The sequence below is a fragment of the Hymenobacter miniatus genome (assembly GCF_016427455.1).
GTDB lineage: Bacteria > Bacteroidota > Bacteroidia > Cytophagales > Hymenobacteraceae > Hymenobacter > Hymenobacter armeniacus.
On sequence record NZ_JAELXR010000004.1, the window covers coordinates 115,344 to 169,400 of the forward strand.

56 protein-coding genes (2 of these 56 running past the window's edge) are annotated in these 54,057 nt (G+C 63.1%); 27 read left to right on the plus strand and 29 right to left on the minus strand.

Annotation, left to right across the window (positions count from 1 at the left end; all coding sequences use genetic code 11):
- Positions 1-441, plus strand: partial view of an NAD-dependent epimerase/dehydratase family protein gene (locus JAO73_RS07730; protein ID WP_190924878.1) — the 3' end only. Its footprint begins 555 nt before the window's first position; 441 of the gene's 996 nt are visible here — the last part of the coding sequence; its start codon lies off the left edge, out of view; the stop codon is at positions 439-441.
- 86 nt (positions 442-527) lie between these two features.
- Here JAO73_RS07730 and JAO73_RS07735 read toward each other — a convergent pair whose 3' ends face one another.
- The 3 genes from JAO73_RS07735 to JAO73_RS07745 form a co-directional block, all read right to left on the minus strand.
- Positions 528-1,340 carry a TerC family protein gene (locus tag JAO73_RS07735; RefSeq protein ID WP_198976513.1) on the minus strand — a complete coding sequence of 271 codons (813 nt, stop codon included), beginning with the start codon at positions 1,338-1,340 and terminating at the stop codon, positions 528-530.
- Between the two features lie 110 nt (positions 1,341-1,450).
- Positions 1,451-2,350 (minus strand): alpha/beta fold hydrolase, encoded by a 900-nt coding sequence (locus tag JAO73_RS07740; RefSeq protein ID WP_198976514.1) that lies wholly within the window; start codon positions 2,348-2,350, stop codon positions 1,451-1,453.
- Between the two features lie 29 nt (positions 2,351-2,379).
- A complete protein-coding gene (locus JAO73_RS07745) occupies positions 2,380-4,008 on the minus strand; it encodes a T9SS type A sorting domain-containing protein (protein ID WP_198976515.1) in 1,629 nt (542 codons plus the stop codon).
- A 204-nt stretch (positions 4,009-4,212) separates the two neighbouring features.
- On the opposite strand from JAO73_RS07745, the gene JAO73_RS07750 reads away from it, so the two are divergent.
- From JAO73_RS07750 to JAO73_RS07765, 4 genes are all read left to right on the plus strand, one after another.
- Complete coding sequence (locus JAO73_RS07750) at positions 4,213-4,956, plus strand: DUF3891 family protein (RefSeq protein WP_198976516.1); 744 nt, start codon at positions 4,213-4,215, stop codon at positions 4,954-4,956.
- A gap of 91 nt (positions 4,957-5,047) precedes the next feature.
- A complete protein-coding gene (locus JAO73_RS07755; RefSeq protein ID WP_198976517.1) occupies positions 5,048-6,019 on the plus strand; it encodes a YihY/virulence factor BrkB family protein in 972 nt (323 codons plus the stop codon).
- 73 nt (positions 6,020-6,092) lie between these two features.
- On the plus strand, positions 6,093-7,100 hold the full coding sequence (locus JAO73_RS07760; RefSeq protein WP_198976518.1) for a hypothetical protein: 1,008 nt from the start codon (positions 6,093-6,095) through the stop codon (positions 7,098-7,100).
- Positions 7,101-7,220: 120 nt separating this feature from the next.
- Complete coding sequence (locus JAO73_RS07765) at positions 7,221-7,964, plus strand: hypothetical protein (RefSeq protein WP_198976519.1); 744 nt, start codon at positions 7,221-7,223, stop codon at positions 7,962-7,964.
- A 94-nt stretch (positions 7,965-8,058) separates the two neighbouring features.
- On the opposite strand, the gene rlmN is transcribed toward JAO73_RS07765, so the two are convergent.
- The 3 genes from rlmN to JAO73_RS07780 all read right to left on the minus strand — a co-directional run bounded on the left by rlmN (position 8,059) and on the right by JAO73_RS07780 (position 10,580).
- Complete coding sequence (gene rlmN / locus JAO73_RS07770) at positions 8,059-9,144, minus strand: dual-specificity RNA methyltransferase RlmN (RefSeq protein ID WP_190924892.1); 1,086 nt, start codon at positions 9,142-9,144, stop codon at positions 8,059-8,061.
- A 96-nt stretch (positions 9,145-9,240) separates the two neighbouring features.
- The gene (locus JAO73_RS07775; RefSeq protein WP_198976520.1) at positions 9,241-10,098 is read right to left on the minus strand and encodes an energy transducer TonB; all 858 of its coding nucleotides are present in this window, start codon (positions 10,096-10,098) and stop codon (positions 9,241-9,243) included.
- Positions 10,099-10,139: 41 nt separating this feature from the next.
- Positions 10,140-10,580 (minus strand): thioesterase family protein, encoded by a 441-nt coding sequence (locus JAO73_RS07780; RefSeq protein WP_198976521.1) that lies wholly within the window; start codon positions 10,578-10,580, stop codon positions 10,140-10,142.
- Positions 10,581-10,602: 22 nt separating this feature from the next.
- Between JAO73_RS07780 and mnmC2 the strand changes: the two genes are divergently transcribed.
- From mnmC2 to JAO73_RS07800, 4 genes are read left to right on the plus strand one after another with little or no spacing between them, the layout of a single operon-like run.
- Positions 10,603-11,343 (plus strand): tRNA (5-methylaminomethyl-2-thiouridine)(34)-methyltransferase MnmC2, encoded by a 741-nt coding sequence (gene mnmC2, locus JAO73_RS07785; protein ID WP_198976522.1) that lies wholly within the window; start codon positions 10,603-10,605, stop codon positions 11,341-11,343.
- Between the two features lie 39 nt (positions 11,344-11,382).
- Entirely contained in the window at positions 11,383-11,679 is a 297-nt protein-coding gene (locus JAO73_RS07790; RefSeq protein ID WP_198976523.1) for a hypothetical protein, read from the plus strand.
- The gene (locus JAO73_RS07795) at positions 11,669-12,931 is read left to right on the plus strand and encodes a DUF2157 domain-containing protein (RefSeq protein ID WP_198976524.1); all 1,263 of its coding nucleotides are present in this window, start codon (positions 11,669-11,671) and stop codon (positions 12,929-12,931) included. Before JAO73_RS07790 ends, JAO73_RS07795 begins: the two co-directional genes overlap by 11 nt.
- Positions 12,932-12,952: 21 nt before the next feature.
- Positions 12,953-13,513: a GDYXXLXY domain-containing protein gene (locus tag JAO73_RS07800; protein ID WP_198976525.1), complete on the plus strand. Its 561-nt coding sequence runs from the start codon at positions 12,953-12,955 to the stop codon at positions 13,511-13,513.
- 324 nt (positions 13,514-13,837) lie between these two features.
- Here JAO73_RS07800 and JAO73_RS07805 read toward each other — a convergent pair whose 3' ends face one another.
- The 8 genes from JAO73_RS07805 to pheS form a co-directional block, all read right to left on the minus strand.
- Complete coding sequence (locus tag JAO73_RS07805; RefSeq protein ID WP_233168881.1) at positions 13,838-14,668, minus strand: energy transducer TonB; 831 nt, start codon at positions 14,666-14,668, stop codon at positions 13,838-13,840.
- Positions 14,665-15,186 carry a biopolymer transporter ExbD gene (locus JAO73_RS07810; RefSeq protein WP_198976526.1) on the minus strand — a complete coding sequence of 174 codons (522 nt, stop codon included), beginning with the start codon at positions 15,184-15,186 and terminating at the stop codon, positions 14,665-14,667. The genes JAO73_RS07805 and JAO73_RS07810 overlap by 4 nt, the downstream gene beginning before the upstream one ends.
- A 135-nt stretch (positions 15,187-15,321) precedes the next feature.
- Positions 15,322-15,906 (minus strand): 5-formyltetrahydrofolate cyclo-ligase, encoded by a 585-nt coding sequence (locus JAO73_RS07815; protein ID WP_198976527.1) that lies wholly within the window; start codon positions 15,904-15,906, stop codon positions 15,322-15,324.
- 2 nt (positions 15,907-15,908) lie between these two features.
- Positions 15,909-16,532, minus strand: a complete 624-nt coding sequence (locus JAO73_RS07820) for a hypothetical protein (RefSeq protein WP_198976528.1) — start codon at positions 16,530-16,532, stop codon at positions 15,909-15,911.
- A gap of 32 nt (positions 16,533-16,564) precedes the next feature.
- Entirely contained in the window at positions 16,565-18,166 is a 1,602-nt protein-coding gene (bshC, locus tag JAO73_RS07825; RefSeq protein WP_198976529.1) for a bacillithiol biosynthesis cysteine-adding enzyme BshC, read from the minus strand.
- A gap of 215 nt (positions 18,167-18,381) precedes the next feature.
- Entirely contained in the window at positions 18,382-19,695 is a 1,314-nt protein-coding gene (gene rimO, locus JAO73_RS07830) for a 30S ribosomal protein S12 methylthiotransferase RimO (protein WP_198976530.1), read from the minus strand.
- A 128-nt stretch (positions 19,696-19,823) separates the two neighbouring features.
- Positions 19,824-20,984, minus strand: coding sequence for an acyltransferase family protein (locus tag JAO73_RS07835; RefSeq protein WP_198976531.1), 1,161 nt, complete (start codon positions 20,982-20,984; stop codon positions 19,824-19,826).
- Between the two features lie 107 nt (positions 20,985-21,091).
- Positions 21,092-22,138, minus strand: a complete 1,047-nt coding sequence (gene pheS / locus JAO73_RS07840; protein WP_410504988.1) for a phenylalanine--tRNA ligase subunit alpha — start codon at positions 22,136-22,138, stop codon at positions 21,092-21,094.
- 103 nt (positions 22,139-22,241) lie between these two features.
- Between pheS and JAO73_RS07845 the strand changes: the two genes are divergently transcribed.
- From JAO73_RS07845 to JAO73_RS07860, 4 genes are all read left to right on the plus strand, one after another.
- Entirely contained in the window at positions 22,242-22,901 is a 660-nt protein-coding gene (locus JAO73_RS07845) for a hypothetical protein (RefSeq protein WP_198976533.1), read from the plus strand.
- Positions 22,902-23,133: 232 nt separating this feature from the next.
- A complete protein-coding gene (locus JAO73_RS07850) occupies positions 23,134-23,514 on the plus strand; it encodes a hypothetical protein (protein WP_198976534.1) in 381 nt (126 codons plus the stop codon).
- A 169-nt stretch (positions 23,515-23,683) separates the two neighbouring features.
- The gene (locus tag JAO73_RS07855; protein WP_198976535.1) at positions 23,684-24,094 is read left to right on the plus strand and encodes a hypothetical protein; all 411 of its coding nucleotides are present in this window, start codon (positions 23,684-23,686) and stop codon (positions 24,092-24,094) included.
- Between the two features lie 188 nt (positions 24,095-24,282).
- Positions 24,283-24,663: a hypothetical protein gene (locus tag JAO73_RS07860; protein WP_198976536.1), complete on the plus strand. Its 381-nt coding sequence runs from the start codon at positions 24,283-24,285 to the stop codon at positions 24,661-24,663.
- Between the two features lie 87 nt (positions 24,664-24,750).
- Here JAO73_RS07860 and JAO73_RS07865 read toward each other — a convergent pair whose 3' ends face one another.
- From JAO73_RS07865 to JAO73_RS07875, 3 genes are all read right to left on the minus strand, one after another.
- Complete coding sequence (locus JAO73_RS07865) at positions 24,751-25,995, minus strand: M16 family metallopeptidase (protein WP_198976537.1); 1,245 nt, start codon at positions 25,993-25,995, stop codon at positions 24,751-24,753.
- A 159-nt stretch (positions 25,996-26,154) separates the two neighbouring features.
- Positions 26,155-28,848 (minus strand): TonB-dependent receptor plug domain-containing protein, encoded by a 2,694-nt coding sequence (locus JAO73_RS07870; protein ID WP_198976538.1) that lies wholly within the window; start codon positions 28,846-28,848, stop codon positions 26,155-26,157.
- Positions 28,849-28,933: 85 nt separating this feature from the next.
- The gene (locus JAO73_RS07875; RefSeq protein WP_198976539.1) at positions 28,934-30,424 is read right to left on the minus strand and encodes an ArnT family glycosyltransferase; all 1,491 of its coding nucleotides are present in this window, start codon (positions 30,422-30,424) and stop codon (positions 28,934-28,936) included.
- Positions 30,425-30,578: 154 nt separating this feature from the next.
- Here JAO73_RS07875 and JAO73_RS07880 point away from each other — a divergent pair, with 154 nt between their 5' ends.
- The 4 genes from JAO73_RS07880 to ytxJ all read left to right on the plus strand — a co-directional run bounded on the left by JAO73_RS07880 (position 30,579) and on the right by ytxJ (position 34,040).
- Complete coding sequence (locus JAO73_RS07880; RefSeq protein ID WP_198976540.1) at positions 30,579-32,579, plus strand: alpha-ketoacid dehydrogenase subunit alpha/beta; 2,001 nt, start codon at positions 30,579-30,581, stop codon at positions 32,577-32,579.
- A gap of 81 nt (positions 32,580-32,660) precedes the next feature.
- Positions 32,661-33,206 (plus strand): TMEM199/VMA12 family protein, encoded by a 546-nt coding sequence (locus JAO73_RS07885; RefSeq protein WP_198976541.1) that lies wholly within the window; start codon positions 32,661-32,663, stop codon positions 33,204-33,206.
- Positions 33,187-33,573 carry a hypothetical protein gene (locus JAO73_RS07890; RefSeq protein ID WP_198976542.1) on the plus strand — a complete coding sequence of 129 codons (387 nt, stop codon included), beginning with the start codon at positions 33,187-33,189 and terminating at the stop codon, positions 33,571-33,573. The genes JAO73_RS07885 and JAO73_RS07890 overlap by 20 nt, the downstream gene beginning before the upstream one ends.
- 122 nt (positions 33,574-33,695) lie before the next feature.
- Positions 33,696-34,040: a bacillithiol system redox-active protein YtxJ gene (gene ytxJ / locus JAO73_RS07895; RefSeq protein WP_198976543.1), complete on the plus strand. Its 345-nt coding sequence runs from the start codon at positions 33,696-33,698 to the stop codon at positions 34,038-34,040.
- 116 nt (positions 34,041-34,156) lie between these two features.
- Here the strand turns inward: ytxJ and JAO73_RS07900 are convergent, their stop codons facing one another.
- Positions 34,157-34,564, minus strand: coding sequence for an OsmC family protein (locus tag JAO73_RS07900; RefSeq protein WP_190924945.1), 408 nt, complete (start codon positions 34,562-34,564; stop codon positions 34,157-34,159).
- Between the two features lie 106 nt (positions 34,565-34,670).
- Between JAO73_RS07900 and JAO73_RS07905 the strand changes: the two genes are divergently transcribed.
- From JAO73_RS07905 to JAO73_RS07915, 3 genes are all read left to right on the plus strand, one after another.
- The gene (locus JAO73_RS07905) at positions 34,671-35,489 is read left to right on the plus strand and encodes a hypothetical protein (protein WP_190924947.1); all 819 of its coding nucleotides are present in this window, start codon (positions 34,671-34,673) and stop codon (positions 35,487-35,489) included.
- A gap of 183 nt (positions 35,490-35,672) precedes the next feature.
- The gene (gene lipA / locus JAO73_RS07910) at positions 35,673-36,566 is read left to right on the plus strand and encodes a lipoyl synthase (RefSeq protein WP_190924949.1); all 894 of its coding nucleotides are present in this window, start codon (positions 35,673-35,675) and stop codon (positions 36,564-36,566) included.
- A 31-nt stretch (positions 36,567-36,597) separates the two neighbouring features.
- A complete protein-coding gene (locus JAO73_RS07915) occupies positions 36,598-36,996 on the plus strand; it encodes a DUF805 domain-containing protein (protein WP_198976544.1) in 399 nt (132 codons plus the stop codon).
- A 59-nt stretch (positions 36,997-37,055) separates the two neighbouring features.
- Here JAO73_RS07915 and JAO73_RS07920 read toward each other — a convergent pair whose 3' ends face one another.
- On the minus strand, positions 37,056-37,655 hold the full coding sequence (locus JAO73_RS07920) for a DUF4136 domain-containing protein (RefSeq protein ID WP_198976545.1): 600 nt from the start codon (positions 37,653-37,655) through the stop codon (positions 37,056-37,058).
- A gap of 271 nt (positions 37,656-37,926) precedes the next feature.
- On the opposite strand from JAO73_RS07920, the gene JAO73_RS07925 reads away from it, so the two are divergent.
- Positions 37,927-38,196, plus strand: a complete 270-nt coding sequence (locus JAO73_RS07925; RefSeq protein ID WP_198976546.1) for an SH3 domain-containing protein — start codon at positions 37,927-37,929, stop codon at positions 38,194-38,196.
- Positions 38,197-38,280: 84 nt separating this feature from the next.
- On the opposite strand, the gene gcvP is transcribed toward JAO73_RS07925, so the two are convergent.
- Positions 38,281-41,199 (minus strand): aminomethyl-transferring glycine dehydrogenase, encoded by a 2,919-nt coding sequence (gcvP, locus tag JAO73_RS07930; RefSeq protein WP_198976547.1) that lies wholly within the window; start codon positions 41,197-41,199, stop codon positions 38,281-38,283.
- A 277-nt stretch (positions 41,200-41,476) separates the two neighbouring features.
- On the opposite strand from gcvP, the gene JAO73_RS07935 reads away from it, so the two are divergent.
- Both JAO73_RS07935 and JAO73_RS07940 read left to right on the plus strand, forming a co-directional pair.
- Complete coding sequence (locus JAO73_RS07935; protein WP_198976548.1) at positions 41,477-42,265, plus strand: DUF6252 domain-containing protein; 789 nt, start codon at positions 41,477-41,479, stop codon at positions 42,263-42,265.
- A 351-nt stretch (positions 42,266-42,616) separates the two neighbouring features.
- The gene (locus JAO73_RS07940) at positions 42,617-43,840 is read left to right on the plus strand and encodes an NAD(P)-dependent oxidoreductase (protein ID WP_198976549.1); all 1,224 of its coding nucleotides are present in this window, start codon (positions 42,617-42,619) and stop codon (positions 43,838-43,840) included.
- Positions 43,841-43,847: 7 nt separating this feature from the next.
- On the opposite strand, the gene JAO73_RS07945 is transcribed toward JAO73_RS07940, so the two are convergent.
- The 5 genes from JAO73_RS07945 to JAO73_RS07965 all read right to left on the minus strand — a co-directional run bounded on the left by JAO73_RS07945 (position 43,848) and on the right by JAO73_RS07965 (position 47,278).
- Positions 43,848-44,678 (minus strand): DUF1206 domain-containing protein, encoded by an 831-nt coding sequence (locus tag JAO73_RS07945; RefSeq protein ID WP_198976550.1) that lies wholly within the window; start codon positions 44,676-44,678, stop codon positions 43,848-43,850.
- Positions 44,679-44,864: 186 nt separating this feature from the next.
- Positions 44,865-45,083 (minus strand): CsbD family protein, encoded by a 219-nt coding sequence (locus JAO73_RS07950; RefSeq protein ID WP_198976551.1) that lies wholly within the window; start codon positions 45,081-45,083, stop codon positions 44,865-44,867.
- Between the two features lie 147 nt (positions 45,084-45,230).
- Complete coding sequence (locus tag JAO73_RS07955; protein WP_198976552.1) at positions 45,231-45,977, minus strand: hypothetical protein; 747 nt, start codon at positions 45,975-45,977, stop codon at positions 45,231-45,233.
- Positions 45,978-46,000: 23 nt separating this feature from the next.
- On the minus strand, positions 46,001-46,777 hold the full coding sequence (locus JAO73_RS07960; RefSeq protein ID WP_198976553.1) for a hypothetical protein: 777 nt from the start codon (positions 46,775-46,777) through the stop codon (positions 46,001-46,003).
- 246 nt (positions 46,778-47,023) lie between these two features.
- Complete coding sequence (locus JAO73_RS07965) at positions 47,024-47,278, minus strand: hypothetical protein (RefSeq protein ID WP_198976554.1); 255 nt, start codon at positions 47,276-47,278, stop codon at positions 47,024-47,026.
- A 236-nt stretch (positions 47,279-47,514) separates the two neighbouring features.
- On the opposite strand from JAO73_RS07965, the gene JAO73_RS07970 reads away from it, so the two are divergent.
- Positions 47,515-49,068, plus strand: coding sequence for a tetratricopeptide repeat protein (locus tag JAO73_RS07970; protein ID WP_198976555.1), 1,554 nt, complete (start codon positions 47,515-47,517; stop codon positions 49,066-49,068).
- 62 nt (positions 49,069-49,130) lie between these two features.
- Here the strand turns inward: JAO73_RS07970 and JAO73_RS07975 are convergent, their stop codons facing one another.
- Positions 49,131-49,532 carry a hypothetical protein gene (locus tag JAO73_RS07975; RefSeq protein WP_198976556.1) on the minus strand — a complete coding sequence of 134 codons (402 nt, stop codon included), beginning with the start codon at positions 49,530-49,532 and terminating at the stop codon, positions 49,131-49,133.
- 165 nt (positions 49,533-49,697) lie between these two features.
- Between JAO73_RS07975 and JAO73_RS07980 the strand changes: the two genes are divergently transcribed.
- From JAO73_RS07980 to JAO73_RS07990, 3 genes are all read left to right on the plus strand, one after another.
- Positions 49,698-50,099: a hypothetical protein gene (locus tag JAO73_RS07980; protein WP_198976557.1), complete on the plus strand. Its 402-nt coding sequence runs from the start codon at positions 49,698-49,700 to the stop codon at positions 50,097-50,099.
- 119 nt (positions 50,100-50,218) lie between these two features.
- Positions 50,219-51,229 carry a hypothetical protein gene (locus tag JAO73_RS07985; RefSeq protein ID WP_198976558.1) on the plus strand — a complete coding sequence of 337 codons (1,011 nt, stop codon included), beginning with the start codon at positions 50,219-50,221 and terminating at the stop codon, positions 51,227-51,229.
- Between the two features lie 101 nt (positions 51,230-51,330).
- Positions 51,331-52,329: a DUF3089 domain-containing protein gene (locus JAO73_RS07990; RefSeq protein WP_198976559.1), complete on the plus strand. Its 999-nt coding sequence runs from the start codon at positions 51,331-51,333 to the stop codon at positions 52,327-52,329.
- On the opposite strand, the gene JAO73_RS07995 is transcribed toward JAO73_RS07990, so the two are convergent.
- The 3 genes from JAO73_RS07995 to rpsB all read right to left on the minus strand — a co-directional run.
- The gene (locus JAO73_RS07995) at positions 52,326-52,628 is read right to left on the minus strand and encodes a hypothetical protein (RefSeq protein ID WP_198976560.1); all 303 of its coding nucleotides are present in this window, start codon (positions 52,626-52,628) and stop codon (positions 52,326-52,328) included. The two genes, JAO73_RS07990 and JAO73_RS07995, sit on opposite strands and share 4 nt — an antisense overlap.
- A gap of 71 nt (positions 52,629-52,699) precedes the next feature.
- Entirely contained in the window at positions 52,700-53,536 is an 837-nt protein-coding gene (tsf, locus tag JAO73_RS08000) for a translation elongation factor Ts (protein ID WP_190924984.1), read from the minus strand.
- 196 nt (positions 53,537-53,732) lie between these two features.
- Positions 53,733-54,057: the 3' end of a 30S ribosomal protein S2 gene (gene rpsB / locus JAO73_RS08005; RefSeq protein ID WP_190924986.1), read on the minus strand. 443 nt of this gene lie beyond the right edge of the window; 325 of the gene's 768 nt are visible here — the last part of the coding sequence; its start codon lies beyond the right edge, outside the window; its stop codon occupies positions 53,733-53,735.

Below are 54,057 nucleotides of genomic sequence, written 5' to 3' on the forward strand. Positions count from 1 at the left end.
GGCCTCATCGGCTACAAGAGCCTGCCCGGCGGCGGCACCACCGACTACGCCGTCGACATTTACCACAAGGCCGTGGCCGGCGCGCCCTACGAGTGCTTTCTCGAAGAAGACACCTACCTGCCGATGATGTACATGCCCGACGCGCTAAAAGCCACGCTGGACCTGATGCACGCCCCGGCCGAACAAATCAAGGTGCGCACCAGCTACAACCTGGGCGCCATGAGCTTCTCGCCGGCCGAAATCACGGCCAGCATCCAGAAGCACGTGCCCGATTTCGAGGTGACCTACGCCCCCGACGCCCGCCAGCAAATTGCCAACTCCTGGCCCGCCAGCATCGACGACTCCAAGGCCCGGCAGGATTGGGGCTGGCAGCCTGAGTTCGACCTCGACAAGATGACGGCCGACATGCTCCTGCATTTGAAGGAGATGCAGCCAGCCTAGGCTTGGGGATGCGCCCAAACAAAGCCCAGCGCCCGCTCAGATTCCTGAGCGGACGCTGGGCTTTCGCGTTTTGCCAGGGGCAGCGGCTACGCTTGCCGGCGAAGGTTCTCCGCGGCTTTGGCTTCGGCCATGCGGTTGCCGCCGGGGCGCTGGGGCACGTTGAAGAGCAGCGACGTGGCCCACGGCACCAGGAAGCAGGCTACCGTGAGGACGGTCAGGGCCACATCGGCGGCTTCGCTTTCCAGGGCTTCGCTCACGGGGTGGCCGGGCAAGAAGTGACTCACCAGCGAGAGCATGAGCTTGAGGCCCAGCAAGGCAATGACCACGAAGGCCGCCGTTTCCAGAAACGGGTACTTGCCCATGAGCAGCACAAAAGCCTGCGCCACCAGCCGCATGGCCAGAATGCCGATGAATACGCCCACGCAAATCAAAATCAGGTTGTCGGTGAAGGCCACCACGGCAAACACGTTGTCGATGCTGAAGGCCAGGTCCATCAGCTCAATGAGCGCCACCGTGGCCCAGAATTTCCCGAACAAACCCAGCGTGTTGCGGTAAAACCAGCTTTTCTCTTTGTTGATGGCTTCGGCGTCGTCGTGCGCGGGCCGGGCCTTGAAGTGCCCATACGCCAGGTACAGCAGGTAGAGCCCGCCCAGCGGCTTCAAAAACCAGAACTGGATGAGAAACGAGGCAAACACGATGCACACGCCCCGAAATACATACGCCCCGATGATGCCGTAGCGCAAGGCCTTGTGCCGCTGCTCCTTGGGCAAGTCGCCCACCATGGTGGCCAGCACCGCCGCATTGTCCACCGAAAGCAGGCTTTCGATGATAACCAGGTTGCCCACGATGGCCAGCGAGGCCAGCGGGTTGTTGAGGATTTGCTCGAGGTAATGGTTCACGGCGGAGAAGCTAGGGAACTTGGGTAACGAGGCGGCAAGTGGAAAGATGCCCAGCGGGCAGTGAGCACAAAAGAACGTCATGCCGCGCGCCGCGCCGCACGAAGTGCTTGCTAAGTGGCGGCACCCAGCAGTTCCGCCATCTCCTCCACTATCGCCTTCCAATTCTCCAGATACAGCATGTGGCCCTGCCCGGGCAGTAGGCGCACCGGCGCGTGGCCCAGCCGCCGGGCCAGATACGGAATGTTGCCGGGCGCCCACACGCCATCGGCCGCGCCGTGCCAGAGGCGCACGGGGGCGCGCACGTCTTCGATGCAGAAGCCGGGTGGGCGGCACCACGCTTGCGCGTCGTCGTACACGCCGCGGCCGTGGTGGGCGAAGCCGGCCACGGCCGCATCGCGCAGCAGGGCCCGAAAATGAGTGGTCACGCGCGCTTCTTCCGAAAACATGAGGCGGATAAACCAGTCGATGGTGCGGTCGGGGTGGCGCCGCCATTGCCGGCTGAACCAGAGAAACGTCGTTCTGTTCAGCCACGGAAAGCCGATTTGGCCCCAGCGCAGGAATTTCCACAGGGGTGAAAGGTGGCGGTAAGCCTCCGGCTCGCCCAGGGGCAGGCAGGTGCTGAGCAGCTGCGCCGCCGCCACCCGTGCCGGGTGCCGCGCCGCCAGCGCCAGCGCGTGCACTCCGCCCACCGACCAGCCCATCACGCCCACCGGCCCGTGGATTTCCAGCGCCTCGAGCATGGCCGCTACGTCATCGGCAAACGAGGGAAACGTGAGCCGCCGGTACACGCTCGACTGGCCCACGCCGGGCCGGTCGGGCGCCAGAATCTGCAGTTGCAGCCGCGCCAGCAGCGCCGCATCGTCGGGCAGCTCCAGCCCCGAGGAGCCGAAGCCGTGGTGAAACACCACCGGTCGGTGGGCGGGGTCGCCGTAGCGCGTCAGGCCCAGGCGGCGGCCGTCGGGCAGGCCGATGGTGAGGGGCGTGGGGCGGCCGGCGGTGGGGGAGGGCATGGCCGGCATACGGTGGGGGCAGCGGGCGGTTATTCCACCACGAGTCGGCCGGTGGCGCTGCCGCAGCGCACGAGGTACAAGCCTGGCGCCAGTCCGGTCACGTCGAGCGCGGCCGAAGTAGCATGGGCGGGCAGCAGTTGCCGACGCACCTCACGGCCTAGGTTGTCAAGTACCAGCACGGGGCGCAGGGCGGCGGTGGCTTCAGGCCAGGTGAGGCGCACTTGAGCGGTGGCGGGGTTGGGCACTAGGGTGAATATTTCGGCCGGGGCAGTGGCACGGGTGGCTGTGACCAGGCCGGTGAGGCGGGCCACGAAGAAACCGCCATTAGTACTGGTAAACGTGTAAGGGCCAAAAACTGCTGCTGGTGCTGCGTAAAGCCCCGTAAGAATGGCTCCTGTTGGCGCTATTGTTACAGCAGCCCCCGAATCGTCGTTTGCCCCGCCAGCCTGAGGGGCTTGTGTCCAGTTTCCCGCTGCACTTAGAGTGGCAATAAAGACGTCGAGCCGGCCCGTGCTGGTCAAGGTCGTTGTCCCAAAAGCAGCGGTGCTGGTGAATATACCGGCCACGATGGCATTGCCATTGGTGTCAATGCCGACGCCAGTAGGACTGTCTAAGTCAGCACCTCCCGCTCGCACAGCCTGCGTCCATGTTCCGCCTGGGCTGAGTCGAGCCACCACAACATCGGCCGAGCCAGCACTGGTGAGCGAAATGCTGCCGAAGACGGCAGTGCCGCGGAAATCACCAATCAATACCGCGTTGCCAGCAGCATCAAACTCGGCTAAGGAGCTATAATCGCTTCCAGTTCCCCCTGCTCGAACAGCCTGAAACCACGTACCAGCCGCATTAAGCCGGGCGATGAATATATCTGCGTTGCCAGCGCTGATAAGGGTAGTACTGCCAAACACGGATGTGTTATCGAAATATCCCGCAATCAGGACATTGCCGGCCGCATCGAGTGCAATGGAGGAAGAGGACTCGTATCCGGACCCGCCGCTCTGTACGGCTTGGGTCCAAGTGCCCGCCGCGCTAAGTTTTGCCACGAATGCGTCTGCTGAGCCAGCGCTATTAAGGGTGAGCGACCCAAAAGTTGGGGCGCCCAGGAAGGTGCCGGTCACGATGGCGTTGCCTGCAGGGTCTACAACGAGGTCTTGTCCGTAATCTGAGCCGCTTCCACCAGCACGAACGGCTTGGGTCCACACTCCCGACGGGCTTAGGCGTGCCACAAATATGTCGTACGCCCCTGCACTGGTTAGGGTAGTAGTTCCAAAAGTAGCTGTGCCAAAAACAGTGGGGAGAAGACCACCGAAATAGCCAACAACGACAACATTGTTGCCTCCATCTACTTTCAGGTTGTAGCCGATATCATCGGTTGGCCCACCTGCACGTACCGCTTGCGTCCACTGGCCGTTTGGGTTAAGTCGGGCCACAAATATGTCTTGTCCACCTGCACTGTTCAGCGTGAAGCTGCCCAGCGTCAATGTGCCCGAAAAGCTTCCTGTCACAACGGTATTGCCGGCTGCGTCCAGCGTGGATTGAACGTTGGTGCCAACCGCTCCATTGGCGCTGCTGACCCATTGCCAAGTGGCCTGAGACCACGCTGGAACAGTCAATAATAACAATAACAAAAAAGACCATCGACGAAGGGTAGAAATGCTCATTACATTAAATAATAAATGACAAGTGTAGTCAAAGGTACTAGGCTCTCTCGGCTTGCCTTGCATTGGACGCAGTTGATGACTGCTCTTCAAAAGTTGCGTAAAGGGAGCAGAATCCTTCGTGCGCGGCCCTGATGGGCGGTGAGGCGTGATGCTCAATATTTCCGTTTCAAGCGCCAGTCGGCTTGCCCTTACTTCTTCAAATTTATGATAGTCAACTCCACGCCCGCCGGCTGGCAAATCATCTACCAACAAGCCCACGCCCTGCTGGCCATGCAGCTGGCTTGGCACTGGCCGCCCACCCTGCCGCCCGACCGCTGGGTGGGCCTGCTGGCCGCCATCGCGCAGCACGACGACGAGCAGGACGCCTGGCGCGGGCGCGGCGGTCACCACGGCCTCACGGCCGCGGGGGCGCCGGCCAACTTCACCCACAAGCCGTTCTCGCTAGAGCAGGCGGCCGGGGTGCTGGCCGCCGCCCGCTTCCAGGGGCGCTGGCGCAGCCTGCTCACCAGCCTGCACCTGAGCTGCCTCTACGAAGGCCTGCGGGGCCAGTCCGATGAAGTAACGTCTTTCCTCGACTATCTCAAGGTGCGCCAGCAGGAGTGGCGGCGCGGCCTCAAGCTCACCAAGGCCGAGGCCCAGCAGGCCTACGACCTGCTGCACTGGTGCGACCGGCTGTCGCTCATTCTCTGCCGGCACGAAATCCCGGAAATGGGGCGGGCCGTGGAAATCTACCACGGCCCCGATGGCCGCCGCTACGACCTGCGCCAGCCCCACGGGCCCGACGGCCCGGTGCACATCGAGCCCTGGCCTTTCGCGGCGCCCGAACTCGAAGTGAGCGTGGAAGCCAGCGTGCTCACGCAGTTGCAATTCCGCGACGATGCGGAGCTGGCCGCCGCCCTGCGCGCGGCACCCGTCGAGACGCTGCGCTGGACGTTGCGCCGCGCCTGACGCCCCCGCTAAGCTCGGCCGCACGCCGGGCGGCGCCATAACGCGGCCCGGCTGCCGCCGTAAGAGGAGCTCGTTTCATCCCCATTGCAGCATGGCTTCGCACTATAAATTCACCGACGTCGTGGCGGTTCTGAAGTCTTCCGCTTCGGAGTTCAGCAACAACAACTCGTTTCGGCACGCGGCGGCGCTGTCGTACTACACCATCTTTTCGCTGCCGCCGCTGCTGCTCATCGTCATCACGGTGGCCAGCGCGGCCTACGGCGGCGAGGCCCTGACGGGCCAGATTTACGGGCAGCTGAAGGGGCTGGTGGGCGCCGACTCGGCCAAGTTTCTGCAGGACAGCATTGCCAAGTTCACCGTGCAACAGCGGGGGCCGGTGGCCACCACCATTGGCATTGCCACGCTCATTTTTGCGGCCACCACCTTCTTTGTCACGCTGCAGGAAAGCATCAACGACATCTGGAACCTGAAGGTGAAAACCACCGGCATCGGCATCGGGGCGTTTCTGAAGCAGCGGTTTCTGTCGTTCGGGCTTATTCTGAGCGTGGCGCTGCTGCTGCTCATTTCGTTTGTGATAAGCGCCGTGCTGAGCGCCTTCACGGGCTGGCTGCAGCAGCAGATTCCGGCCGTGGGCGTGGTCGTCATTCGGCTGGTCGATTTCGTGCTGTCGCTGGGCGTCACCACGCTGCTGTTTGCCCTCATCTACCGGTTTTTGCCCGATGCCGTCATTCGCTGGCGCGACGTGGGCGTGGGGGCCTTCATCACGGCGCTGCTCTTCGTGATTGGCAAGTTTCTCATTGCCTTCTACATCGCCAAGTCGAACCCCGGCTCGGCGTTTGGGGCGGCGGGCTCGGCCATCGTGTTGCTGCTGTGGGTCAACTACTCGTCGCTCATTATCTTCTTCGGGGCCGAGTTCACGCAGGAGTTTGCCGATGCTTTTGGGCAGAAAGTGCAGCCCAAAGCCCACGCCGTGCGCGTGCGCCTCGAAGAAATTGCCCCCGGCGAGTCGGACGAGGAAAAGGCCACCGGCCGGCCCCGCTCCACGGGCAGCTGGAAATCGTAGGGAGGGGCGGCCGGGGCATGCAACCGGTTGGCCGGGGGCGTGCATCTTTGCCGCGCCACATCTCCCTCCGCTCATGCCGAAATTCTTCGCCTGCCTGCTGGCCGCGTGCCTGCTCGGCGCCCCACTGGCCGCCCTACGCGCCCAAACCCCCGTGCCGGCCCCGCCGACCTTGCCCTCGGGGCCTCCTGCGCCGGGGCCGCCTGCTGCGCCCGCGCCTGCGCCCGCCCCGGCCACTGGCCAGCCCGAAATAGTGGGGCGCACGTACAGCGTGGAGCTGGTGTCGGGCAATACGTTTGTGGGCGTGCTGCGCAGCAGCGGCGCGCAGGAGCTGGAGTTTCAAACCCAGGACCTGGGCGTGGTGCGGGTGCAGCGCGCCACCCTCAAGCGGCTGGCGCTCCTGTCGGAGGCGCAAGCCCGGCGGGGCTACGACGACGTGGGCAACGGCAACCGCCTGTTTTTTGCCCCCACGGCCCGCAACCTGCGCAAAGGCGAGGGCTACGTGCAAAACCTGGAGCTCTTTCTGCTGAGCGTGAACTACGGCGTGACCGATAACTTCTCGATTGGCGCCCTGGGCAGCCTCATCCCCGAGGCGGGCAGCTTCAATTTTATTGGCCTCACGCCCAAAGTGAGCTTTCCGGTGGCCGAAAACGTGCGGTTGGGGGCCGGTGGGCTGCTGCTCTTGAACCGGGAGGGCGCCTTTGGCATCACCTACGCCAACGGCACCTACGGCGGCCCCGACAACAACCTGACCCTGGGCGTGGGCTACGCGTATTCCGGCACCGATGGCTTTTACAGCACGCCGGTGTTTGTGCTGGGTGGGGCCACGCGCGTGAGCCGGCGCATCTCGCTCATGAACGAAACCTACCTCGTGCGCAGCAACTTTGGCGACGGCGTTGCGACCGGGGTGTTCGGCATTGCCGGGCTGCGCTATGCCACGTCGCGCATTGGGGGGGGGCTGGGCCTGGCCTACGTCTATGCCAACTACCGGGACACGGGCAGCGGCAACACCCGCTTTGGCTACGACAACGGCACGGCCTACCCGTTTGGCGAGGTCACAGTGCGCTTCGGAAAAATAAAGTAGCGCGCCGGTATTTTACGGCCGCAGCCAGCCAAACCAAGCCCGTCCTATTGTAGGTTTGTAGCCCTTCCCTGGTGTTCGCGTTGGTACAAAGCGGTGGGCACTTTTTACGCCTCTGCCTGCATGAAGCACTTTTCTACCCTCGCCTTGCTCCTCATCGGCCTGCTGCTGGCCGCCCGCCCCACCGCCGCCCAAACCGCCGCGGCCGACACCGTGCCCGGCCAGGCCCGTTTTGTGAGCCGGGTGGCGGCCACGCTCTGCACCCGCATTCAGGAGTCGGGCCGCACCACGAAGTTTGAAAGCCTGACCCCCAAGCAGGCCGACGACCTCCTGATGCGCCTCATGATGACGAGCATGAGCGAGCAATCCACCGAATACGCCGCCCTGCTGGCCGCGGCCCGCCGCCAGAAACTCAGCAGCGACAAGCTCGGGCGCGCCGTGGGCTTGGGCGCCGTGAAGCAGCTCAGCGTGAGCTGCCCCAGCTCCATGAGCTTGTTTGTGCGCACCTCCTCGGCCCAAAAGGAGATGGGCGAAAGCGGGGCAAAGGCCCTCAACGACGTTTCGGCCGAAGAAAAGGCGGTGATACAGCCCCTGGTCGATTCCATCTGCGTCAAGCTGCGGGCCGAAGATGCCCGCCGCCCGCTTCAGCAGCGCACGGCCGCCGAGCGCACCGAATTGATAACCACCGTCATGCAGGGCACCATTGTTAAAAACATGACCCCGCTGATGAGCATCTATTCCATGGAGCAGCTTAGCAACAAGGACAGCATGCGGGCCTTCGGCATCAAGCTGGCCGGCATCATGATGACGCAGTGCCCCAGCTACATCATCATGCTGGGCGAAGACGCGAAAAAGGGCAAGCCCTAAAGCAACGTTCCGCGGCCTGCACGCTGTGCTAAGCACGTAAAAAAGCCCGGACGTGAAGCACGTCCGGGCTTTTTCGTGTGGCAACGGCGGCGGGCTATTGCGCCGCTTCGGCCTTTTCCTCTTTCACTGCCAGCTGCCCGCAGGCGGCGTCGATGTCTTTGCCGCGCGAGCGACGGATGTTGGTTTGCACGCCGCGGTCGGCCAGGAACTTATGGAAAGCCGTGATTTTGTCGGCCTCGGCGTTCTGGTAGCTGGCGTTTTCGATGGGGTTGTATTCAATCAAATTCACCTTGCAGGGCAGCCACTTCGCGATTTTCAGCAGCTCGGCGGCGTCGTCCAGCCCGTCGTTGAAGCCGTCGAACACGATGTATTCGTAGGTGACTTTGCGGCCGGTTTTCTGGTGGTAGTACTGCAGGGCTTCCTTCAGCGCGGCCAGCGAATTGGCCTCGTTGATGGGCATGATTTCGTTGCGCTTGGCATCGGTGGGGGCGTGCAGCGAGAGGGCCAGGTTGGCCTTCACGTCGTCGTCGGCCAGCTTTTTAATCATCTTGGCAATGCCGGCCGTGCTGATGGTGATGCGGCGCGGGGCCATGTTCAGGCCGTCGGGGGCGGTGATGCGGCGCACGCTTTCCACCACGTTGGCGTAGTTGAGCAGGGGCTCGCCCATGCCCATGTACACGATGTTGGTGAGCGGCGTGCCGTACTGGGCCTCGCACTGCTCCCGGATGCGCACCACCTGGTCGTAAATCTCGGCCGCGTCGAGGTTGCGCTTGCGGTCCATGTAGCCGGTGGCGCAAAACTTACACGTGAGCGAGCAGCCCACCTGCGAGCTGATGCAGGCCGTCATCCGCGTATCGTGCGGGATGAGCACGCCCTCCACCACGTTGCCATCGTACAGCTTGAAGGCCGATTTGATGGTGCCGTCGTTCGAGAGCTGCTTGTTCTGCACCGTCACGCCGTTTATCACAAAGTGGTTGGCCAGCAGCTCGCGCGTGGCCACCGAGATGTTGTTCATCTCTTCAAACGTGGCGGCGGTGTTTTTCCACAGCCATTCCAGCACCTGCTTGGCGCGGAACGGCTTCTCGCCGTGCTCCACCATGAAGGCCTTGAGCTCGTCGGGCGAGGTTTTGCGGATGTCACGCTTTTTGATGACGGGGGCGAGGGGCAGTTCCAGTAACATAGTGCAAAAATACAACCCCTCAGGGCGTTGAGTTCCGAAAACCGATAAATGGGCACGAATGCCATGTAAAAACGTGGCACCGCGCCCCTGGCCGGCTCAATTGCCGGGCGCCAGCAGCGTTAGTTGCAGGCGCATAGCCACGCGCTTGCCGTCGGCATAGGCCGGCGCCACGCGGGGCAAGTTTCGGGCTGCGCGGCCCAGCAGCTCGAGGCAGGCCGCCGGCAGCTCTTCTTCCTCCTGAATGGCCACGGCATCGCCGTATTCGGCCCGCAGGGCTTCGTAGTCTTTGGGGTCGTGCGTCACGCGTTGCACGTCATACAGCGTACCGCCCGGCCCCACGGTGACGAGGATGCCCAGGTTGGTTTTGGGCACGAAGCAGCCGCTTTCGGCCCGCAGCCGCAGGTATTCTGCGTTCAGGTCGTTGGCCAGCCCGCGGTAGCCCAGTATGCCCTGGTAAATGGGCATTTGTTCCACGGCCGTGTACAGGCGTAGCGAGTCGGCGGCGGGCACCGGGCGTTTGCTGCGCGCCAGTTTCGAGAGTCCGTCGAGCTGGAAGGTGATGGGCGCGGTGAGCACGCACGCCACCGGCTTGCCAAACTGCACGCCGGGCGACAGCTGCGGCAATTGCCGCACGGCCCGCACCACGGCCGAGTCGGTTTGGGCTTCTAGGCTACGGGTTATTTTCACCCGGCCCACGCGGCCGTCGGGGGCCACCACAAAACTCACCTCGCTCTGGCCCTGAATGCCGTAGCGCAGCGCCTGTATCGGGTATTTCACGCGCAGCTGAATGGCCCGCACTAGGCCGGGCTGCCCGCCGCCTTCCGGCAACTGAGGCGTGCGAAACGAAATATTGGGCCGTTCCGGCGTTGCGGAAACGGTTTGCGCCAGTGCGGCCGGGGCAAACGTTATTGTCCCCAGGCCAACCCCTAGGAAAAGCGCAATGGTAGTGGTCATTCGATAAAAAAGCAGCTAGCGTGTAAGCCCGCAAAGGTACCTCACGCCAGCGGCCCTGCGTGCACCTGCGCGGCCAGCGCCTCGGGCAGCAGGCGCAGCTTGCGCACGTTGTAATCGAAGCAGAGCATGCCGGTTTTGGCGCGGGCTATTTCCTTGCCGGCCTGGTTGTGCACGTGGTACACCACGTCGAAGCCGTACTTGCTGGCGTCGGCGGCGGCGATGCGGAAGTGCAGCACGTCGCCGTGAAAGGCCTCGCCCTTGTACTCCACGGCTGCATCCACCATGATGAGGCCGAGCTTGCTTACGGGGTCGTAGTCGTTTTCGAGGCCCAGCGAACGCAGAAACTGCACCCGCGCCTCGTGCAGCAGGCCCAGCAGCGCATCGTTGCCGAGGTGGCCGCCGTAGTTGAGGTCGGTGATGCGCACGGGTATCTCGGTGCGGAAGGAGAAGGCATCGGGCAAGGCTACTTTTACGCGGGCCATGGCTTTTAATGAAGAATGAGCGATGAAGAATGAGGAATTGACGGACGAGCCAAAGGTAGAAGTGCGGCGCACCGCCGATGGCTCGGCCACGCTTTACGTACCGGCCCTGGACGAGCATTACCACTCGCGCCACGGGGCCCGGCAGGAGTCGGAACACGTGTTCATCGAGGCGGGGCTGGTGCCCCTGCTGGAAGCCGGCCTGGGCGGGCCCTGCGCCCGGCCGCTGCACCTGCTCGAAGTGGGCCTGGGCACCGGCCTAAACGCCCTGCTAACTCTGCGCCTTGCCCAGGCCGCCGGCGCCGCCGTGGCCTACGACGCCCTCGAAACCGTGCCGCTGCCCGCCGCCGTGGTGGCCGAATTGTCTCAGAAATGGGCCGCCGAAGCCCCCGATTCTTTGGCCTTGCTGCAACGGCTGCACGCCGCGCCCTGGGCTGTGGCCTACCCGCTGTCGCCGCACTTCATCCTCACCAAGCTGCCTGAGGCATTGGAGGAGGCGCAATTGCCCGCCGGCTACTACGACCTCATTTATTTCGACGCCTTCGCCCCCGAAAAACAGCCCGAACTGTGGACGGAAGCCATTTTCGCGCAGCTCTACGCCGCTGCCGCGCCCGGCGCGGTGCTGGTGAGCTACTGCGCCCAGGGCCAGTTCCGGCGCAACCTGCGGGCCGCCGGCTGGCAGACCGAAAAATTGCCCGGCCCACCCGGCAAGCGCGAGATGACGCGGGCCCGCAAGGAAGCGGAAGCCGAAAAGCCTGCGCGATAAAGGCAAAACACGCCGTTACCTTTCTACTTGGCTCTTGCTATGCCCGCCGATTCCACGCTTGAAATTTATTGCCCCCGCTGCCGCTGGGCCCCCGACGGCGGGGCGCATTGGCAGTGCCATTGCGGCTGCATCTGGAACACGTTTGATACCACGGCCGTGTGCCCGCAGTGCCGGTACCGACACCGCGACACCCAGTGCCCGACTTACCCCGGCGGCTGCGGCGCGTCCTCGCTCCACCCCGACTGGTACCACGGGCTGGATGAAACCGTAGCGCAACTCGTGGAGCAGGCGCTCACCGCGCCGGTTAGCGTATGTTGCACTTCCAATGAGTCGTAAATTTCTCGAAAACGAAAGCCCCGGCTGGGTGGCCGACGGGCTCATCAGCGAAGCGCAGCGGCAACAGCTGCTGGCCCGTTACCCGCCCGAGGCACAGGCCGTGGGCCTGCTGCCCCTGCTGGGCAGCGTGCTGGTGGGCCTCAGCGCCCTGAGCGTGGTGGCGGCCAACTGGCAGGGCCTGCCGGCGGTGCTGCGGGTGGCGCTGCTGCTGGGCAGCTTGCTGGGGGCCTACGGCGCCGGCGCCTACTTTCTGCGGCGGGGCAATGCCGACCTGGGCCACGGCCTCATCGGGCTGGGGCTCATTGTGTTTGGCGCCAGCATCATCCTCGTCAGCCAGCTTTATCAATTGGTGGGCTACGACGTGAGCGGGCTGCTGGCCTGGGTGGTGGCCGGCGTGACCCTGAGCTACGTGTACGGCTCGCGGCTGCTGGTGCTGCTCACGGTGGTGATTGGGGCGGCCGTGCAAACCTATTGCGTGCAGGTGCTGGGCAGCTTCAGCTATGCCACGGCGGCGCTGGTTGCGGCCGGCCTGGGCTACTACTGGTGGCGGCGGCCCGCCGTGGTGAGCAGCACGGTGCTGGCCACCGGCCTGCTGTGGCAAGCCGGCCTGCTGGTAATCGTGCTGCACGCCAAAATCACCTGGTTTTTTGTGCCGGCCATGGCCATCTACGCGGCCGGCGACTGGCAGGCCAGCCGGAGCGGTGCCCGCGCCTTGCAGGGCCCGCCGCTAGTGGCGGCCTACCTGTTCATGTTCGGGCTGGCCACTTTTGGCGAAACCGATACCTACGCCAACGTGCTGCGGCCCCCGCTGCTGCCGTATCTGCTGTCGTTGGGGGCGGTGTTTGCCCTCTCGGTGGCCGGCAAGCGGGCGCGCGGCCGGTTCGACACGCTGCTGGACTGGCTGTTGCTGCTGCCGGGGTTTTACTTGCCGGGCGGACTGCCGCTGGCAGTGGCCACGCTGGTGGTGCTGTATGCCCACGCCGGCTCGGTGCTGGCGCGGGCCCACCGGCAGCAGGATTCCGACCAGCTCACCGTCGGTGCGGTGCTGTTTGTGGTGGCCACGGCCGTGGCCTACTTCAAGCTGACCTGGGCTTTTCTGGACAAGTCGTTGTTCTTCCTGCTGGGCGGTGTGCTGCTGCTCGGCCTGAGCTGGTACCTGCGCCGCCGCAACGCCCAAACCTTGGCCGCCGCCCCGCCGCCCGCCCAACCTGCAGCATCGAAAGGCGCCGATGAGGCAACGCAACCGTCCTAACTCAACTCTCAACCTTCCCCAATGCCCGACCTGCTGACCTGGGCTTCGGACCCGGCGCGCCGCCGGCCGCTGCTGCGCCTATTGGTGGCCGCGCAGGTGCTCTACGTGCTGGGCGTGGCCGGCGCCGGCTACGCCACCACGGCGCTCGGCCAGCACATCGTGCTGGCCACCACCCCCGTCGACCCGCGCGACTTGCTCTACGGCGACTTTGTGCGCCTGCGCTACGCCATCAGCGAAGCGCCCCTGAGCCAGTGGCGCGGCGAAACGCCGCCGCGGCGTCGGCAGGGCGTGTTTCTGCTGCTGGCCACCGGGCCCGATAGCCTGAGCACCACCGTTGGCGTCTATCCCAAAGCCCCCACGGCCGGCCCCAACCAGGCCGTGCTCCGCGCCTGGGTCACCGATGTGTACCGAAACTCCCTGGCCCTGCGCTTCAACCTGGAGCGCTACTACGTGCCCGAAGGCAGCGGCCTGCGCCTCGAAAAAGCCGGCCGCCGGCACCCGCTGCGCGTGCACGTCAGCATCGCGCCCTGGGGCCAGGCCCGCATTGCCCGGGTGGAGGATGTGGGGGCGGAAAGGAAATAGCCGGGCCTCTGCGGCTCCGTCGATGTCATTGCGAGGCCGCAGGACCTGGCAACCGAAGGTCAGCGGAGCTAATCCGTCGTCCTGTTCTCAGCCACCAGCTTCGAGATGTAACAAACCCAAACGCAAAGCCCCGGCACTGTGCAGTGCCGGGGCTTTGCGTTTGGGTTTGTTCTGGCACGTCATGCAGAGCGCAGCGAAGCATCTCGCGTGTGGTAGTAACTCAATCGGCAGCGTTAATAGCCGCACGCGAGATGCTTCGCTGCGCTCTGCATGACGTTTTTATGGCGTTTTACCAAGGCTTTGTAAAACCTTCAGGCGCCGCGTCTACTGAATCTTAAACGTCACGGGCACGGTGAAGGACACACTCACTTCGCGGCCGTTCTGCCTGCCGGGAATGAACTTGGGCAGCGCTTTAATGGCCCGCATGGCTTCCTCATCCAGCCCGTAGCCGAGGCCGCGCACGATTTTCACGTCCGTCACCTCGCCCTTGGGGTTCACCGTGAAGCTAGCATACACCTTACCTTCGATGCCGTTGCTGAGGGCCGGGCCGGGGTAGCGGGCCGATTTTTGAATGGCCGCCACGATGGCGGCCTGTCCGCCGCCGCCGGGCAATTCCGGCATTTGCTCTACCGATACGTAGACCTTGGTATCCACGGCATCGCCCACGGTTTTGGGGCCTTCCACGGCTTCCAGCGGCTCTTCCAGCACGCCGGGGTCGTCTTTGCCTTCCACGGTCACGGTGGAGATGCGCGCGTTTTGCAGGGCGGTTTGGTCGGGCACCTCCTCGGTCACCTGCGGGTCGGGCGCCACCACGGGCGGGGTGAAGCGGATGGACGGCAGCACCGTGCGCGCCGGCGGCGGGGCGGGCTGCGTTTCCACGGGCGGCGGGGGCAGCACTTTGGGGTCCAGCGGCGGGGCCATCAGCACATGGCCGTCGTCGAGTTTGGGGGCTGCCACGGGCGTTCGGTCCTTCAGCCACTGCGCGGCCAGCGGAAACACCAGCAGCAGCGCAAAAATGGCGGTGGCAATGACCAGCGCCCGCGTCACGTGGCGTTGGTAGAGGGCGCGAAGCTGGTAGGCGCCGTAGTGGCGGTTGCGACCATCGAACACGATGTCGTCGAGGCTGGCCGTGGCCAGCTGCGTATTGGTCATCATAAGGTTGCGGTTTTGAGGAGGGTGAGGTCGTCGGGGGTGATTTTCACCAGCGCGTATTTCTTCTGGTTCGTGATGCTCATCTCGTCCAGAATGTCAATCATGTCCTGGTATTTGGAGTCGTCGCCGGGCTTGATGAGCACCGTGAGGCCGCCCCGCTGCTGGCGGCTGAGCAGCACCCGCCGGATGCCGTCGGCGGCGAAGGTGGTCGTGTGCAGCTCGGCCGCGGGCACGGAGGCATCGCGCGGCGCATTCAGCCCGAAGAAGTAGTGCACCTTGTGCCCCTTGCCCAGAATGATGGTGAGGGCGCCCGACTCTTTGGTGAAGGTTTCCGGCCCCTTCACCGGCATGTGCAGCTCCAGGTTGTAGGGCTTGGCGAAGGTGGTGGTGAGCATGAAAAGCGTGAGCAGCAGAAACGCCAGGTCCACCATCGGCGTCATGTCGATGCGGGTCGACATCTTCTTGGCTCGTCGCTTGCCGGCTTTGTTGGGCCCGGCTGCCTGCGGTTGGATTTCGGCCATGGGTTCTCTCCTTTTGAGGTGATGGATACCCGGCCAACGCAGCCCCTGAATAACTTATTGTCAGTATGTTATCCTTGAAAAATAAATTTTTATCGGCATACTAGTATGCTGAAAAACCCGTTTTGTCAGCTTGCCCTACAAGCGCCACAACCCGCTGGGCGTCAGGCAGGCGTGCAGCGGCACGTCGGTGGGCAGCACATCGGCCAGGGCCGGCACGGGCGCCTCGTCCAGCACGCTCAGCCCGATGAACTGCGTGCCCGGCCGGCACTGGGCCAAAAACCGGTCGTAGAAGCCGCCGCCGTAGCCCACGCGGTGCCCCGCCGTGTCCACGGCCAGCAGCGGCACCAGCACGGCATCGAAGGCCGTGGGTGGCACTTCGGCCGCTGCCCCGGCGGCTGGCTCCGGAATGCCCCAACGGTTGGGGTGCAACGGCGTGTCGGGCGTCAGCTCGTAGTGTTTCAGCGAGACGCCGTCGGGCTGCACCACGGGCACCGCCAGGCGCACGGGCAGCTGCGCCGCCCAGATGCGGCGAATGATGAGCCAGGTGTCGGGCTCGTTGCGCTGGCTCAGGGGCAGAAACAGGTGCAGCCAGCGCCACTCGGCTACCGGGAAATGCCGGAACAGCTGCTCGCTGAGCTGCTGGCTGCGCCGGGCCACCTCGGCTGGGGCGAGGGCGTTGCGACGGGCGAGGGCCGCGCGGCGCAGAGCGGCTTTATTCATGGTTAATTATTCCACAGCGTAAAACGGTGAATAACTGACCATCTGTTGGCGCTGGTTTTCTCAAGTAGTAGTAACATGCCATTGCCATTCAGTTCATTACGGCGAATTGCCCGGTAGACTACTGCCTTGTCGAGGTGTCTGGAATACCCTATTCCGGAAAACTCAAAGACCCCATCGGCTAATGGAAATGCTTTGTAAAAGCGCTTCCAGCCACGAAGGGCGTCGTTCATAAAAAAGCTATTGAATTTGCTCTTAGGAATCAGATAAGCAGAGGGACTGAAGGAGGGTCGGTTGTTGATTTGCGCATCAGAACTGCTCCTGCCAAAGTAGCTCATGAACGCCTGCAAGCTAGACGAATCCAAAACGGCAGGCTTTAGCGGCACACCCTGAGATAGCTGTGCGAGGACGTTTTCGTCCCGCTTCCGAATAGCTGTATCTACAATCTGGGACTCACCCTCGGCCGTTAATTCCTTAATGACAACCACGGCTTTTGCCGTCTGTGGTGATTCATCCCTAATAATCTCTGCGTAAAGCTTGTAGTCCAGTTCCGACAACTGTTGCCCTATGCCGATGAACGGGCATATTAGAAAGGCAGCGACAGAGGAGACCAGCAGCTTTGTAAGCATTTCGACAAGTTTAGACCTATGCCAAAACTACCCTACTCCTCGCTTAATACGGTAAACTCCAGCGCCAGCGGTTCAAAGGCATCAATGAGCTGCCGGATGAAGCCGGGGTTGTTTATCAGGATGCTGAGCACGTTTTCGCTGCGCTCCTGCAAGCCGCCGCCGGGGAAAAGCTTGTCCTTGAGGGCGGCCAGCTGGGCGTAGGCGGTTTCGTGCTTGGCTTCGGCGGCTTTGCTGAGGCGCTTTTCGAGGCCCATGAGGCCACCGGCGGCTTTCTGGGCTTCGGCGGCCACGGTTTTTACCAGGGTGGGGTCGAGGCGCTGGGCCAGGTCCTGCACCTGCTGGAAGGCGGCGGCCAGGGCCTGCTGCTGCTCCTTCAGGCTAATTTCTTCCTGGCCCAGGGCGGCGCCTACCTGCTTCTTGAGCTCCGGCAGCGGCCGGAAAATTTCGTGCGTGGTCAGCCCCAGCTTCTTGAGCTTGCCCGCGTTGGCGCGGCTGATGTACTCGGCCGAGTTGCGGGGCAGCACAATGGGGTAGGGCACGCCAAAGGCCGCAAACACGTCTTTCAGTTGGAACCAGTACGCCACCTCGGCCCCGCCGCCGATGTAGACGAGGTTGGGCAACAGGATTTCCTGGTACACCGGCCGCAGCACCACGTTGGGGCTGAATTGCTCGGGGTGTGCCTTCGCCAGCGCCAGCAGTTCGGCCTGGCTGTGGCACGTGGCCGTGTTGCGGATGGTCACTTCCACGCAGTCGGCCCCGCCGGCGTCGGGTTCCAGGCGCTCGCGCTTGCCCTCGTCGGTGATGTAAAACAGGTTGATGGGCCGCGAATACACCTGCGGCTTGTAGCCCGCGGCGGTGAGGCGCGCGTTGGTGGCCTGCACCGCGGCGTTCGACACCTGCTCCCGGATTTCCTTCTCCAGCACCGGCACCAGGGCCTGCTTCAGGGCGGGGCGGTCGGCGTCTAGCGTCACCAGGCCAAACTCGCCAAATAGCGCATCGGCCAGTTTGCGGGTGGCCTGGGCCAGGTTCTTCGACTCGGCGTAGGCCTTGTGAAAAGCGGCCGGCACTTCGGGCGGCAGCTGGCTCAGCAGCTGCTCGGCCAGGCCGTCGAGGGGCAGGCGGCCCACCGGGCCGCCGGTGTTGGCTGCATCCCAGGAATAGGTTTTGCCAAACAGCGAGAAGTGGTTGATTTCGGCGAAGTCGTGGTCCTCGGTGGCCATCCAGTACACCGGCACGAAGTCGTATTGCGGGTACTTTTCCTTCAGCTGCCGGCTCAGTTTGATGGCCGACACAATCTTGTAGATGAAATACAGCGGCCCGGTGAGCAGGTTGAGCTGGTGGCCGGTGGTCACGGTGAAGGTGGTGGGCTCGGCCAGCAGCAGCAGGTTGTTTTCGATGGCCGGCTCGGGCTCGGGGGCGAAGCCGTACTGGTCGCGCAGGGCGGCCACCAGGCGCTTGCGGGCTTCGGGCGTGTAGCGGGCCTGTTTTTCTTCTATCTGCGCCGCAATGTTTTCCAGCGTCGGAAAGCGGTGGTAGAAGGGCGCCAGCGTGGGCTTCTCGGCCAGGTAATCGGTCAACAGGCCGGAGAAAGCGCCGGTTTCGGCGTAGGGCAGGGTGCTACAGGTGGTGGGCATGGGCGAAATACGAGCGGGGCCGGGTTCGGGACGAACCCCTGCCAATGGCAAAAGTCCGCACAAAACCCGGCCCCGCCGGAAAAGTTAGTTTTGGGTCGGTTTGAACAGTGTAGAGACGCAATATGTTGCGTCTCGTCGTCCGCGCCGCGTGGGTGTCCTTCAACGTTGCTGTTTAACGAAAACCGTTCAACGACGAGACGCAACATATTGCGTCTCTACACCAAATGGCCGTAGAGGTCGAAATCCGACGCCGAATCAATCTTCACGTTGGCGAAGTCGCCCAGGCGCACGAAGGTATTTTTCTCCACCGGCACCAGCACTTCGTTGTCCACTTCGGGCGAGTCGAACTCGGTGCGGCCCACGAAATGGCCGCTTTCCTTGCGGTCGAACAGCACCTTGTAGGTTTGGCCCACGCGGGCCTCGTTCAGCTCCATCGAAATGCCCTGCTGCAGCTCCATGATGGCGTCGGCGCGCTCCTGCTTCACTTCGGCCGGCACGTCGTCTACCAGGGTGTGCGAGTGCGTGTTTTCTTCGTGCGAGTACGTGAAAATGCCCAGGCGCTCGAAGCGCGTCTGCTCCACAAAATCATACATCTCCTGGAAGTCCCGCTCGGTTTCGCCGGGGTGGCCCGAAATGAGCGTGGTGCGCAGGGCAATGCCCGGCACGCGCTGCCGAATGGTGTCCACCAGCTCCACGGTGCGGCGCTTGGTGATGCCGCGGCGCATGGCTTTCAGCATGTTGTCGGAGCCGTGCTGCAGGGGCATGTCGAGGTACTTGCAGATGTTGCTGCGCTCGGCCATCACGTCCAGCGCCTCCAGCGGGAATTGCGAGGGGTAGGCGTACTGTAGGCGAATCCACTCGATGCCGTTCACGTCGGAGAGGTGGCGGAGCAGGTCGGCCAGCTTGCGCTCGCCGTAGGCCTGCAGGCCGTAGTAGGTCAGGTCTTGGGCAATGAGAATCAGCTCTTTGGTGCCCATGCCGGCCAGGCGCTTGGCTTCTTTCACCAAGTCCTCGATGGGCCGGTCCACGTGCTTGCCGCGCATCAGCGGGATGGCGCAGAACGAGCAGGGGCGGTTGCAGCCCTCCGCAATCTTGAAATAGGCGTAGTGCTTGGGCGTAGTGATGAGGCGCTCGCCGATGAGCTCGTGCTTGTAGTCGGCGTTCAGCACCTTCAGCATCTGGGGCAGCTCCAGGGTGCCGAAATAGGCGTCTACCTGCGGGATTTCCACTTCCAGCTCGTCCTTGTAGCGCTGCGAGAGGCAGCCCGTCACGTACAGCTTTTCGAGGCGGCCGGCTTCCTTCTCATCGGCGTAGCGCAGAATGGTGTCGATGCTTTCCTGCTTGGCGTTGTCGATGAAGCCGCAGGTGTTGATGATGACGATGTTGGCGTCCGATTTCTCGGCCTCGTGCGTCACGTCAAAGTCGTTGGCTTGGAGCTGGCCCATCAGCACTTCGCTGTCCACCACGTTTTTGGAGCAGCCCAGGGTGATGACGTTTACTTTATTGGTGGTTTGATTTCTAACCTTCATGAATCACGGTTTTATCGAAACGCACGCCCAAAGGCGGTTTTCGGAGGAGTAGCGTTCAGCCGATGCAAGCTGAAATAAGGCTTGATATAAAATGTGCCGGGGTGGGCAGTGTGGTTGCGACTACAAAATTACGACGTAGCCAGTCCCCGTCCGCCAGTCAGCACCGCATACACCCCCGGCACCGCCCAGCGCAGCAGTGCCCCCACGCCCACGCTCACGATGATGACCAGTAGCGGCAGCAGCAAATACGTGAGCACGTGCAGGTGGGGCAGCGGCCGGCCGTAGCGCAACACGAGTTCGGTGGCATAGTTCACAAAGGGCACGTGCAGCACGTAAATCATAAACGAAAAGCCCGTGAGCCAGCGGAACCAGCCGCGCGCCATGCACCCGCGCACCAGCCCGTTCAGCCCGAACCAGGCCACGAGCATGCCGCTGATTTCGCCCACGCGGTGAAGCGCCAGCATGGTGAGCGCCACCGGCAGCGAAAACGGCGGCCCCACGTGGAAAGCCAGCCAGGTTTTCACCGCTGCCGAGCCCAGCCACAACCCGCCCAGCAGCCAAAGGCGCACCCACCGGGGGCGTGTGAGCACATCTTGGTTGCGCACGGCCAGCCACACGCCCAGCCCAAAAAACAGCAGCCCGTCGCCCTCCACCAGCGGCAGCGGCACCATGAAAAACCACAGCAGCGCCGCCACGCTGAAGTAAATGGCGGGCCGCCGCACTATGGCGGTGCGCAGCCACGGGTACGCCAGGTTGCACACCAGCAGGCTACGCAAAAACCACAGCTGAAACGGCGCCGGCACCAGCAGCCAGCGTTGCACCAACTCGCCTACCGAGTACTGGCTCAGCAGCTGCCGGGGCCAGAACGGGCTGATTTCGGCATCGACAACGGCCTGCCTGGTGACGGGAAATTGCTCCAACACCCACAGCACGCCCAGCCATATCAGGCTCCAGAGCAGAAAGGGCAGGCCCAGCGTGCGCAGCCGGCGCTTCACGCGCTGGGCGTGGGGTGCCGTGCCCTCGTGCCGCGCAAACAGGTAGCCCGAGATGGCAAACAGGATGGGAATGCGGAAGCGCAGCACCCCATTGGCCAGAAAATACTGCAGCCAGGTGCCCGCCGACAGCGGCTCCTGCACCGGCGTGAACGGCTGCAGGTAGCGCGGGTGCAGGTTGTAGGCGTGCACATAAATGAGCAGCACCATGGCCATCAGCGACCAAAACCGCAGCTTCTGGCTCAGAAACGGGTCGAGAGGCGTGCGCGTGGCGGGCGTGGGGAGAGAAGGCGGCATACCGGAGCAGATGCAAAAAAGCGGGGAACGGTTGTCGTCAACCATTCCCCGCCTCTTTATTTTAAACGAAGTAGAGACGCAAAATATTGCGTCTCTACCTCGTTTAACTACAGCGCCTCAAACTGCCGCAGGAAGCGCATGTCGTTTTCCGTGAACAGGCGCAGGTCCTTTATCTGGTACTTGAGCATGGCAATGCGCTCGACGCCCATGCCCCAAGCGTAGCCGGAGTATTTCTCGGAATCAATCTTGGCGTTTTCGAGCACGGCAGGGTCCACCATGCCGCAGCCACCAATCTCAACCCAGCCCGAGTACTTGCAGATGTTGCAGCCCGCCCCTTTGCAAATCAGGCAGGTGATGTCAATCTCGGCGCTGGGCTCGGTGAAGGGGAAGAAGCTGGGGCGGAAACGGATGTTGATGTCTTGCCCAAACAGCTCCTGCACGAAGTAATACACCGTCTGCTTGAGGTCGGCGAAGCTCACGCCTTCGTCAATGAAAATGCCTTCCACCTGGTGGAACATCATGTGCGCCCGGGCCGAAATGGCCTCGTTGCGGAACACGCGGCCCGGCATTACCCGCCGAATGGGCAGGGGCTCGGTTTCCATCACGCGCACCTGCACGGTGCTGGTGTGGGTGCGTAGCAGGTGGGGCTGGGTGCCGGGCTCGCTGCCCACGGGCGGGGTCACGAAAAACGTGTCCTGCATGTCGCGCGCCGGGTGGTTCTCGGGGAAGTTGAGGGCGGTGAAGTTGTGCCAGTCGTCTTCAATTTCGGGCCCCTCAGCCACGGCGAAGCCGATGCGGGCAAACACGCGCAGCATCTCCTCGCGCACCAGGCTCAGCGGGTGGCGGGTGCCCAGGGCGTTGGGCACCACGGGCAGGGTGTAATCAAAATCGGGGTTGGCGGGGGCATTGTCGGCGGCGGCTTCAGCGGCCTGCTGGGCCTCGTCGAAGCGGGCCTGGGCCTGCTGCTTGAGGGCGTTGAGCTGCTGGCCCACGGCGCGCTTCTCCTCGTTGGGCACGGTCTTGAGCTGGTCGAACAAGTCGGCCAGCCGGCCCTTGCGGCCGAGGTAGCTGATGCGAAATGCATCGAGTTCGGCGGGATTATTCAGTTCGGCCTTCGTAATTTCGGCCGTAAGAGCGGCAATGGATTCCTGCATCATAGGCCGCAAAGTTACGGCAAGGGCCCGGCCCTCGCCGAACGATTCACGAACACATTCAGTTACCCCGATTCCGTATCCATCTTCCTTTAAAGCCTTTGTCATGAAACGTGCGCTATTTTTTCTGTTCGTATTCGGCGGATTAGCTTCCACCGCCTCGGCCCAGAGCGGCTGGGATACCCCCGCCGCCGGCTGGGACACGCCCAAGAAGGCCCCCGCCAAGAAATCCACCAAAGCGCCGGCTGCCGCCGCCGCTGGCCAGAAAGCCACGCAAAACGGCGGCGCGGCCGCAGCCCCCGCCACCGAAGCAGCGCCCGCGCCTGAGGCCGCCGCTGCCCCCGCGGCCGCCGACGACAAAGGCTTTGGCGCTGCCGCCGGGGGCTCGTCTTCCAGCAGCGCCAACATTGGCCAAGGCATTTCGGTGGCGCCTGGCGCTCCGGTGATGATGCGCGGCGGCCGGCACGTGATGCAGGACGACGCCATTGCCGCCCGCGAGCGTCGCCTCAACCGCAAGCCGCGCCGCGAGAAGCCCTGGCCGCCGCGCCCCGTCGACGCCGCCCCGGCTCCGGTGGCCGCCCCCGCAGCAGCTGCCGCCGCCCCTGCTCCCGAGCCGGCTGCTCCGGCCGCTGATGCCATGGTTGGCACCGCCGCCACTGCCGCCAAAGGTGGCAGCGCCGCGGTCGAAAAGCCCAAAACGGCCACCAAGGCGCCTGCTAAAGCCCCCGCGCCCAAGAAAAAAGCGCCCGAGCCCCTTGGCTGGTAGGCGAGCATAATTTCTTCGCATAAAGCAAGCCCGCGGCCCGGTTGCTCTTCTCAGGTGAGGGGGCAGCCGGGCCGTTTGCCGTGAATGCGGGCATAAGTTTTGGCGGCCTGGCCGACCGGGGCAGCGGCTTACGCGTATGCCACAGGCACCCCAACGAGCCCGCTTCCTGCCAGATGTGGGCTCGTTGGGCGATTCTTTCTTTTCACCCGTTCACCACCCGCTTATGTACCGCATGCTGATTTCTGGCCTGCTGGCCCTGGCTGCCATCTCCGAAGCCGCTGCCCAAGCCGCCCCGGCCGCCAAGACCACCACTACCACCCGCCAGTCGGCCGCTCGGCCGGCCCCCAGCGCCGCCTCGGCCGCGCGCACCGCCACCACCAAGCGCACGGGCACCCCTAACACCACGGCTGCCCCCGCTGCGGGCGGCCGCAACGACATCGGGCCCGGCGGCAATGGCGCGGTGGGCTCCACTGAGAGCGCCGACGGCAAGGGCCAGAGCGTGTACGCGGCCCCGGGCATGCCCGTGAACGTGGACAACCCCAAAAAAGTGGGCAGCTACAACGGCCCCGCGCCGGCCCGCACCAAAAGCCGCACCACACTCACCCCGCGATAAAAGGCGGGAGTTGGTCGGGACAATGGCCCGGATGGTAGGCGTTTGCGCACCATCCGGGCCTTTTTTGGGGCGTCGTGGAGCGGACGGAGAAAGTTGGCACGCCTTTGGAATATGTCCTTACAACAACGGTAACCAACTTTTCTTCCTTTCACTCCTCATCACTTCAGCCATGCTTCGTTCGTTCCTCACCCTTGCCCTGTCGATGTTCCTGCTGGCTGAAGCCAGCGCCCAAACCACCCCGGTGGCCTCGACCAAAAAGACGGCCCGCGCCACCAAGGTAGCCGCCCGCAAAGCCGCCAAAGCCCGCCGCGTCGCCGTGAAGTCGGCCCCCGCTGCTCCCCTCAACGACGGCTGGCCCCCCATCGAAAACAACACCCAAACCGCCGTGGCCTCGAACGACGGCTGGGGCTCGCCCGAATCGGTGATGGCCAGCAGCCCTTCGCGCGGCGAAATCGATAACCAGAACATCTCGGCCGCGCCCGGCATGCCCGTGCACGTGCGCACCAGCAACGGCCTGACGCCCTACAGCGTGCGCCCGCCCCGCAAGCCCGCCGCCACCCAAACCACGCTCGGCAACTAATACTGCCCGCTCAGCCGGCCCGGATTATTCTCCGGGCCGGCTGTTTGGCTTCGTTGGAACCGGCTTCCGCTCAGCGCCACCATCCACTTCGGTCGGTTGTGCGTATGAACGGGAGCCGGTTGGCTTTCGGCCCGGTTTCGGCGGGGCCGCTCTAGTGGTTTTTCTTTGTCCTCCTAACTTCTATTTCCATGTTTCGCTACTTTTTCGCTTCGCTGGTGCTGCTGGCCATTGCCGCCACCGATGCCTCGGCCCAAACGGGCAACCGCGGCAAAAAAATTGCCCCGTACTCTTCGCGCGGTCCGCGCAAGGTGAAGACGGCCGTCAAAATCAACCCCCACACCGGCAAGCCCTACGGCGCCGGCGTGCCCGAAGACATTCGCAACGGCTCGATGTACCTGGCCCCGGCCACGCCCATGCGCCGGCAGGTGGGCTACACCGCCAACGGCGGCTACAACGACAACCGCACGCCCCGCCCGCGCTACGCCAAGCCCGCCAACAGCTCCCTGAGCCGCGACAGCAACCTGCCCGTCGCACCGGCCAAAACCAAGGTGAAGGCCAAGCGCAAATAAGCTGGCCCGAATGGCTGGCGCTAATGACCTAAAAAAGAACGGTCCGGCTGAACACAGCCGGACCGTTCTTTTTGGTGAAGGAGGTGACTATTCCTGCCCGACGGCTTCGTAGTAGAGCGTGCTGCAGTTTTCGGGGCGCAGCACTTCCTGCGCGGCGGTGCGCACGCTGGCCACCGTCACGGCCTGAATGCGGCCGCTTTCTTCGTTCACCAGGTTGGCATCGCCCTGCAGCTTGCTGTAGGCCAGGTTGAGGGCGCGGTTCAGCAGGTCAATTTCGCCAAAGACCAAGCTACTTTCGGCCTGGTTTTTTACTTTTTCGAGCTCCTGGGCGTTCACGTCTTCGGCCAGGAATTCGGCCACGACTTCTTCCACGGCCGCGTCGGCGGTCTTAAGGTCCACGCCCGCGTTTAGCTTGCCGCTGATGACGAGCAGGCCGGGGTCGAGGGAGCCGGTGAGCGAGGCCGAAATGTTATTGAACAGGGCCTTTTCTTTCACCAGGCGCTGGTGCAGGCGGGCCGACTTGCCGTGGCCGAGCATGTCGCTCAGCAGGTCGACGGAATTGTAACGGGCGTCGCTGCGGGCCGGCATGTGGTAGGCTTTGTAGAGCGCCGAGAGCGGCACGGGGGCCTGGGCCGTGAGGTGGCGGGCTTCCTGCTGCGGGGGCTCCTGGGGCAGCTGGCGCTGGTAGGCTGGCCCGCCCGGGATGGGCCCAAACCACTTTTCGGCCAAGCGGCGCACCTCGTCAGCACTAGCCGCGCCGGCCACCACCAGCACGGCGTTTTGAGGCGCGTAGTGCTTCTGGAAAAAGCCGCGCACGTCGTCCATTACGGCATTTTCGATGTGCGAAATTTCCTTGCCGATGGTGTTCCACTGGTAGGGGTGGGTGTGGTAGGCCAGGGGCTTGAGCTTGAGCCATACGTCGCCGTAGGGCTGGTTGAGGTAGCTCTGCTTGAATTCTTCCACCACCACTTTGCGCTGCACCTCCAGGCCGTTTTCGGAAAAAGCCAGGTTCAGCATCCGGTCGCTTTCCAGCCAAAATCCGGTTTCGAGGTTGGCCGCCGGCAGCGAGAGGTAGTAGTTGGTGACGTCGCTGGAGGTGAAGGCGTTGTTTTCGCCGCCCACGCGCTGCAGCGGCTCGTCGTAGCTCGGAATGTTCACCGAGCCGGAAAACATGAGGTGTTCAAACAAGTGCGCAAAGCCCGTATGGCCGGGGTCTTCGTCGCGCGAGCCCACGTCGTACATCACGTTGAGCACGGCCATGGGGGTAGAAAAATCTTCGTGCACGATGCAGCGAAGGCCGTTATCGAGGGTGAATTCCTGAAAATGAATCATTGAGTAAGCAAAGGCGCAATACGAGTAGAGCAAACTTAACAGCCCTACCGGCAAAAAGGTGTACGGGAAAATGAGGTCGGTGTATGGGCCAGGTGGCCCTGCCACCAAGCCTGCCGCTGCCGGCCTTCGCCCCAAAGCGCCGGGCGTGGGCACCGCCGGTTACTTCAGCTCGGCTCGCACGCCCAGCTGCCATACCCGCGCCACGGGATACACGCTGGCGTCTTGGCCACTCCGGAAGGGGGCCGCGCCCCCGCCGGCCACGTTGGGGTCGAAACCGCGGTAGCTGCCCGTCACAAACAGGTTCTGGCCGCCGGCCCACACGCTGAGCTTGCGGGTGGCGGTGTTCAGCACTTCGTAGCTGAGAGTGAGCTGGCTGAGGCGCACGTGGTTGCCGCTGGCCAGGGTCTGGTCGGTGAGCTGAAACGCCGAGGTGCCCGCCACGGGCACGTTGGTGTCCTGATGTGTGGGCGTCCAGCGGTCGAGGGCCCGCGGCGTGCTGTTGGTGCGGCCGGTGGGCGCATCGAGCAGGGCCAGCGTGGTGTTCAGCATTGTGTAGCCAAACAGGCCGTCGAGCTGCGCATCGAGCTGAACGCGGCCCAGCCGTAGCTGCTGGCAGAAATTGAGCGAGTAGCGCGGCAGCCCACCCCCTTGGTAGCCCCCGTCCTCGTAGTCAACCACGCCGTTGTTGTTGCGGTCGCGGTAGCGAATTTGGCCGGCCTGGGGCGAGCCCAAGGGGTAAGTGCCGGCCTGCTCAAAAACGTAAATGCGGCCCAGCGGCTGTCCGGGCTCCAGGCCGGCGTATTCTGCCGGGTAGCCGGAATAATCCAGGCCCAAGTCTTCTACTTCATTTCGATTGGTGGCGAAAGCCAGGCTGCCGCTGCCGGCCAGCTTGCCCAGCCGCCAGACGCTGCCCAGCGATACCTCTACGCCCTGGTTCAGCAGCTTCACGTTGGGGTATTCTACCAAGCGGCTGGGGCCGATGATGGGGGGCACATACAGCGGCAGCACGGTTTGGGCGCGGCGGGTGCGCCGTTGGTAGGCCGTGACGTCCAGGGTGAGGTGGCCGTTGAGCACGCCCAGGCGTAGGCCCGCGTCGTGCTGCACGGTGCGGTCGGGCGTCGCCGACGAGAAGAATTGGCCCGAGGCCAGGTTGGTGCCGGTCTGGCCCACGCCGGCCCACAGCGTGAGCTCGGTGAGGGAGGCCGCATCAGCCAGGAAAGCCTCTTTGTGCAGGTGCCAGCTGAGCTGCCCGCCGGGCGAGTAGTAGCGGTACGGCTCCAGCGGCTTAACGTCCTTCTCGTAGCCGATAGCGTCGTAGCGCAGCGAGGCCTGCGCTTCGTAGCGGTTGTCGTAAGTATAGCCCAGGGCCACCGACGGGCTGTGCAGGGGCCGGGCCGTTTCGGAGTACCTCGACTGGCTGGTGCCGCCGCTGGTGTATTGGCTCAGGTCCCACACCCGCTCGAACTGCAGGCGCTGGTAGCTCAGGGAGGCGCTCACGGCGTGCTGGTCGGCAAAGGTGTGCTGGTAGCGCAGGTCGGCGGCCAGCACCCGGCTGTGCATGCCGGTGGTGGCCGTGGAGGTTTCGATGCTGGCGGTGGCCGAGCCGGTGGGCAGCACATCGGGCGAATAGCCCAGCGCGCGGCTGGCGGTTTGCTCGCGGCTGGCCCGCACCTCCAAGCTCAGGCCGGGGCTAAACCGGTAGGTGGCGCCGAGCTGCACCAGCAGGCGGCGCGTGCGCGGCGTGCGGGAATAGAAGTCGAGCCGCCGCAGGGGCGTGGCGAGCTGATTGGGGCGTACTGCGGGCGCGGCCAGCAAGGCTTCGGCCAATACCAGGTTGGCGTCGGAAGTGGTGCCGCCGTGGGTTTGGTCGATTTGGCTGGCGCTGGCCTTCAGCGTCAGGCGCAGCTTGTCGGTAAGCTGCTGCTCGAGGTTGGTGCGCAGCTGATAGCGCGTGAGCCCCGACTGCACCACCACGCCGGCCTGGTTCAGGTAGCTCGCGGCCACGTAGTAGCGGGTACGGTGGGCCAGGCCGTCTACGCTCAAGTGGTGGCTTTGCACGCCCGCCACCCGAAACACTTGGTCCTGCCGGTCGGCCTCGCCCAGGTTGTTGAGGTCAGCGGCCGAGTACACGGGGTTTCGGCGCGCAATGGCGGCGGCTTCGTTGGCCAGGTCGGCATACTGACGAGCGTTGAGCAGCTCGTAGCGCTGGCGCACCTGCTGCACGCCGCCCCAGCCCTGGTACTGCACTCGTAGTGGCTGCAGCATGCCGTGACTATTGGCGCCTTCCCGCGTACTAATGAAGATAACCCCACTGGTGCCCTGCATGCCGTAGCGGGCGGTGGCCGCAGCGCCTTTCAGCACCTCTATTTGCGCCACGTTCTCTGCCGGCAGGTCCAGCAGCGGGTTGGCAGTGGGCGTGTCCGAAACGGGGGTGGGACTGCCCGGGCTGGGGGGCGCCAACGACGCGGGCCACCGCTCCGGCGCCACGTCGGTATTGTACACGGGCACGCCATCCACCACGTACAGTGGCTGAGCGTTGCCGCTCACGTTGGCCACGCCCCGAATGCGCACCGTGGCCCAGGCCCCCGGCGCCCCGGAGTAGGGCGTTACCTGCACACCGGCAACGCGGCTCAGCACCGGCTGAATGCTTGTGAAAGGTGGCGGCACCCATTGCGTAATAACTGTGATGCCGGCAACGCCGCACGACAGCATGGTGGGGAGCGTCGCGATACTGATGCTGTCGGGCACGGTGCCTTCCACGGCCACGCGCCGGGCAGTCAGCGTGTCCAGTTGCTGAGCATGCGCGGCCGAAATGGCGAAAACCAGAAACGCAGGGGGTAGAAGTCGAATCATCTTGGCAAGCAGGGTAGAAATATGAGGTTCATTTGAAGACCGATGCGAATGCCCTGCCGTTTGCATAGGACCTGGGATACACAAGCTAGCGCGTCATCCCCAGCCGCAGCGTAAAGCAGGAATCCGTGCGCGCCAGCACCTCGCATTGGTAGCGTTGGAGCCAGGGCCGGGCCGCGGCCGCGCCGCAGGCCACCAGCACCGTGCCCGCTGGCAAAGTACCTGCCGCCGCCGGTTCGGTGCGCGCAATGCGGTGCCCGTGCTGCCGGGCCACGGCCTGCCGGTAGAATTCGGGGCTGTCGTTGAAGGTGCCGTCGGTGGCCAGCGTGTAAGTGCTCAGCTCGGGGTGCTGCGCCACCTGAGCCTGGAGGTGGGCGCCGTAAAGCAACTGTGGCAGCACAAAGCGCTGTTGGTACCACTCGCGCAGTTGCGCCAGGCGGGCGGCGTAGGGGCCGGCCACGGCCAGCAGTACCGCGGCGGTGAGCACCGCCGGGCGCAGTCGCCAATTTCGGTCGCGGGCCACGGCTAGGCCGGCCCACCACAAGCCCGCCGCGGCTTGCAAAGCCAGCAGCGGGTAAAGCGGCGCATCATACCAAGCCAGCTTGGTGCGGGCCAGCGAAATAATCAGCAGATGGCATCCTGCTAGCGCCGCCGTGGCCCGCGTGAGCCACCAGCCGCGGCTGCCGCGGGGCCGTGCCCACCCCAGCACGTAGCCCAGCAGCACTGCCGCCAGCCAGAAGCTAAACTTAGCTTCCACCATTTTGCTGATGTACCAGTAGAAGGGCTCCTCGTTGTTTTCGATGGCGCCGCCGAAGCGGCCAGGGCCCTCATTTTGCCACACGGCGACCAGGTAGCCGGGGGCCGCGTGCTCGCGCAGGCCGTACCAGGCGGCCGCCACGGCCAGCACCAGCCCCGCTGCCAGCCACGGCGCCGGCCGGCGCAGGCGATGCCAACTGCCGGTGATGGCCACCAGCGCCAGCAGGCCGGGCCCCATGAGCACCCCCGCCACGCCTTTGGTGAGCACCGCCAGCGCCAGTGCTACGCCAGTGCCCCAGGCCAGCCGCGCCCGGCCAGTGGCCACAAATCCCAGCCAGCACAGCACGGCGCCGGTAGTGCAGAGCGTGAGCAGGGCATCGTAATCGCCGCCTCGGGTGACGTGCCGCGTGACGAAACCGCCGGCGGTAGCCAGCACCAGCGCTGCCAGTAGGCCCGCCGCCGGGTGCCCCAGCCAGCGCCGCCCCGCGGCCCACACCAGTGCCAGCGTGCCTAGGCCAGCCAGGGCCGAGGGTAGCCGCAGGGCCAACTCAGTGGGCCCCAGCGTGGCAAAGCTCAGGCTCTGCAGCCAGCGCAGCAAGGGCGGCTTCACCACCCACAGGTCGGGGGCGCCTTTGTAGTAGGACACCAGCCACTCGCCGGGATGCCGCAGGGCTTCGAGGGAGTGGATGCCGGCCCGGGCTTCGTCCCACTGCTGCACGGGCATGCTGCCGAGCTTCCAGAAGAGTAAAAAGCTGCCGGCGGCCACGGCGAGTAGCAAGTAGGGCCAGCCAGCCGGGCGCGAAGCGGGAGAAATGGCGGCCATTGGCGAAGTAGATGAGAGTGGGCAACGGAAAGGCGCGGGCCGTGGACGCCCCGCCGGTTCAAAGCTAGCACGCCGCACGGAGCCGCGGCCCGGCAGTTCGTCGGCCCATCCCTGCCCGCTACCTTTGCCCTTCCCAACCCACCCCTTTTGCTCCATGACTCCCACCGCAACGGCCCTTCAGTTCGACCGCCAGGACCTTACCAACGAAACCCTGCTGCACCTCTACCAGCACCTGCTGCGCCCGCGGCTGATTGAGGAGAAAATGCTGATTCTGCTGCGCCAGGGCAAGGTGAGCAAGTGGTTTTCGGGCATCGGGCAGGAAGCCATTTCGGTGGGCAGCACCCTGGCGCTGGAGGCCGATGAGTACATTCTGCCGCTGCATCGCAACTTGGGCGTGTTCACGGGCCGAGAGGTGCCGCTGGGCCGCCTGTTTGCGCAGTGGCAGGGCAAGCGCACGGGCTTCACCAAAGGCCGCGACCGCAGCTTCCACTTTGGCACCAACGAGCACCACATCGTGGGCATGATTTCGCACCTGGGGCCGCAGCTGGCCGTGGCCGGCGGCATCGCCCTGGCCGATGTGCTTGACAAAAAGCCCAAGGTGACCCTGACGTACAGCGGCGACGGTGGCGCCTCCGAGGGCGACTTCCACGAGGCCCTGAACGTGGCCGCCGTGTGGCAGCTGCCGGTCATTTTCATGATTGAAAACAACGGCTACGGCCTGAGCACGCCCAGCAACGAGCAGTTCCGCTTCAAATCCTTCGTGGACAAAGGCCCCGCTTACGGCATGGACGCCGTGCAGGTGGACGGCAACAACGTGCTCGAAGTGTACAACACGGTGAAAAAGCTGGCCGAAGACCTGCGCGAAAACCCGCGCCCCGTGCTGGTGGAAGCCCTCACGTTCCGCATGCGGGGCCACGAGGAAGCCAGCGGCACCAAGTACGTGCCCCAGAGCCTGATGGAAGAATGGGCCGCCAAAGACCCGGTCGAAAACTACGAAAAGTGGCTGCTGGCCGAAGGCGTCCTCACCGAAACCGCCCGGCACAGCATCCGCGAAACCATCAAGGCCGCCATCGAGGCCGGCCTGCAGGAAGCCGACGCCGAGCCCATGCCCACGGCCGATATTGAGGAGGAAATTGCCGACATGTACCAGCCCTTCGAGGCGCCCGTCACGGACGCGCCCCAGGACGGCGCCGTGCCCGAAAAGCGCTTCATCGACGCCATTTCTGAGGGCCTGAAGCAGAGCATGGAGCGCTACCCCGACCTCGTGCTCATGGGCCAGGACATTGCCGACTACGGCGGAGTGTTCAAAATCACGGAGGGCTTTGTGGCCGCATTTGGCAAGGCGCGGGTGCGCAACACGCCCTTGTGCGAGTCGGCCATTGTGGGCGTGGGCCTGGGCCTGAGCATCAAGAAAAAGAAAAGCATGGTCGAAATGCAGTTTGCGGACTTCGTGACCTGCGGCTTCAACCAGATTGTGAACAACCTGGCCAAGAGCCACTACCGCTGGGGCCAGAACGCCGACGTAGTGATTCGAATGCCCACCGGCGCGGGCTCGGCTGCGGGGCCGTTTCACTCGCAGAGCAACGAGGCGTGGTTCACGCACGTGCCCGGCCTGAAGGTGGTGTACCCCAGCAACCCGCACGACGCCAAGGGCCTGCTCTGCGCCGCCTTCGAGGACCCCAACCCGGTGCTGTATTTCGAGCACAAGATGCTGTATCGTAGCATGTCCGGGCCCGTGCCGGCGGCTTACTACACCACGCCCATTGGTCAGGCGGCGCTGGCGGCCGAGGGCGACGAGCTGAGCATCATTACCTACGGCATGGGCGTGCGCTGGGCCCTCGACGTATGCCAGGACCTGGGCGTGTCGGCCGACATCCTTGACCTGCGCACCCTGCTGCCTTGGGACCAGGAAGCCGTGCGCCGCACCGTGGCCAAAAACGGCCGCGTGCTCATCCTGCACGAAGACACCCTCACGGGTGGCATCGGCGGCGAAATCGCGGCCTGGATAGGGGAGAACTGCTTCGAGCACCTCGATGCGCCCGTGCGCCGCGTAGCCTCGCTGGATACGGCCATTCCGTTTGCGCCGCCGTTGGAAGCCGCATTTCTGCCGCAGCAGCGGCTGCGCGAGCAGGTGCAGGCCTTGCGCCAGTACTAGGAGGTGCTGGATTTGGCGCGGTTTTCGCGCCCGCAGGCCTTACCTTTCCCCAGCTTCCTTCCTGACTTTGCACGTTTTACGGTGATTCTTCGTATACCTTCCGTTGTTCTTCGGCCCTTGCTGGGCGTGTGGCTACTGAGCAGCTGCACGCTCTACCACAAGGTATTTCACCCATACCGTCTGCCCACGCCCAAGCCCTCGCCCGAGTACAAAGCCCAGCTCGAAGCCAAAAAGAAAAAAGACAAAGAGCTGCTGGCGTTGCAGCGCGACACCGAGAAAAAAACCAAGTCGGGCGACGGCACCGAGGAAGCCGCCACCGACGTTTCGACGCCCAGCGGCGGCGCCCTGAGCACGCCCACGGCCACCACCACCGCGCCCCGCACGCTCCCCGAACGCTCCACGGTGCGCTACGACAAGAAAGGGCTGATGAAAAAGCCCAAACTGAACCGCCGCAAGGTGAACAAGCAACACAAGCCGTTCCGTCCCTGGCAATCCATTAAGGACTTTTTCAAATATGGCCTTCACAAGAAACCCAACTACGACATCGACCACAAAGTGGCCCCCAAGGCGCCACAGGACGAGCCCGCGCCCAACCCCGCGCCCGACGATGCTGGCAGCAAGCCCTAGCGGCCGGGTGGTGTGGCTGCTGGCGGCCCTGCTGCTGTGGCTGGGTGGCGGCGCGGCCCAAGCCCAGATTGTGCGCGAAAAACCCGCCCAGGTGAAAGCTGCCAACCGCCGCGCCTTGCGCGAGGCTAAGCGCACGGAATCGCCCTTCAAAGACAGCCACCTCGATGTGACCCCGGCGCGTCTCAAGCGCGGCCAAAGCACCCAGCCGCAGGCTCAAGTCGACCAGGAGTTGTGCTACAAGGGCACTGCGCCCGGCGTAAAACCGGCCGGTTTTCTGGGCCTGCGCCGCGACAAAACCACCACCGTGGTGCGCAAGGAGCAGCGCACCAAGCCGCGCAATGCGGGCCAGGGCAAAGCCGAGAAATAAATTTGCCCAACGGCCGGGGAATCAACTGGCCCGCAAACTTTGTAGTACCGGCACCTCCGCCGCCTCGACGCGCCTTTGCGCATGCCTTCGTGCGGCGGCTTGCTTCACCAATCTTATTTCGAATGTCGACCCCCTGGCTTCCCCTCACCCAACCCGAACAACTCACCGACCTGGCTCAGGCCTCGCACGAGCAGCCGGTGCTCATTTTCAAGCACAGCACCACGTGCTCCATCAGCGCGGCGGCCAAGAGCAAGATTGAGCGCCAATGGGCCGACAGCGGCCTCGACCTTCCCATCTACTACCTCGACCTGCTGCGCTTTCGCCCCCTCTCGGCCCAGATAGCCGAGCAGTTTGGCGTGCGCCACGAGTCGCCGCAGTTGCTGCTCATCAAAGACGGCGAGTGCACTTACGACGCCTCCCACATGGGCATTCGCCTGAGCGACGTGCAGGCGGTGGTGAAACAGTGAGAAACAAAACAAGCGTCATGCTGAGCGCAGCCGAAGCATCTCTACCGGGGTAGTAATCTGTTTGCTATTGCGGTAGAGATGCTTCGGCTGCGCTCAGCATGACGCGACAAAAGTCCCTACTTGTACTCAAACGCCACGTTCTGCTTGATGTCCGGGTGCAGGCTCAGGGCCACGGGGCAGGTGAGGGCGGCGCGTTCCAGCACGGCGCGGTCGGCGGAGGCCAGGGCGGCGGGCAGCTGAAACGTGACGTCGATTTGGGCAATGCGGCGGGGCGGCTCGGCGCTCATGTGCTTCACCACGGCCCACGTGCTGCCCACTAGGTCCCAGGCGTGGCGTTCGGCCACGATGCCCATGATGGTCATCATGCACGAGCCCAAGGCGGCGCTGGTTAGGTCGGTGGGCGAAAACGCTTCGCCACGGCCGTGGTTGTCCACGGGGGCGTCGGTCTGAATAACGGTGCCCGAGGCCACATGAGTGGCTTCGGTGCGTAGGTGGCCGGCGTAGCGGGCGGTGGCGGTGTTCATCAAGTCAGGTAGTTACCTTTACCAGGAAGTTTCTTATTTCGCTAAATTACGTACTGTGAACCGGGCCGGGCCGGTAGCGGTTTACGGAGTACATTTTCGGTCGACTATGTTTTCTTTCCTTCCTCGCTTTGGGGGGCTGCTGGCCCTCGGTTTGCTCGCCGCCATTGGGGCCCGGGCCCAGGCGCCGGTGCGCTCGGAAATAATTCCGGTTGCGCCCTCCGACGAGCAGTCGTACAGCAAAGAAGTCGTGTACGGCGTCAACTTCAACACCCAAGGCGGCTTGCTGGGCGGCGTGTCGGTGCGCTCCTCGCGCGTGCTCGACGACCGCCTGCTCCGCTTCTGGAGCATTGAGGGCGTAATGCTGAAAAACAAGGCCAAGGAGTTGACCATCAACACCATTGTGGGTGGCAGCTACGTCGACCGCAAAACCAATTATGCCTTTGTGCTGCGGCCGTCCATTGGCATGCAGCGCATCTTGTTCCGCAAGGCCGCCGACGCCGGCGTGCAGGTAAACGGCCTGTTGAGCTTGGGCCCGTCCATCGGCCTGCTGATGCCTTACTACATCAGCTACGACTACACGGCCGCCCGCACGCAGGTCATCAACATCCAAACCGACGACATTCGCAACGAGCAGTACGACCCGTTCAAGCACGTGGACCCCAACGTGATTCTCGACCACGGCCCGCTTTTCAGCGGCATTGGCGAAACCAAGGTGGTGCCCGGCTTCCACCTGCGCGGCGGCCTCAGTTTCGAGTACGGCCGCTACCGCGATGCCGTGACCGGCCTCGAAGCCGGTGTGTTGATAGAAGGCTTCACCAAGCGCATGGTCATTCTGAGCCCCGGCAACCTCTCCGAAACCGACCGGCTGAACCGTCAGTTTTTCCCCTCGGTCTACCTCACGCTGTATTTCGGCCACCGCAGCTAAGAGCAGTTAGCAGTTCATGGTTAGCAGTTAACGCCGGCCACGCAAGTGCTGGAGGGGCCATTGTGCGCCGCACACGTTTCGGGAGTTAATTTTGTATGGCTTGTCCAAGTCGAAACGATTTGGCCGCGAATTACTTTTCATAGGGTTAACTGCTCACTGTTAACTGCTAACTGTTAACTGAAAATGATTGATTTGCCCGTTATCCAGCCCGAAACGGCTGCCCCTGCCCGCCCCCGCAAGCCCGACTGGCTGCGCGTGAAGCTGCCCGTGGGCCAGGAATACGCCGCCGTGCGCCGCCTCGTCGACGAGCACAAGCTGCACACCATCTGCGAAAGCGGCAACTGCCCCAACATGGGCGAATGCTGGGGCGCGGGCACCGCCACGTTCATGATTCTGGGCAACATCTGCACCCGCTCGTGCTCGTTTTGCGCCGTGGCCACCGGCCGCCCCACCGAGTACGACCTCGACGAGCCCCGCCGCGTGGCCGAAGCCATTGCCCTCATGAAAGTGAAGCACGCCGTTATCACGAGCGTGAACCGCGACGAACTCAAGGACCGCGGCGCCAGCGTGTGGCGCGAAACGGTGGTGCTCACCAAACAGCTCTCGCCCGGCACCACCATCGAAACCCTTATTCCGGACGTGAAAGCCAACTGGGACGCCCTTGATGTCATGATTTCGGGTGGCCAGGAAGTGATTTCGCACAACATCGAAACCGTGGGCAGCCTCTACCGCCTCGTGCGCCCGCAGGCCCGCTACGACCGCAGCCTGGAGCAAATCCGCCGCACCAAGCAGGCCGGCCACCGCACCAAGTCGGGCATCATGCTGGGCTTGGGCGAAAAGCCCGACGAGCTGTACCAGGCCATGGACGACCTCGTGGCCAACGGCCTCGACATCCTCACCCTCGGCCAGTATCTGCAGCCCACCAAGCGCCACCTCGACGTGGCCGAGTTCATCACCCCCGACCAGTTTGCCCACTACCGCGAAGAGGGCTTGCGCCGCGGGCTGAAGTACGTGGAAAGCGGCCCGCTGGTGCGCAGCTCCTACCACGCCGAGCGCCACGTGAACGTGCCCGTGTAAGGACGCAGTATATTGGGCCAAAAATCATTCCATGGCCTTTTTTACTGCTAATGGGCGCTTGCGCCGTCGTGCCTACCTGCTGCGGGTGCTGGGGCTTTACACCTTGGCAATCCTGTTCTACGCAGCGCCCGGTTTGCTCTACGCGGCCGAGGTGCCGCCCGGCCTGGCATTGGCCGCGTTGGCGGGCATCGTAGCCGTGCTGTATCTGACCATGGTGCAGGTGGCGCTGCGGTTGCACGACTTGGACCTTCGGGCCTGGTGGTGGCTTGTGATGTTGCTGCCGGGCGTGAGCTATGTGCTGGGGGCGGGCCTGCAGTTTGTGCAAGGCACCGTTGGCCCCAACCGTTTCGGGCCTGACCCCAAACGGCCCCATCTGCTTCCTGCCTTGCCTTTGCATGCCCCGGAATCGGAGCCAGCCTCCGAAGCGTGATAAACAAAAAGGCCGCTCCAATGCTGGAGCGGCCTTTGTCATGCTTGGCCTGCCGAGGGTTAGCGGCGGGCGTTGTTGCCCTGGGGCGGGTAAGTGCTCAGGATGCCGTTCACGATGCGGTGGGTTTCGGCCTCGTCAATAGTGTTCTGGTCGACCTGGGCCTGGCCGGTGCCACGCCAGGCAAGTTCTTTGCGGCGGGCGTCGATGATGTCAATCACCACGGTGCCGGCTTTGTACTGCGTCACGGGCGAGTAGCCGCGGCCGTAGTAGCCATACCCGTAGCCGTAGGGGTAGCCTAGACCATTGTAGTAGGGCGATACTTGCTGCTTGTCTTCTACGCGGGCGCTGTAGGCCACGTAAATATCCGGGGCCGAGGTCACTTCGGTCAGGCCCTTGGCCGTCATCTCAGCAGCCACGGCAGCGCGCATGCGCTTGTCGAGGAAGGACTCGTAGCCTTTAGCAGGGCCACCTTCAGCGTCTTTGGGCTGCTGGGGGTACCAGGCCCAGGTTTTGAAGGCGCGGAAGTTAACGGCGTGGTCGAAGTCGTTGGTGACGCCCACGCGGGCGGCAGAAGTACAGCCGCTGGGGCCCAGCAGCAGCACTAAGCTCGCGGCGACCAGGGCCACCGGATGAGCCAGGAATCGGGTGATGCGGTTCATAAAAGAAGGGTAGTATACTGAGTGAGGTAAGAGCCTAAAAACCCGCGTCTCAGCGAGAAGCGCGGTGGTTTTCGGGGCTGCTGTACTAACGAAAAACCCAACGTCGGCGTTCACTTTTTATGGAGCGCAAAACGAGAATGGCGCAGGCGTGAGAATGGCCTGCAACATTGACATAAAAGGATTTTATCCTACCTTACCCCCAAATTCCCATTCCCTCGTTCCTGCTTCGTCAATGAAAAGTACTGTCTTGTTGGTTCTGGCCATTATCGGCATGCTGTCCGCCTGCACTTCTTCCCGCGACGAGCTTCGCCAAACCTCCTCCAACGCCGTGCCGGTGCCGCACAACACCATCGTGGACTGCCCCGTGTACGACGGCATGAAGAAAACCTCCACTGTGCTCACGCAAACCACTGCCGGCAACGAAGTGCAGGTGCTCGATACCATCAACGCCTACTTTGTGCGTGTGCGCCTCGAAAAAAATGGCTTGGTGCAAACCGGCTACATGGACCGCCGCTGCTTCGGCGAGCGAGGCAGTAAGTAACAGAGCAACTAAGTAACTGAGTAAAGTAAAAGCCCGCCTGAGATGTCAAGCGGGCTTTTACTTTACTCAGTTACTTAGTTACCGTTAGTAGGACGGGCCTTTGTCGGCCTGCACCAGGTCCTCTTCCTTATCGGCGTACTGCTCGATGGGCGTGCAGCTGCAGATGAGGTTGCGGTCGCCGTAGGCCGAGTCGATGCGGCTTACGCTGGGCCAGAACTTGTTGGCGCGCACGTAGTCCATGGGGTACACGGCCTGCTCGCGGGTGTAGGGGCGGGTCCACTCGTGGGTGAGCACGGTGGCGGCGGTGTGCGGGGCGTGCTTGAGCACGTTCTCCTTGGCGTCGGCCTGGCCAGCCTCCACGGCCGCGATTTCCTTACGAATGGAAATCATGGCGTCGCAGAAACGGTCCAGCTCGTCCTTGCTTTCGCTTTCGGTGGGCTCCACCATCAGCGTGCCGGCCACGGGGAAACTCACGGTAGGGGCGTGGAAACCGTAGTCCATCAGGCGCTTGGCGATGTCTTCTACTTCAATGCCGGCCTTTTTGAAGTGGCGGCAGTCGAGAATCATCTCGTGAGCGCAGCGGCCGTGGCTGCCCGAGTACAGCACCGGGTAGTGCTCTTCGAGGCGGGCCTTGATGTAGTTGGCGTTCAGAATGGCGATTTCGGTGGCGCGCTTCAGGCCCTCGCCGCCCATCATCGAGATGTAGGCGTAGCTGATGGGCAGGATGCTGGCCGAACCCCACGGCGCGGCCGAAACCGAACCGTTCACGCGGCCCTCAACCGCTACCACGGCGTGGCCGGGCAGGTAGGGCACGAGGTCGGCCACCACGCCGATGGGGCCCACGCCGGGGCCACCGCCGCCGTGCGGAATGCAGAAGGTTTTGTGCAGGTTGAGGTGGCACACGTCGGCGCCGATGTTGGCGGGCGAGGTGAGGCCCACCTGGGCGTTCATGTTGGCGCCGTCCATGTACACGCGGCCGCCGTGCTGGTGAATGGTCTCGCAGATGTCGATGATGGTTTCCTCGTACACGCCGTGCGTGCTGGGGTAGGTCACCATCAGGCAGCTCAGGTTGGCGGCGTGCTTCTCGGCCTGGGCCTTGAGGTCGGCCACGTCGATGTTGCCGTCTTCGGTGCTTTTCACCACCACTACCTGCATGCCGGCCATCACGGCCGAGGCGGGGTTGGTGCCGTGGGCCGAAGCCGGAATCAGGGCCACGTTGCGGTGGTGGTCGCCGCGGGCATCGTGGTAGCCTTTAATGGCCAGCAGGCCGGCGTATTCGCCCTGCGCGCCGGAGTTGGGCTGCAAGCTAACGGCGGCAAAGCCGGTCACCTCGCACAGCCAGGCTTGCAGGTCGGAAAAAATTTGCTGGTAGCCCTGGGCCTGCTCCAGGGGAGCAAAGGGGTGGAGGCCACCGATTTCAGCCCAGGTCACCGGAATCATTTCGGCGGTGGCGTTCAGCTTCATCGTGCACGAGCCCAGCGGAATCATGCTGTGCGCCAGGCTGAGGTCTTTGTTTTCGAGCTGCTTCATGTAGCGCAGCATCTCGTGCTCGGCGTGGTGCGTGTTGAAGATGGGGTGCGTGAGGTACTCGCTGCTGCGCTGCAGGCTGGCGGGCACGCGCAGCTCGGTGGCTTCCACGGCTTCGGCCAGCTGGTCGCTTTCCTTGCCCAGCACTTTGGCAAACACGTCCAGAATGTCGGCCACGTCGTGCAGCTCGGTGTTCTGGTTGAGCGAAATGCCCACCCGCACGTCATCGAAGTAGCGGAAGTTGATGCGGGCAGCTTCGGCTTCCTGGCGCAGGGCCTGCTGCAGCTCGGCGCTTTCCAGGCGCAGGTTCAGGGTGTCGAAGTAGCTTTCGTTGGTTTGCTCCACGCCCAGCTTCTTCAGGCCGGCTTCCAGGGTTTGGGCCAGCACGTGGGTGTTCACGGCAAACTGGCGGAGGCGCTGCGGGCCGTGGTACACGGCGTACATGCCGGCCAGCACGCTCAGCAGCACCTGCGCGGTGCAGATGTTCGAAGTAGCTTTTTCGCGGCGGATGTGCTGCTCACGGGTTTGCAGGGCCATGCGGTAGGCCTTGTTGCCAGCGGCGTCCACGCTCTGGCCGATGAGGCGGCCGGGAATCACGCGCTTGAACTGGTCTTTGCAGGCGAAGAAGCCGGCGTGCGGGCCGCCATAGCCCATTGGCACGCCGAAGCGCTGCGAGTTGCCCACGCACACGTCGGCGCCCAGCTCGCCGGGCGAAGTCAGCAGCGTGAGGGCCAGCAGGTCGGCACCCATCACCACGAAAACGTTATTCTTCTGAGCCTGGGCGATGAAGTCTTTGTAATCAAACACCTCGCCGTCGGCCGCGGGGTACTGCACCATGGCGCCGAAGAAGCCTTCGTTGCTGAGGTCAATCTGGCGGTGGTCGCCCACTACCAGCTCAATGCCCACCGGCGTGGCGCGGGTGCGCAGCAGGTCGATGGTCTGGGGCAGCACCTGCTCCGACACGAAGTACTGGTGCGCGCCTTTTTTCTTGGTTTGGCTGTGCAGCATGTGCATGGCCTCGGCGGCGGCGGTGCCTTCGTCGAGCAGGCTGGCGTTGGCGATTTCGAGGCCGGTGAGGTCAATCACCATCGTCTGGTAATTGATGAGGGCTTCGAGGCGGCCCTGGGCAATTTCGGCCTGGTAAGGCGTGTAGGCGGTGTACCAGCCCGGGTTTTCCAGAATGTTGCGCTGAATAACCGGCGGCAGGGTGGTATCGTGGTAGCCAAGGCCGATGTAGGACTTGAACACCTGGTTCTGGCCGGCAATCTGCTTGAACTTGGCCAGGAAGGCCCGCTCGCTGAGGGCAGCCGGCAGCTCCAGCGGACGCTTGAGGCGGATGGCCGGCGGCACCGTTTCGTCGATGAGCTGCTCGATGCTGCTCACGCCAATGGCGCGAAGCATGGCGGCCTGCTCGTCGGCGCCGGGGGCGTTGTGGCGGGCTTCGAAAACGTCAACTGGCGAGAATTTCAACGACATAAAGACGAATAAAGGTTGGGAGTGGGGGCTGGTTTCGGAGACAACAAAGGTAGCCCCGAAAGGATTGCCGCGGGTGGGAAAGACCGGGCAAAAGACGGGCTTGGATTGAGACGGAATCCTGCCAATGCCATTCGTATCCGAGCGGAAGGCTCGCGGCGCAACAATGTGCCAGCATCGGGAGCTGGGCGCCGATAGTAACCTGAGTAGACGCGTAAGTAATGCGCTGACAAGGGTTTGCATTTAGGTTATTATATTTGGTGAACAACCTTTGCACGCTATGCCTCATCGCCAATTCCTCATCGCCCTGAGCGTTGTCCTTCTACTGGGCAGCTCCTGTTCCAAGAGAGCCCAGGATACGCCGGCCCCTGCCGCTGAAGTATGGACGGGTCCATCTATCACCGGGCTTATTCAACCAGCAGATGCTTTGTCTGGCGTTTCACTGGCTGATAATATTACCCAGCAAACCATTGTCAGTACTAGCCCCGACAGTAAAGGGATTTATCGTTTCGATGCTGTGCCAGCCGGCACTTATATGCTCTACTTTAATTCTAAATATGGTTATGTGCGGCCCCGGCAGTTGAGTGTATCGGTGACAGCTGGCAAAACCAGCGTGGTACCCACAGTTGCAGTTATAAAGTCTACGGCGTCATTCATTGCCGATGGCAAGGTGTTTAATCCTTCTCTCGTCTGGCTATCAATCGGGTTTGATGGAAAGATTCCTCCATCACCAGGGATTTTTTCCGCTGTTTTGAGCGATGAAGAGTTTGGGTTGAAGCAAGCAACTTATCAGCTTTATCTAAGCATGCCTTATGCAGTAGCAAAAGGCACTTATGCTCTAAATGGCGCATCCGCTTATGCTATTTTTAGTGAAACCAACAAGGGGATTTTTGATTCTCGTCTCAATCCGTCCACTGTTTCATCGCCGGGCACGCTCACCATTACAGCGGTAGAAAATAAAGCTCCTTTCCCGCGCTCTGTTTCCGGCACGTTCAGCTTTACCGGAACCGACCCAGCTCTCGGCACCCAGAAAACCTTTAGTGGTTCCTTCGATAATGCCTACTTCTAGCTGCATGCTGCGCATCCCTTTGCGGTGGGAGCAAGCCTAGCGTGGCCAACTTAGGTTTATTAAGTCGTCCCGTCGCCTACTGGTGAGGGGTTTTCGTGTTGTCCTTGTGTGGAGCTTAAACAATGTAGGAACAGGTACCTCGCTTAAGAAGATAGATAGTGGCACGAAGGTATCGTGGACGGTGACATCGGGATTTGCCGGTACCACTAGGCATTTCTCAACTTCTATGGGCGCAGGATGGAAGAGTGGCCGGGCATGTTACCGATTGTTCAACGATTGGTGTAAACAGAACTCAGCCTTTCTTAAATTAATAGATTTGCCCATCCATTTATCCTACGTCCAATCCCACCCATGTCCCTCACCGTAGCCCTGCTTCGCGAAACCAAAACCCCGCCCGACAAGCGCGTGCCCCTCACGCCCAAAAAATGCGCGGAAGCCCTGAGCACTTTCCCCAACCTGCGCCTGGTGGTGCAAAGCAGCGCCGTGCGCAGCTACCGCGACCAGGAATACCGCGACCTGGGCCTGGAAGTGCGCGACGACGTGAGCGACTGCGACGTGCTGATGGGCGTGAAGGAAGTGGCCGTCGACCAGCTCATTGCCAACAAAACCTACCTCATTTTCTCGCACACGGTGAAAAAGCAGCCCGCCAACCGCAAGCTGCTGCAGGAGGTGCTGAAAAAGAACATCACGCTGGTCGACTACGAGCTGCTGACCAACGCCCGGGGCGAGCGCATCGTGGCCTTTGGGCGCTACGCCGGCATTGTGGGCGCCTACAACGGCCTGCTCACCTACGGCCGCAAGCACGGCCTGTACGACCTGAAGCCCGCCTACCAGTGCGTGGACATGGACGACATGCAGGAAGAATTTTTCAAGGTGAAGAAGCTGCCGCCCATCAAGATGGCCGTGACGGGCTCGGGCCGCGTGGCCCAGGGCGCGCTGGAGGTGCTCGACCGCATGGGCATTCGGCGCGTGAGCGTGTACGACTACCTCTACCTCGATTTCAACGAGCCCGTGTACACCCAATTGCGCAGCTCCGACTACAACCGCCGCCGCGACGGCCGGGTGTGGGACACGCCGGATTTTCATCGCAACCCGCAGGAGTACGAGTCGGCGTTTGGCACGTTTCTGCCCGTGACGGATTTGCTCATTGCCTGCGCCTACTGGCACCCGGCGGCGCCCAAGCTGTTTGAAGAAGCCGATACCCGCATGCCCGGCTTCCGCATCAACACCATCGCCGACGTGACCTGCGACGTGGACGGCTCCATCCCGACCACCAAGCGCAGCAGCACCATCGCCGACCCAGCTTTCGACTACAACCCGCAGACCGGCCAGTTGGAGCCGCCCTATTCGCGGCCCGAAAACATCACCGTGATGGCCGTGGACAACCTGCCCTGCGAGTTGCCCCGCAACGCCAGCCGCGACTTCGGCCGCCAGCTGCTCGACAACGTGCTGCCCCACCTGCTGGGCGACGACGCCGAGGGCGTGATTGCCCGCGCCACCATTGCCAAAGGCGGCGAGCTCACGCCTCGCTACCAGTATCTGGCCGATTACGTGGCCAAAACCGTGCGGGCCTAAGGCGGCGCTACATGCCCCGCAGCAACGGGTACTTGGCCTGCACCAGCGAGTACAGGCCGTAGGCCAGCAGGCCGGCGGCTACGGCGCCCAAGGCCAGCGGCCCCATGGCGGCCAGCAGGTCAAACGCTTCGTCGGTGCTGCCCACGGCGCCGGCGTGGGACTGGCGGCCGGCCTGCACCAAGAAGTAGCCGATGATGGCCACCACCACGCCGCGGGCCGTGACGCCCACCTGGCCGGCCCGGAACACCAGCCGGGCCTGCTCGGCGGTGAGGTGCTGGCCGTCGACGTCGTTTTTTAGCCGCCCCGAGAAGGCCCGGTACCCTTGAAACAGGCCAACGCCGATGACGACCATCCCCAGCACGATAAGGAGCCAGTCGCCGCCGGGCCAAGCCAGCACTTTGGCGGCCAGGCTCCGGGAAGAGTCGCCGCCTTTTTCGGCGCGGCCATTGAGGGCCAGTTTGCCGGCGTACAGGGCCAGGCCGCTGTAGAACAGGCCGCTGCATACGTACCACAGGCGCACGGCCCAGCCTTTGGCCCCGCTGCCCTTGCCCTCGGTGTCGCGAATGGCTTGGGTGAAGCGCCAGGCGATGTAGCCCAGCAGTCCCAGCGCAATCAGGCCCAGCAGCACGCTGCCGGCGGGCAGGTCCTGCAAGTGCTGCACGGCTTCCTCCTTGTCGGCGTGGGCGCCGGCGCGCCGGCCAAAGGCCGCCAGCAGCGCCAGCACGCCCATCAGTACGTACACCACCCCAATGGCCGCAAAGCCCAGCCGCGCCAGCGCCCGAATGCCGGAAGTAGCGGTGCGCGGAACAGCAGCAAGCAAAGCATCGGGGGCGGACATGGCAGCAGGAAGAAATGAAGTTGGACCGGGCCCTTCCTTACGCACCGCCGCCTACGCAGGGTTGGAAAGCAACAGCATGGGCAACAAAAAAGCCTTCCCCGTTGCCGGAAAAGGCTTTTTTGTTGCAACGCGGCGGCGTGTGCTTAGGGAAGGCGCCGGGCGTTGTTAGAGGAAAAGAGGCGCGGGCTAGAACGTGCGGTTAAACCAGTTCTTGATGTCTTCCACGGCGTGGCCGGTTTTCTCCTGCAGACGGCCAAACCACTCGTCCTGTTTGCCGTCCTCGTAGTCGAGGTCGTCATCGGTCAGCTGGCCCCACTTCTGCTTGGCTTCGCCTTTCAGCTGGTTCCAGTTGCCGCGGGCTTTCAGTTCGGTTTGGTCGTTGAGGTTATTCTGGTTGAGGTCCATGAGTGAAACAGTTGAAAAGGTAAGAAAATGTGGATGGGAAGAAGGCAATAGTTGGGCTTGTACGGCCCCGTTGCCGGGCGCGTTGAAGCCCGCCGCCGGAATGCCAGAATTTTGCACATTCCCCGTTTTTTGCAAGAGGCCCGTTTCTCAAAAAGCGTGTACATAAGTTGTCTCTACTCCAAGTGGGCAGTAGATGCTGTCGCGCACTTGCGTGCGAATGCCGGCTTTGGTTTTGTAGATGACGACGTGCGCGTATTGATTGGCGGCCGTGGTGCCGGTGGCCTCAGTCAGGTTGGAAGGGCCCGCTTCGGTTTGGGTGCCGGGCAAGTTCAGCCGCACCCCCACGCCGGTGTAGTAATTACCTCGGTGGCCTACGTACGACACCGAGGTGTAGGTGCTGTTGGTGGCCGACGCACCGGGAAAACCAGTAATCAGCACGCGCAGCTCTGCCGCCAGGCGCACCAGGTGAATGGGTTCGGTGCGCCGCGTTCCCGGTGCCAGGTTAAGGTCGCGGTACTGCTGCTCAATAATTCCGCCCTGGGTAGAGCCGTAGCCTTTGTTGTCGAAGCGCAGGCGGTAGAAGTCGGGCGCAGGTCGGAATCGGGGGTCGAACTGAAGGGTGTAGTTGCCCTCTTGGTCGGCGCTGGTGCTTTCGACGAGGGATTCTTTGACCGACGACGAAAAGATGCCGGGAACGACGGTAGCGGCCATGAGCTGCACGTGGGCGCCGGGCACGGCAGTGGCCGAGCGGTGCCCGGTCCCCACGCGGCCCGTCACCGTAATGCAGTCACCGGCCAGACACGCATCGTCTTTGGTACACCCGTTACCGGCCAGGAGGAGCACGGCACAGCCAAGCAGGCGCAACGCGTTAAAGAGGAGTGGAAAGTCCTTCATGAGATGAATGTTAACCGCTGCCATTATCGATGCCGGGCGTTGAAGCCCACCAGCAAGCTCACGCGCATGCCGTCGCGGCCCGGCACCACGGCCAGGTTCACCGGGAAGTTGACGCCGTAGGAGCGAATGGACGTGCCCAGGGCCAGCACCACGCTCGCGCCCAGCGGCGTCACGTTGGGCCCCACCCCGAACTCAAACCCCTTGGCTCCCCGGATGCCCAGCAAGCCGCTGATGCTGGGCAGAAACCGGCCTTGCTCTAAGCCGCCCACCAGCGGCACAAACTCCACCAGCCCGCTCACGCCGTTGGGCAGCCGAAACAGGCGGCTCTCGAACTGCCAGCCAAACTGCGTGATGACGGCCCCAACTTCCACGCCTTCGTCCCGGGCCTTGCCCCGCACGCCCGGCGACAGGAACGTGACGCCCACCCGCGGCCCGTCGAGCCGGATGGGTTCTTCCAGCACCGCGTCGTTGGGGTCTTGGTTGGCCACGGTGGGCACCTCTTCGGGAAAGGCGGCGCGCACGGCCGCCGGTGGGCTGGACGGCCCCGGCTGGAAAATGGTGGCCGCGTTGAGCACCTCCTTCACGCCGTTGGCATACACTATCATGAACACGTCGGTGCGCCACACGCTGATAAGCGGCCCTTCAGGGTTGTCGGCGCGGCGAAACTTTACTTCCGAAGGCGTGATTTCCACCACTTTCACCTTCAGCTCCTCCCCATTGCGCTTGGTGAGGACGTCCTGGGCCTGCGCAACTCCGCCGGCAACCAGCAGAAATAGAAAAACGAGTAAAAATGTCCGCATGGCGAGTCTGGGTTGAAGTGAAATCGTGCGTAAAGGTGGACGAATGCCCCCCTGAGCACCAGCTCATTTCTAGTTAATTCAGACTTTACGGATAGGTTATTTATAAAGGAGATAATTAAAAATCAACGTGTTGCAGATTTGATAAGGGATATTATAAATATATTAAATACAAGTTTTAATAGATGCCTAAACACAAAAAAGCCCCGCTACCCTGGTAGCGGGGCTTCTTAACTCGGCGGGCCGAGGTTATTTCTGCGGGGTGGCAGGCACTTCTTCCACCACTTTGTCGGCGGGCGTGTTGCGCACCACGGCCGTGTCGCCGGGTTCGCGGGCCATGTCGGCTTTCGCGCTGTCCACGGCATTGTCCATGGCGTCGCCAGCATTATCGGCGGTGTTTTCTACGGAATTAGCGGTTTCATCGGCTTTTTTCTCCGAGCACGACGTGGCGGTGAAGGCTCCCAGAGCGGCCACCAGGAGCAACGTTTTGAAGGACGTTTTCATTGGATTATGGGGGAAAGGAATGGTTGAAAATCGAGGTTAATAAGCCGCGGCGGCAAAAGGTAACCCGGCAAAATGCTACGGTGGAGCTTCGCCTCTCGCGTCAGCTCCACCTTACGGCGTGAGCTTTTCACTCGTTGCCAGAGCGCTGCTACGAGGCTTCGGGTAAGGAGAAATTTGCGGGTCTGAGCGCAAACAAAGTTGGTTGGCGGCGGCACCCCGCGCCGTAATTTGGCGGCATGGACGACCTGCGCACCACGCTGCTAACTCTGGGCCCCGACGAACGCCGCGACTTCGGCGTGTTCATTCAGCGGCAGCGCCGCAAGGCCGCCGGCCGGCAGGATTCGCGCCTCTACGAGCTGCTGGTGCAGCCCAAGGAACTGAAGTCGGAGCAGCTCATTGCCCGGCTCTACCCCGACGAGCCCAACCCCACCGCCTACTACGCCCTGCGCAAGCGCCTGCTGCGCCACCTCACCGACTTCCTCCTGCTGCGCCAGCGCCAGCTCGACACCACGGCCGCGGCCTCCGTGCGCGGGCAGCTCACCCTGGCGCAGTACCTCTTCGAAACCGGCATCCCGCGCCTGGCCTGGAGCACGCTGCGCAAAGCCGAAAAGCTGGCCCACGAAAACGAGCAGTACGAGCCCCTGAACGCGGTGTACAACCTGCAGATTCAGCACGCCGACTCGCCCTACGCCCCGCCGCTCGACGAGATTCTGCCCCGCTACCGCTCCAATAAAAAAGCTGCCGACGAAGAAGAGCGCGCCAACATTGCCGACAGCCTGCTGCGCCAGCGCCTGCGCGAAGCCCGCGTGCGCGGCCGGGCCGCCGTGCCGGTCGACGACATTCTGCAGAAAATCCTGGCCGAATACGACCTGCAGGAAGCCTTTGCCCGCTCGCCCTCGCTGCTGAGCCGCCTCATGTCCATTGCCCGCAACGCCATGCTGGTGCGGCGCGATTTCACGGCGTTTGCGCCATTCATCGAGCGCTGCTACACGCTCATGGAACGCCGGCACGGGTTTGCGCCGGCCCAGCGCGGGCACCAGCTCCGGCTGCTCTACATGCTGGCCCACGCCCTGTACCGTTCGCGGCGCTTCGCCGAGTCGGTGGCGTACCTGGAGAAAGGGCAAACGTTGCTGGCGGCCGGACCAGCGCGGCAGTTTGGCGAGTTCGTGCCCCGCTTCACCTTCCTGCTGGCGGCCAACTACGCCTTTCTGCGCCGCAACGCCGAAAGCATCGCGCTGCTCGAAGCCCTGTTGCGCGGCCCCAAGCCGCTCACCGCTTCCGACGACCTCACGGCCCGCTTCCAGCTTTCCTTCCACTACTTCGCCGGGGGCCACTTCGCCAAAGCCAACCAAAGCATGCTTAGCTTGGGCCGCACCGACCACTGGCTGGAGCAGCACCTGGGCCTGGAATGGATGGTGAACCGCAACATCGGCGAGCTGCTCATTCAGTTCGAGATGGGCAACTCCGAGCTGGCCCTGAGCCGCCTGCGCGCCATCGAGCGCACCTTGCGCGAGCAGTTTCCGGCCGTGCCGGCCGAGGGCGAGGCGCCCGCCGTGCCCGTGGGCGGCCCTTACAATCCCGTGTTGTTGTACCTGGCTTTCGTGCGCGAGCTGATTGAAAACCCGCCCACGGCCCGGGAGCCCGATTTTGTTAACCGGGTGGCCCACATTCCCAACTTCCTTTCGCAGGAGCGCGAAGATTTGCAGGTGCTCAGCTTCTACGCGTGGCTGCGTGCCCAAACGCTGGGCCGGCCCTATTACGACGTGCTGCTGGAGCTGGCCAATGCATAACCAAAAAGGCCCGGCGGCATCTGCCGTCGGGCCTTTCCCTGCATCGCAAGCAGAAGCGAAGCTTACTTGTTAGTGGCTTCCTTCACGTTGGCTTTGGTTTGCTCGGCCGAGCGTTTGGCGGCGTCGCCCAGGGCTTTCATCTTGGCATCGAGCTTGTCGCCGGCGGCTTCCATTTTAGCGTCGGCCTCGTTCATTTTGGCGTCGAGCTTTTGCCCGGCCGCGTCCATCTTGGCGTCGAGCTTCTGCCCGGCGGCTTCCAGCTTATCGCCGGCTTTCGCCGCGGCGGCGTCGATTTTGGCACCGGCCTCGGCGGCCGAGCCAGCGGGGGCGGTGCTGTCGGTGGTCACGGTGGTCGTGGTGGTGCCGTCGGCCGCGGTGGTGGTTTCGGCGGTTTTCTGCTCGCAGGAAGTGGCGGCGAAGGCCAGAGCGGCAGCGGCAAACAAGGTTTTGAGCGAAGTATTCATGGGAAATAAAGTGGAGGTGAAATGATACCGCTTAATTAAGCAGAGCTGTAAAAGGTAACCCGGCTTTTGGGGCGGCGACTTGATGCGGCCTCGCACGGTGCGGGCTAACTTTTTAGTCACGGCGCTAGTATAGCCCCCTACGCATCTCCCTTATTTCGCATTCTCATGGATTCAACCGCCGCCACCCCGCAGACGCCCGCCACGCCCGAAGTGCCCATGGCCGTGAGCGACCAGCAAAACACCGCGCTGCTCGACGATACGCTTACCTTTCTCACCGCCAGCACGCCCGCCAACTCCGGCCCCCAGGGCATCGTCGAAATCGAGCGCTGGGCTGCCGTGCTCGCGGCCACGGACCGCCCTGGCCTGGCCAAAATCAAGCAAGAGCTGGGCCAGCTGAGCGAGCTGCTGAGCGACTCCAAGAGCCCGGCCCACGACATCGCCGAAATCCTGGCCAGCCTGGGTGCCGAAACCGCCAAAGTGGCCGAAGAAGCCGGTGGCGACTACAACGGCCCCCTCACCAACCTGAGCAAGCTGCTGCTTAAAGCAGGCAATTCGCTCTCGCGCTAGCCTGCGCCGTCCTAACCATTGTAGCGCGAACTTTGTAGTTCGCGTCCCCGCGCCGAGTCCCACTGGTTGGGCAGGCGCGTGGCGACGCAATTACAACGTTCGCGCTACTGTTTTTTCTGATGGCCTCATTCTCCCCCGCCGACCTGCTGCCCTACGACCCCTTCGACGGCATGCGCTTCGGCCCCAACACCTGTTTTCTCAGCGGCCAGCCCGTGGGGCCCGACGACACGGTGCCTGTGTTTGCTGAGTGGCTGCAGGCCCGCTACCACCTCGCCGAGCGCCCCATCCAGCTCCTCGACCAACGCACCGTGCTCATGCAGGACCTGCGCCTGCCCGCCAGCCCCGCCGCCCGCCAACGCATCGAAGCATTGGAAAGCCGGGTGGAGGCCGCCGTCGCGCAGGGCCCGGCCGCCCTGCGCGCCCTCGGCGACGACACGCTGTTTCTCTGGATGGGCAAAATGTTCTACGGCATCTTCATCACCGAACTGCTGAACGAGTTTGAGCCGCTGATAAAGCCCAAGTACCCGCTGGCCGAAAACGCCGCGCTGGTGCGCCGTTTCCAGGCCTTCTTCCAGCTGCTACAGGGCCTGCGCGTGCCCACCGAGTACGCCGACTTTGTGCCTGGCTCCGTCTTCGTCCTCGAAGCCGACCCCACCGAGGACGTGACGCCTTTTGAGTACGACGACGACCTGAACACGCTCGTGTTCAGCATCAAGCTCGACAAGGCGGTGCTGGTGGCCTGCCTGGTCGACATCGGGCTGATTGGCCAGGCCATGGGCAAGGTATATGCCGATGCTCAGCGCCCGCTGCACCCCGTGCAGATTGCCGAGTTTAAGGCCCGGGTGTACTACGCGGCTCACCTGCTGCACGTGGTGCCCGACATCTACCCCCGCCACCCGCGCCCCGGCGACACGCAGATTGTGTACGATGCCCTCATCGACGACGTCACCGGCGCCATCTTCAACCCGTGGGAAAACAGCGCCTACACCCAAACCCTGGCCGAAATGTGGCAGCGCTGGAACATCACCCTCGCCGACGTAGTGGCCACCCCCACCGAGCCCCTCACGCTGCTGTATAACGCCGACGGCTCTCCGCGCCAGCTGAAGCACTGGCCGGTTGTATTGAATTAAAAAAGAACGGTCATGCTGAGCGAAGCCGAAGCATGACCGTTTCACAAACTATGTTTCGGTTACCATCTCACCTCCGCACTGCTCTGCTTGCGTTGCTGTTTTTGCCCCTGAACGGTTGCATCCGGCTGCTTCTCAAGCCGGGTCGGGATTTTGAGAAGTACACGCCCCCACCCGCGCCTGATTACTCCCAAGCTGCCAGCTGGGCCGCCTTGCCCACAACGCGGGATTCGGCCGATGCGGTGCCGCGCCACTCCACCTTGCGGAATGAGCAGGCCACCGCTGCCGTCGACGTATTTTTCGTGCATCCCACCACCTACTACTCGCCCCGCCACTGGAACGGCGACGTGCGCAAAAAGTGGCTGAACAAGTACACCGACCGCACCACCATCAAGCAACAGGCCAGCGTGTTCAACGCCACCGGCCGCATCTACGCGCCGCGCTACCGGCAGGCCACCCTCTTCTCCTTCCTCGACAAGGAGCCCAATGGCCAGAAAGCTTTAGAACTGGCCTATTCCGACGTGCGCGCCGCCTTCCAGTACTACCTCGCGCACTACAACCAGGGCCGCCCCTTCATCATCGCCAGCCACAGCCAGGGCACCGACCACGCCACGCGCCTACTCCACGAATTCTTCGACAAAGCCACCCCGCTACGCCGCCAACTAGTGGCCGCCTACCTCATCGGCTTCCAGGTGAAACCCAACGAATTCCTCACCATCAAGCCCTGCGCCGACTCCCTGGCCACCGACTGCTTCGTCGCTTACAACACCTCCGATGCCGGCCACGAGTCGCCCATGTTCCAGCCTAGCATCGCTGTCAATCCCCTCACCTGGACGCTCGATTCCACCCTGGCCCCGGCCAGCCTCAACCGCGGCGCGGTCAGCATCCGCTTCAAGCACGTCCACCCCAACTTCACCGATGCCCAGATTCATCACGGCCAGCTCTGGGTGCACGCGCCGCGCTTCCGTGGCTTCCCGCACTTCCCGCCCTCCGGCAAGAAGAAGCTGCGCTACTCCCGCCACATCGCCGACTACGCGCTGTTTTACATGAACATTCGGGAGAACTCGAAGGCGCGGGTGCGGGCGTGGCAGAAGCGTAATTAGGCAATTGCCAACATCACCATAAGAGGAAATAAAGCACCAAAAAAAACACCAAACGCTGAGTTACCTCCCCTTATAACAGCAAAAGTTAAAAAGGCCATATTTGCTATAAATAAAATGGCCATACCACCTCCTGAAGAAGAACTATGGTCGGTAATATTGCTCGAGGCGATTACCAAAAAAACTCCTACTACGTCTAGGATGAATGTGACAACTACCCATCCAAAAAAACGACCTACACTGAATGGGGGCGTGCTTGAAAGAGCCAATGGTTTGTGTAGGAGTTGCGAGTTGTCGTCCATGAATGAAATGTAATAAAAAAGCCCCACCGGCTCAATGCCGGCGGGGCTTTTTTATGAATTAGCAAGGGCAATTAAGCGCCGATAGCCACGCGCTTGAAGTCCGTCACGGTCATGCCTTTCGACTTGCTGTCGAGCAGCTGGGCGATGGTCATCGAGCCGTCTTTCACGAACTCCTGGTTCAGCAGGGTCTGCTCTTTGTAGAACTTGTTCAGCTTGCCTTGGGCGATTTTCTCCAGCATAGCCTCGGGCTTGCCTTCGGCACGCGCCTGCTCTTTGCCGATTTCGATTTCGCGCTCCACCGTAGCCGAGTCCACACCGTCTTTGTCAACGGCAACGGGCTTCATGGCCACGATTTGCATAGCCACGTCGCGGCCCACGGCAGCAGCGTCGGCCGAGCCCACGTTTTTCAGCGCCACGAGCACGCCTTTCTTGCTGTCGGAGTGGATGTACGAAGCCACTTTCTCGCCGGTCAGCGTCACGTAGGTCAGGTCCAGCTTCTCGCCGATTTTGCCGGTCAGGTCGGTGATGTGCTCCTGAATGGTCAGGCCATCGTCCTCTTTCACGGCTAGCAGGTCTTCTTTGGTAGCGGCGTTGGTGCGCACTGCGGCATCGAGGATGCGCTGCACCAGCTCGCGGAAGTTTGCCACTTTGGCCACCGACTCGGTTTCGCAAGCCAACGCCACCAGTTTGCCGTTGGTGCCGTCTTCGCTCACGGCCACGGCCACAAAACCTTCCGAAGTGGTGTTTTCGGCACGCTTGTCGGCGATTTTCTGGCCCGCCTTGCGCAGGATGTCGCGCGCAGCTTCGAAGTCGCCATCGGCTTCGGTCAGGGCTTTTTTGCAATCCATCATGCCGGCACCGGTCATGGTGCGGAGCTTGTTTACGTCTGCGGCGGTAATAGCGGCCATTGGAAGTAGGGGTGGGGTTGTAGAGACGCATATTTGCGTCTCCCGTTTGAACAATTGATTTAAACGTGCGGCCGATTCCGTTCTGGCGTGAGACGCAAGTATGCGTCTCTACGTCGGCCTGAAAGCAAAATAAAAAAGGGAACCTCCGGAGCCTAGCTACTCGAAGGTTCCCTTTTTTCAAAGAGCTCGGAAGGGACTATTCTTCGTCAGCAGCCGTTTTTTCGGCAATGGCAGCCTCGTCGGCTTCCTTGCGCTCGGCGTCTTCTTTGTCAACTTTGCGCTCCGACAGGCCGTCTTCGATGGCCTTGCCAATCACGCTCACGATGAGCTGAATCGACTTCGAGGCGTCGTCGTTGGCGGGAATCGGGAACTGCACCAGCTCGGGGTTCGAGTTCGTGTCGCAGATAGCGAAAACCGGGATGCCCAGCTTGTGTGCTTCTTTCACGGCAATGTGCTCGCGCTTCACGTCCACTACGAACAGGGCAGCGGGGAGGCGGCCGAGGTCGGCGATACCGCCGAGC

Excerpts from the sequence above, each read along its gene's own strand:
- JAO73_RS07955 (WP_198976552.1), bottom strand. The coding sequence starts at position 45,977 with ATGAAGGACTTTCCACTCCTCTTTAACGCGTTGCGCCTGCTTGGCTGT.
- JAO73_RS07860 (WP_198976536.1), top strand. The coding sequence starts at position 24,283 with ATGTTTCGCTACTTTTTCGCTTCGCTGGTGCTGCTGGCCATTGCCGCC.
- JAO73_RS07950 (WP_198976551.1), bottom strand. The coding sequence starts at position 45,083 with ATGGACCTCAACCAGAATAACCTCAACGACCAAACCGAACTGAAAGCC.
- JAO73_RS07980 (WP_198976557.1), top strand. The coding sequence starts at position 49,698 with ATGGATTCAACCGCCGCCACCCCGCAGACGCCCGCCACGCCCGAAGTG.
- gcvP (WP_198976547.1), bottom strand. The coding sequence starts at position 41,199 with ATGTCGTTGAAATTCTCGCCAGTTGACGTTTTCGAAGCCCGCCACAAC.
- JAO73_RS07925 (WP_198976546.1), top strand. The coding sequence starts at position 37,927 with ATGCTGTCCGCCTGCACTTCTTCCCGCGACGAGCTTCGCCAAACCTCC.
- JAO73_RS07875 (WP_198976539.1), bottom strand. The coding sequence starts at position 30,424 with ATGGCCGCCATTTCTCCCGCTTCGCGCCCGGCTGGCTGGCCCTACTTG.
- rimO (WP_198976530.1), bottom strand. The coding sequence starts at position 19,695 with ATGAAGGTTAGAAATCAAACCACCAATAAAGTAAACGTCATCACCCTG.
- JAO73_RS07765 (WP_198976519.1), top strand. The coding sequence starts at position 7,221 with ATGAAGCACTTTTCTACCCTCGCCTTGCTCCTCATCGGCCTGCTGCTG.
- JAO73_RS07945 (WP_198976550.1), bottom strand. The coding sequence starts at position 44,678 with ATGTCCGCCCCCGATGCTTTGCTTGCTGCTGTTCCGCGCACCGCTACT.
- JAO73_RS07890 (WP_198976542.1), top strand. The coding sequence starts at position 33,187 with ATGCTGGCAGCAAGCCCTAGCGGCCGGGTGGTGTGGCTGCTGGCGGCC.
- mnmC2 (WP_198976522.1), top strand. The coding sequence starts at position 10,603 with ATGAAGAATGAGGAATTGACGGACGAGCCAAAGGTAGAAGTGCGGCGC.
- JAO73_RS07855 (WP_198976535.1), top strand. The coding sequence starts at position 23,684 with ATGCTTCGTTCGTTCCTCACCCTTGCCCTGTCGATGTTCCTGCTGGCT.
- JAO73_RS07775 (WP_198976520.1), bottom strand. The coding sequence starts at position 10,098 with ATGACCACTACCATTGCGCTTTTCCTAGGGGTTGGCCTGGGGACAATA.
- JAO73_RS07760 (WP_198976518.1), top strand. The coding sequence starts at position 6,093 with ATGCCGAAATTCTTCGCCTGCCTGCTGGCCGCGTGCCTGCTCGGCGCC.
- JAO73_RS07970 (WP_198976555.1), top strand. The coding sequence starts at position 47,515 with ATGGACGACCTGCGCACCACGCTGCTAACTCTGGGCCCCGACGAACGC.
- JAO73_RS07750 (WP_198976516.1), top strand. The coding sequence starts at position 4,213 with ATGATAGTCAACTCCACGCCCGCCGGCTGGCAAATCATCTACCAACAA.
- JAO73_RS07865 (WP_198976537.1), bottom strand. The coding sequence starts at position 25,995 with ATGATTCATTTTCAGGAATTCACCCTCGATAACGGCCTTCGCTGCATC.
- JAO73_RS07985 (WP_198976558.1), top strand. The coding sequence starts at position 50,219 with ATGGCCTCATTCTCCCCCGCCGACCTGCTGCCCTACGACCCCTTCGAC.
- JAO73_RS07835 (WP_198976531.1), bottom strand. The coding sequence starts at position 20,984 with ATGCCGCCTTCTCTCCCCACGCCCGCCACGCGCACGCCTCTCGACCCG.
- JAO73_RS07850 (WP_198976534.1), top strand. The coding sequence starts at position 23,134 with ATGCTGATTTCTGGCCTGCTGGCCCTGGCTGCCATCTCCGAAGCCGCT.
- lipA (WP_190924949.1), top strand. The coding sequence starts at position 35,673 with ATGATTGATTTGCCCGTTATCCAGCCCGAAACGGCTGCCCCTGCCCGC.
- JAO73_RS07905 (WP_190924947.1), top strand. The coding sequence starts at position 34,671 with ATGTTTTCTTTCCTTCCTCGCTTTGGGGGGCTGCTGGCCCTCGGTTTG.
- JAO73_RS07960 (WP_198976553.1), bottom strand. The coding sequence starts at position 46,777 with ATGCGGACATTTTTACTCGTTTTTCTATTTCTGCTGGTTGCCGGCGGA.
- JAO73_RS07820 (WP_198976528.1), bottom strand. The coding sequence starts at position 16,532 with ATGCTTACAAAGCTGCTGGTCTCCTCTGTCGCTGCCTTTCTAATATGC.
- JAO73_RS07995 (WP_198976560.1), bottom strand. The coding sequence starts at position 52,628 with ATGGACGACAACTCGCAACTCCTACACAAACCATTGGCTCTTTCAAGC.
- JAO73_RS07975 (WP_198976556.1), bottom strand. The coding sequence starts at position 49,532 with ATGAATACTTCGCTCAAAACCTTGTTTGCCGCTGCCGCTCTGGCCTTC.
- pheS (WP_410504988.1), bottom strand. The coding sequence starts at position 22,138 with ATGCAGGAATCCATTGCCGCTCTTACGGCCGAAATTACGAAGGCCGAA.
- JAO73_RS07805 (WP_233168881.1), bottom strand. The coding sequence starts at position 14,668 with ATGATGACCAATACGCAGCTGGCCACGGCCAGCCTCGACGACATCGTG.
- JAO73_RS07790 (WP_198976523.1), top strand. The coding sequence starts at position 11,383 with ATGCCCGCCGATTCCACGCTTGAAATTTATTGCCCCCGCTGCCGCTGG.
- JAO73_RS07795 (WP_198976524.1), top strand. The coding sequence starts at position 11,669 with ATGAGTCGTAAATTTCTCGAAAACGAAAGCCCCGGCTGGGTGGCCGAC.
- JAO73_RS07870 (WP_198976538.1), bottom strand. The coding sequence starts at position 28,848 with ATGATTCGACTTCTACCCCCTGCGTTTCTGGTTTTCGCCATTTCGGCC.
- JAO73_RS07740 (WP_198976514.1), bottom strand. The coding sequence starts at position 2,350 with ATGCCCTCCCCCACCGCCGGCCGCCCCACGCCCCTCACCATCGGCCTG.
- JAO73_RS07780 (WP_198976521.1), bottom strand. The coding sequence starts at position 10,580 with ATGGCCCGCGTAAAAGTAGCCTTGCCCGATGCCTTCTCCTTCCGCACC.
- JAO73_RS07935 (WP_198976548.1), top strand. The coding sequence starts at position 41,477 with ATGCCTCATCGCCAATTCCTCATCGCCCTGAGCGTTGTCCTTCTACTG.
- JAO73_RS07815 (WP_198976527.1), bottom strand. The coding sequence starts at position 15,906 with ATGAATAAAGCCGCTCTGCGCCGCGCGGCCCTCGCCCGTCGCAACGCC.
- JAO73_RS07810 (WP_198976526.1), bottom strand. The coding sequence starts at position 15,186 with ATGGCCGAAATCCAACCGCAGGCAGCCGGGCCCAACAAAGCCGGCAAG.
- JAO73_RS07965 (WP_198976554.1), bottom strand. The coding sequence starts at position 47,278 with ATGAAAACGTCCTTCAAAACGTTGCTCCTGGTGGCCGCTCTGGGAGCC.
- bshC (WP_198976529.1), bottom strand. The coding sequence starts at position 18,166 with ATGCCCACCACCTGTAGCACCCTGCCCTACGCCGAAACCGGCGCTTTC.
- JAO73_RS07800 (WP_198976525.1), top strand. The coding sequence starts at position 12,953 with ATGCCCGACCTGCTGACCTGGGCTTCGGACCCGGCGCGCCGCCGGCCG.
- JAO73_RS07900 (WP_190924945.1), bottom strand. The coding sequence starts at position 34,564 with ATGAACACCGCCACCGCCCGCTACGCCGGCCACCTACGCACCGAAGCC.
- JAO73_RS07845 (WP_198976533.1), top strand. The coding sequence starts at position 22,242 with ATGAAACGTGCGCTATTTTTTCTGTTCGTATTCGGCGGATTAGCTTCC.
- JAO73_RS07745 (WP_198976515.1), bottom strand. The coding sequence starts at position 4,008 with ATGAGCATTTCTACCCTTCGTCGATGGTCTTTTTTGTTATTGTTATTA.
- ytxJ (WP_198976543.1), top strand. The coding sequence starts at position 33,696 with ATGTCGACCCCCTGGCTTCCCCTCACCCAACCCGAACAACTCACCGAC.
- tsf (WP_190924984.1), bottom strand. The coding sequence starts at position 53,536 with ATGGCCGCTATTACCGCCGCAGACGTAAACAAGCTCCGCACCATGACC.
- JAO73_RS07920 (WP_198976545.1), bottom strand. The coding sequence starts at position 37,655 with ATGAACCGCATCACCCGATTCCTGGCTCATCCGGTGGCCCTGGTCGCC.
- rlmN (WP_190924892.1), bottom strand. The coding sequence starts at position 9,144 with ATGTTACTGGAACTGCCCCTCGCCCCCGTCATCAAAAAGCGTGACATC.
- JAO73_RS07915 (WP_198976544.1), top strand. The coding sequence starts at position 36,598 with ATGGCCTTTTTTACTGCTAATGGGCGCTTGCGCCGTCGTGCCTACCTG.
- JAO73_RS07880 (WP_198976540.1), top strand. The coding sequence starts at position 30,579 with ATGACTCCCACCGCAACGGCCCTTCAGTTCGACCGCCAGGACCTTACC.
- JAO73_RS07940 (WP_198976549.1), top strand. The coding sequence starts at position 42,617 with ATGTCCCTCACCGTAGCCCTGCTTCGCGAAACCAAAACCCCGCCCGAC.
- JAO73_RS07755 (WP_198976517.1), top strand. The coding sequence starts at position 5,048 with ATGGCTTCGCACTATAAATTCACCGACGTCGTGGCGGTTCTGAAGTCT.